This window comes from Croceicoccus bisphenolivorans (assembly GCF_001634625.1).
Classification (GTDB): domain Bacteria; phylum Pseudomonadota; class Alphaproteobacteria; order Sphingomonadales; family Sphingomonadaceae; genus Croceicoccus; species Croceicoccus bisphenolivorans.
Genome location: NZ_LRSE01000001.1, coordinates 171149 through 228154, shown reverse-complemented (window position 1 = coordinate 228154; position 57006 = coordinate 171149). Strand labels below are relative to the sequence as shown.

The 57006-nt window shown below is 62.7% G+C and carries 54 protein-coding genes and 1 tRNA gene (2 of these 55 only partly in view); 31 read left to right on the top strand and 24 right to left on the bottom strand.

What is annotated here, in order from left to right:
- From A7A77_RS01105 to A7A77_RS01085, 5 genes are all read left to right on the top strand, one after another.
- Positions 1-318: the final stretch of a LacI family DNA-binding transcriptional regulator gene (locus A7A77_RS01105; protein WP_172799808.1), read on the top strand. 696 nt of this gene lie to the left of the window's left edge; the window shows 318 of its 1014 coding nt (coding positions 697-1014); the start codon falls outside the window, past its left edge; its stop codon occupies positions 316-318.
- Positions 319-432: 114 nt separating this feature from the next.
- A complete protein-coding gene (locus A7A77_RS01100) occupies positions 433-1344 on the top strand; it encodes a dihydrodipicolinate synthase family protein (protein ID WP_066552324.1) in 912 nt (303 codons plus the stop codon).
- Positions 1345-1366: 22 nt separating this feature from the next.
- Complete coding sequence (locus A7A77_RS01095) at positions 1367-2866, top strand: aldehyde dehydrogenase (RefSeq protein WP_066552323.1); 1500 nt, start codon at positions 1367-1369, stop codon at positions 2864-2866.
- Positions 2867-2915: 49 nt separating this feature from the next.
- Positions 2916-3944, top strand: coding sequence for a proline racemase family protein (locus tag A7A77_RS01090; protein ID WP_066552322.1), 1029 nt, complete (start codon positions 2916-2918; stop codon positions 3942-3944).
- A 119-nt stretch (positions 3945-4063) separates the two neighbouring features.
- Positions 4064-7513, top strand: a complete 3450-nt coding sequence (locus tag A7A77_RS01085) for a pyruvate carboxylase (RefSeq protein WP_066552320.1) — start codon at positions 4064-4066, stop codon at positions 7511-7513.
- 28 nt (positions 7514-7541) lie between these two features.
- On the opposite strand, the gene A7A77_RS01080 is transcribed toward A7A77_RS01085, so the two are convergent.
- Both A7A77_RS01080 and A7A77_RS01075 read right to left on the bottom strand, forming a co-directional pair.
- Positions 7542-8504, bottom strand: coding sequence for a quinone oxidoreductase family protein (locus tag A7A77_RS01080; protein ID WP_066552316.1), 963 nt, complete (start codon positions 8502-8504; stop codon positions 7542-7544).
- The gene (locus A7A77_RS01075; RefSeq protein WP_066552313.1) at positions 8501-10126 is read right to left on the bottom strand and encodes an AMP-binding protein; all 1626 of its coding nucleotides are present in this window, start codon (positions 10124-10126) and stop codon (positions 8501-8503) included. The genes A7A77_RS01080 and A7A77_RS01075 overlap by 4 nt, the downstream gene beginning before the upstream one ends.
- A gap of 215 nt (positions 10127-10341) precedes the next feature.
- Here A7A77_RS01075 and A7A77_RS01070 point away from each other — a divergent pair, with 215 nt between their 5' ends.
- Complete coding sequence (locus A7A77_RS01070; protein WP_066552311.1) at positions 10342-11529, top strand: aromatic ring-hydroxylating oxygenase subunit alpha; 1188 nt, start codon at positions 10342-10344, stop codon at positions 11527-11529.
- A gap of 10 nt (positions 11530-11539) precedes the next feature.
- Complete coding sequence (locus A7A77_RS01065) at positions 11540-11902, top strand: EthD domain-containing protein (RefSeq protein ID WP_066552307.1); 363 nt, start codon at positions 11540-11542, stop codon at positions 11900-11902.
- A 65-nt stretch (positions 11903-11967) separates the two neighbouring features.
- On the opposite strand, the gene A7A77_RS01060 is transcribed toward A7A77_RS01065, so the two are convergent.
- The 4 genes from A7A77_RS01060 to A7A77_RS01045 all read right to left on the bottom strand — a co-directional run bounded on the left by A7A77_RS01060 (position 11968) and on the right by A7A77_RS01045 (position 15258).
- On the bottom strand, positions 11968-12408 hold the full coding sequence (locus tag A7A77_RS01060) for a nuclear transport factor 2 family protein (protein ID WP_066552548.1): 441 nt from the start codon (positions 12406-12408) through the stop codon (positions 11968-11970).
- A gap of 13 nt (positions 12409-12421) precedes the next feature.
- Positions 12422-13111 (bottom strand): SDR family NAD(P)-dependent oxidoreductase, encoded by a 690-nt coding sequence (locus A7A77_RS01055; protein WP_066552305.1) that lies wholly within the window; start codon positions 13109-13111, stop codon positions 12422-12424.
- Between the two features lies 1 nt (position 13112).
- Positions 13113-14459: an aromatic ring-hydroxylating oxygenase subunit alpha gene (locus tag A7A77_RS01050; protein ID WP_066552304.1), complete on the bottom strand. Its 1347-nt coding sequence runs from the start codon at positions 14457-14459 to the stop codon at positions 13113-13115.
- Between the two features lie 97 nt (positions 14460-14556).
- Positions 14557-15258, bottom strand: coding sequence for a TetR/AcrR family transcriptional regulator (locus tag A7A77_RS01045; RefSeq protein WP_066552301.1), 702 nt, complete (start codon positions 15256-15258; stop codon positions 14557-14559).
- A gap of 168 nt (positions 15259-15426) precedes the next feature.
- On the opposite strand from A7A77_RS01045, the gene A7A77_RS17385 reads away from it, so the two are divergent.
- The 10 genes from A7A77_RS17385 to A7A77_RS00990 all read left to right on the top strand — a co-directional run bounded on the left by A7A77_RS17385 (position 15427) and on the right by A7A77_RS00990 (position 25580).
- Positions 15427-17850: a TonB-dependent receptor gene (locus A7A77_RS17385; RefSeq protein ID WP_245638343.1), complete on the top strand. Its 2424-nt coding sequence runs from the start codon at positions 15427-15429 to the stop codon at positions 17848-17850.
- 81 nt (positions 17851-17931) lie between these two features.
- Positions 17932-18678 carry an SDR family oxidoreductase gene (locus tag A7A77_RS01030; protein WP_066552299.1) on the top strand — a complete coding sequence of 249 codons (747 nt, stop codon included), beginning with the start codon at positions 17932-17934 and terminating at the stop codon, positions 18676-18678.
- A gap of 5 nt (positions 18679-18683) precedes the next feature.
- The gene (locus A7A77_RS01025; RefSeq protein ID WP_066552543.1) at positions 18684-19907 is read left to right on the top strand and encodes a cytochrome P450; all 1224 of its coding nucleotides are present in this window, start codon (positions 18684-18686) and stop codon (positions 19905-19907) included.
- Positions 19907-20443 carry a nuclear transport factor 2 family protein gene (locus tag A7A77_RS01020; RefSeq protein WP_245638342.1) on the top strand — a complete coding sequence of 179 codons (537 nt, stop codon included), beginning with the start codon at positions 19907-19909 and terminating at the stop codon, positions 20441-20443. The genes A7A77_RS01025 and A7A77_RS01020 overlap by 1 nt, the downstream gene beginning before the upstream one ends.
- A 26-nt stretch (positions 20444-20469) precedes the next feature.
- Complete coding sequence (locus tag A7A77_RS01015) at positions 20470-21819, top strand: aromatic ring-hydroxylating oxygenase subunit alpha (RefSeq protein ID WP_066552294.1); 1350 nt, start codon at positions 20470-20472, stop codon at positions 21817-21819.
- 6 nt (positions 21820-21825) lie between these two features.
- Positions 21826-22248, top strand: a complete 423-nt coding sequence (locus A7A77_RS01010; protein ID WP_066552292.1) for a nuclear transport factor 2 family protein — start codon at positions 21826-21828, stop codon at positions 22246-22248.
- Between the two features lie 28 nt (positions 22249-22276).
- Positions 22277-22726, top strand: a complete 450-nt coding sequence (locus A7A77_RS01005) for a nuclear transport factor 2 family protein (RefSeq protein ID WP_066552290.1) — start codon at positions 22277-22279, stop codon at positions 22724-22726.
- Positions 22727-22757: 31 nt separating this feature from the next.
- Positions 22758-24104, top strand: a complete 1347-nt coding sequence (locus A7A77_RS01000; RefSeq protein ID WP_066552288.1) for an aromatic ring-hydroxylating oxygenase subunit alpha — start codon at positions 22758-22760, stop codon at positions 24102-24104.
- A gap of 23 nt (positions 24105-24127) precedes the next feature.
- Complete coding sequence (locus A7A77_RS00995; RefSeq protein WP_066552287.1) at positions 24128-24730, top strand: TetR/AcrR family transcriptional regulator; 603 nt, start codon at positions 24128-24130, stop codon at positions 24728-24730.
- A gap of 73 nt (positions 24731-24803) precedes the next feature.
- Entirely contained in the window at positions 24804-25580 is a 777-nt protein-coding gene (locus A7A77_RS00990) for an SDR family NAD(P)-dependent oxidoreductase (RefSeq protein ID WP_066552286.1), read from the top strand.
- Positions 25581-25595: 15 nt separating this feature from the next.
- Here A7A77_RS00990 and A7A77_RS00985 read toward each other — a convergent pair whose 3' ends face one another.
- The 3 genes from A7A77_RS00985 to A7A77_RS00975 are packed head-to-tail and all read right to left on the bottom strand — an operon-like array spanning position 25596 to position 27978.
- On the bottom strand, positions 25596-26375 hold the full coding sequence (locus tag A7A77_RS00985) for an SDR family NAD(P)-dependent oxidoreductase (protein ID WP_066552283.1): 780 nt from the start codon (positions 26373-26375) through the stop codon (positions 25596-25598).
- 17 nt (positions 26376-26392) lie between these two features.
- A complete protein-coding gene (locus A7A77_RS00980) occupies positions 26393-27199 on the bottom strand; it encodes an SDR family NAD(P)-dependent oxidoreductase (RefSeq protein ID WP_066552281.1) in 807 nt (268 codons plus the stop codon).
- Positions 27196-27978 carry an SDR family NAD(P)-dependent oxidoreductase gene (locus tag A7A77_RS00975; protein ID WP_066552279.1) on the bottom strand — a complete coding sequence of 261 codons (783 nt, stop codon included), beginning with the start codon at positions 27976-27978 and terminating at the stop codon, positions 27196-27198. Before A7A77_RS00975 ends, A7A77_RS00980 begins: the two co-directional genes overlap by 4 nt.
- A gap of 159 nt (positions 27979-28137) precedes the next feature.
- Between A7A77_RS00975 and A7A77_RS00970 the strand changes: the two genes are divergently transcribed.
- Entirely contained in the window at positions 28138-29556 is a 1419-nt protein-coding gene (locus A7A77_RS00970; RefSeq protein ID WP_066552277.1) for an aromatic ring-hydroxylating oxygenase subunit alpha, read from the top strand.
- The gene (locus A7A77_RS00965) at positions 29553-30359 is read left to right on the top strand and encodes a ThuA domain-containing protein (RefSeq protein WP_245638341.1); all 807 of its coding nucleotides are present in this window, start codon (positions 29553-29555) and stop codon (positions 30357-30359) included. Before A7A77_RS00970 ends, A7A77_RS00965 begins: the two co-directional genes overlap by 4 nt.
- A gap of 48 nt (positions 30360-30407) precedes the next feature.
- Here A7A77_RS00965 and A7A77_RS00960 read toward each other — a convergent pair whose 3' ends face one another.
- The 3 genes from A7A77_RS00960 to A7A77_RS00950 all read right to left on the bottom strand — a co-directional run bounded on the left by A7A77_RS00960 (position 30408) and on the right by A7A77_RS00950 (position 33211).
- A complete protein-coding gene (locus A7A77_RS00960) occupies positions 30408-30995 on the bottom strand; it encodes a Ros/MucR family transcriptional regulator (RefSeq protein WP_082835805.1) in 588 nt (195 codons plus the stop codon).
- A 462-nt stretch (positions 30996-31457) separates the two neighbouring features.
- Complete coding sequence (locus A7A77_RS00955; RefSeq protein WP_066552275.1) at positions 31458-31910, bottom strand: MarR family winged helix-turn-helix transcriptional regulator; 453 nt, start codon at positions 31908-31910, stop codon at positions 31458-31460.
- Positions 31907-33211 (bottom strand): MFS transporter, encoded by a 1305-nt coding sequence (locus A7A77_RS00950; protein WP_245638340.1) that lies wholly within the window; start codon positions 33209-33211, stop codon positions 31907-31909. Before A7A77_RS00950 ends, A7A77_RS00955 begins: the two co-directional genes overlap by 4 nt.
- A 181-nt stretch (positions 33212-33392) precedes the next feature.
- Between A7A77_RS00950 and A7A77_RS00945 the strand changes: the two genes are divergently transcribed.
- From A7A77_RS00945 to A7A77_RS00925, 5 genes are all read left to right on the top strand, one after another.
- Positions 33393-34811 carry an aldehyde dehydrogenase gene (locus tag A7A77_RS00945; protein WP_066552273.1) on the top strand — a complete coding sequence of 473 codons (1419 nt, stop codon included), beginning with the start codon at positions 33393-33395 and terminating at the stop codon, positions 34809-34811.
- Positions 34812-34881: 70 nt separating this feature from the next.
- Positions 34882-35733 carry a p-hydroxycinnamoyl CoA hydratase/lyase gene (locus A7A77_RS00940; RefSeq protein WP_066552271.1) on the top strand — a complete coding sequence of 284 codons (852 nt, stop codon included), beginning with the start codon at positions 34882-34884 and terminating at the stop codon, positions 35731-35733.
- Positions 35734-35743: 10 nt separating this feature from the next.
- Positions 35744-37867, top strand: a complete 2124-nt coding sequence (locus A7A77_RS00935) for an acetate--CoA ligase family protein (RefSeq protein WP_066552269.1) — start codon at positions 35744-35746, stop codon at positions 37865-37867.
- Positions 37868-37871: 4 nt separating this feature from the next.
- Positions 37872-38747, top strand: coding sequence for an amidohydrolase family protein (locus tag A7A77_RS00930; RefSeq protein WP_066552267.1), 876 nt, complete (start codon positions 37872-37874; stop codon positions 38745-38747).
- A gap of 118 nt (positions 38748-38865) precedes the next feature.
- Positions 38866-38939, top strand: a tRNA-Gly gene (locus A7A77_RS00925).
- 6 nt (positions 38940-38945) lie between these two features.
- On the opposite strand, the gene A7A77_RS00920 is transcribed toward A7A77_RS00925, so the two are convergent.
- Positions 38946-39338, bottom strand: a complete 393-nt coding sequence (locus A7A77_RS00920) for a hypothetical protein (RefSeq protein ID WP_066552537.1) — start codon at positions 39336-39338, stop codon at positions 38946-38948.
- A 182-nt stretch (positions 39339-39520) separates the two neighbouring features.
- Between A7A77_RS00920 and A7A77_RS00915 the strand changes: the two genes are divergently transcribed.
- Complete coding sequence (locus A7A77_RS00915) at positions 39521-40321, top strand: universal stress protein (protein WP_066552265.1); 801 nt, start codon at positions 39521-39523, stop codon at positions 40319-40321.
- Here A7A77_RS00915 and A7A77_RS00910 read toward each other — a convergent pair.
- The 3 genes from A7A77_RS00910 to A7A77_RS00900 form a co-directional block, all read right to left on the bottom strand.
- Complete coding sequence (locus A7A77_RS00910; protein ID WP_066552259.1) at positions 40315-40992, bottom strand: response regulator transcription factor; 678 nt, start codon at positions 40990-40992, stop codon at positions 40315-40317. The genes A7A77_RS00915 and A7A77_RS00910 overlap by 7 nt on opposite strands.
- A complete protein-coding gene (locus A7A77_RS00905; protein WP_082835803.1) occupies positions 40982-42898 on the bottom strand; it encodes a PAS domain S-box protein in 1917 nt (638 codons plus the stop codon). Before A7A77_RS00905 ends, A7A77_RS00910 begins: the two co-directional genes overlap by 11 nt.
- Before the next feature lie 84 nt (positions 42899-42982).
- Positions 42983-43702, bottom strand: a complete 720-nt coding sequence (locus A7A77_RS00900) for a PP2C family protein-serine/threonine phosphatase (protein WP_066552257.1) — start codon at positions 43700-43702, stop codon at positions 42983-42985.
- 186 nt (positions 43703-43888) lie between these two features.
- Between A7A77_RS00900 and A7A77_RS00895 the strand changes: the two genes are divergently transcribed.
- Positions 43889-44377 (top strand): potassium channel family protein, encoded by a 489-nt coding sequence (locus tag A7A77_RS00895; protein ID WP_245638339.1) that lies wholly within the window; start codon positions 43889-43891, stop codon positions 44375-44377.
- A 21-nt stretch (positions 44378-44398) separates the two neighbouring features.
- On the opposite strand, the gene A7A77_RS00890 is transcribed toward A7A77_RS00895, so the two are convergent.
- The 4 genes from A7A77_RS00890 to A7A77_RS00875 form a co-directional block, all read right to left on the bottom strand.
- A complete protein-coding gene (locus tag A7A77_RS00890) occupies positions 44399-46177 on the bottom strand; it encodes a DUF4231 domain-containing protein (protein WP_156500286.1) in 1779 nt (592 codons plus the stop codon).
- A gap of 14 nt (positions 46178-46191) precedes the next feature.
- Positions 46192-47085: a TIR domain-containing protein gene (locus A7A77_RS00885; protein WP_066552255.1), complete on the bottom strand. Its 894-nt coding sequence runs from the start codon at positions 47083-47085 to the stop codon at positions 46192-46194.
- Between the two features lie 313 nt (positions 47086-47398).
- The gene (locus tag A7A77_RS00880) at positions 47399-48073 is read right to left on the bottom strand and encodes a phosphoribosyltransferase (RefSeq protein ID WP_066552253.1); all 675 of its coding nucleotides are present in this window, start codon (positions 48071-48073) and stop codon (positions 47399-47401) included.
- A gap of 25 nt (positions 48074-48098) precedes the next feature.
- A complete protein-coding gene (locus A7A77_RS00875) occupies positions 48099-48518 on the bottom strand; it encodes a CBS domain-containing protein (protein WP_066552251.1) in 420 nt (139 codons plus the stop codon).
- Between the two features lie 85 nt (positions 48519-48603).
- On the opposite strand from A7A77_RS00875, the gene A7A77_RS18115 reads away from it, so the two are divergent.
- Positions 48604-49062 carry a PilZ domain-containing protein gene (locus tag A7A77_RS18115; protein ID WP_281179967.1) on the top strand — a complete coding sequence of 153 codons (459 nt, stop codon included), beginning with the start codon at positions 48604-48606 and terminating at the stop codon, positions 49060-49062.
- Between the two features lie 44 nt (positions 49063-49106).
- On the opposite strand, the gene A7A77_RS00865 is transcribed toward A7A77_RS18115, so the two are convergent.
- Entirely contained in the window at positions 49107-49763 is a 657-nt protein-coding gene (locus A7A77_RS00865) for an alpha/beta hydrolase (RefSeq protein WP_066552247.1), read from the bottom strand.
- Positions 49764-49925: 162 nt separating this feature from the next.
- Here A7A77_RS00865 and A7A77_RS00860 point away from each other — a divergent pair, with 162 nt between their 5' ends.
- From A7A77_RS00860 to A7A77_RS00845, 4 genes are all read left to right on the top strand, one after another.
- Positions 49926-50972, top strand: coding sequence for a cysteine desulfurase family protein (locus A7A77_RS00860; protein ID WP_066552245.1), 1047 nt, complete (start codon positions 49926-49928; stop codon positions 50970-50972).
- 4 nt (positions 50973-50976) lie between these two features.
- Positions 50977-52062, top strand: a complete 1086-nt coding sequence (locus A7A77_RS00855; RefSeq protein ID WP_066552243.1) for a cysteine desulfurase family protein — start codon at positions 50977-50979, stop codon at positions 52060-52062.
- A gap of 8 nt (positions 52063-52070) precedes the next feature.
- Positions 52071-52403: a 2Fe-2S iron-sulfur cluster-binding protein gene (locus tag A7A77_RS00850; RefSeq protein WP_066552240.1), complete on the top strand. Its 333-nt coding sequence runs from the start codon at positions 52071-52073 to the stop codon at positions 52401-52403.
- Positions 52404-52664: 261 nt separating this feature from the next.
- Positions 52665-53627, top strand: coding sequence for a transglutaminase-like cysteine peptidase (locus A7A77_RS00845; protein WP_066552238.1), 963 nt, complete (start codon positions 52665-52667; stop codon positions 53625-53627).
- 9 nt (positions 53628-53636) lie between these two features.
- Here the strand turns inward: A7A77_RS00845 and A7A77_RS00840 are convergent, their stop codons facing one another.
- The 3 genes in view from A7A77_RS00840 to A7A77_RS00830 are tightly spaced (each overlapping or abutting the next) and all read right to left on the bottom strand, a layout consistent with a single transcriptional unit that may run on beyond the window.
- Positions 53637-54908 carry an HlyD family type I secretion periplasmic adaptor subunit gene (locus A7A77_RS00840; RefSeq protein ID WP_066552236.1) on the bottom strand — a complete coding sequence of 424 codons (1272 nt, stop codon included), beginning with the start codon at positions 54906-54908 and terminating at the stop codon, positions 53637-53639.
- Positions 54905-56002, bottom strand: coding sequence for a cell wall hydrolase (locus A7A77_RS00835; protein ID WP_245638338.1), 1098 nt, complete (start codon positions 56000-56002; stop codon positions 54905-54907). Before A7A77_RS00835 ends, A7A77_RS00840 begins: the two co-directional genes overlap by 4 nt.
- Positions 55986-57006, bottom strand: partial view of a type I secretion system permease/ATPase gene (locus A7A77_RS00830; protein WP_082835800.1) — the 3' portion only. 1151 nt of this gene lie beyond the right edge of the window; the window shows 1021 of its 2172 coding nt (coding positions 1152-2172); the start codon falls outside the window, past its right edge; its stop codon occupies positions 55986-55988. The genes A7A77_RS00835 and A7A77_RS00830 overlap by 17 nt, the downstream gene beginning before the upstream one ends.

The window sequence follows — 57006 nt, the reverse complement described above, 5'->3', positions numbered from 1 at the left end:
TCTCATCCGGACCTTACCGCGGTGGTGTGCAGTTCCGATACTTTCGCCATCGGTGCATTGCAGGAAGCCAAGCGCATGGGACTGCGAGTGCCGGAGGATGTGTCGATCATCGGGCACGATGACTTCGAACTTGCGCAGCTGCTGGATCCTGCACTCAGCACCGTAAAGGTTCCCGCTGCTGAAATGGGCAAGCGCTGTGCAGAAGCGCTGCTGAACGCCAAGGTTGGCAATAATCCGATCGTTTCGCGCAAGCTCAATGCCAGCCTGATCCTGCGCGATTCGGCTGCCCCTCCCAAGACGAAGACCAAAGCCGCCTGACGCGAAACCGGTGGACGGTTTCGCAAGGGCGCAATTGCCCCCTTGCACTCCATTACGTAATCGATTACGAAACAGGCCATCAACAAGAGTTCGCCTGTTCAAGGAGCAAAACAGATGTCGCTGCCCACGTATTCCGGGATCATCACCGTTCTCACCACGCCTTTCGACGCTAATAACGTAATCGATTATGATGTCCTTGGCCGTCACATCGACTGGCTGATCGAAAACGGCGTCACCTCCATTCTGCAGGGCGGTTCGACCGGCGAATACTACGCCATGACCATGGAAGAACGCCGCGAAGCGCTTGCGTTCGTGGCTAAGCACGTTGCCGGCCGCGCACAGCTGATCGCCGGAACCAACGCCATGCGTCCCGACGACACCCTTGAGCTCAACGACTACGTCAAGGACCTCGGTTACGAAGCCGTCATGCTTGCAGCGCCGCCGTACGCAGCGCCGAGCGCGGAAGAGCTAGCCGCCCACTTCCGCCGCATCGCAGCCGCGACCGATCTCGGCATCATCCTCTACAACATGCCTTCGCGTACCGCCGTGGACATGGGCCCTGACTTCCTCGATGGCGTGCGCGGCATCGACAACATCCACGCGATCAAGGAATCGAGCGGTTCCATGTCGCGTCACTACGAGCATGTCGTGAACTATCCGCACCTGCAGCGTGTTTGCGGCATGGACGATCAGGCTCTCGACATCTTCCTGTGGGGTGCGAAGAGCTGGATTGCCGGTGCCTCCAACTTCCTGCCCGCAGAGCATGTCGCCCTGTGGAAGGCCGCTGTCGAGAAGCGTGACATCCTGCTCGGCCTGAAGATCATGCAGGGCATGATGCCACTGATCTATCTCCTCGAAAACGGTGGCAAGTACATCCAGTACGTCAAGTACGGCACCGAACTCGCCGGTTTCGACGTCGGCCCGATGCGCGCTCCGATGGGTGGCCTGACCGACGCCGAGAAGACGCACTTCGAGAAGCTCTACGACGATGTGAAGGCTCTCGATCTCGCGGCCCTGGTCGCCTGATCGCGCCACGCGGAGACAGACAATGAACGACCTGACAAAGGTGGACTTCGACAAGGCGGCGCGCGCTCTTTCCTATGAAACGCGCGCATTCATCGACGGCAAGTTCGTCAATGCGCTTTCGGGCAAGACCTTCGCCACCATCAACCCGGCGACGGGCAAGGAACTGGGCCAGATCGCGGAATGCGACGCGGCCGATGTGGAACTGGCCGTTGCGGCCGCGCGCCGGGCTTTCGAGTCCGGTTCGTGGTCGCGCGCCGAACCGCGCCATCGCAAGCAGGTTCTGCTGAAGCTGGCGGACCTGATGGAGCAGCACGGCGAGGAACTGGCCCTGCTGGAATCGCTCGATAACGGCAAGGCGATCAGCGACGCCCGTTCGGTCGACGTGCCGGATTCGATCGCAACCCTGCGCTGGCACGCCGAAATGGCGGACAAGATCTTCGATCAGGTCCAGCCCACCGGTTTCGACCAGGTCGGCATGATCGTGCGCGAAGCCATCGGTGTCGTCGGCGCGGTGCTGCCGTGGAACTTCCCGATCTTCGTCGCCATCTGGAAGCTGGCGCCTGCGCTGGCCGGTGGCAACTCGGTCGTGGTGAAGCCCGCCGAACTGACTTCGCTGACCCTGCTGCGCATTGCCCAGCTGGCTGCCGAAGCCGGCATTCCCGACGGCGTACTCAACGTCCTGCCGGGCATGGGTGAAACAGCCGGTCAGGCTATCGGTCGCCACATGGACGTCGATTGCGTCAGCTTCACCGGTTCGGGCGAAGTCGGCCGCTACTTCCTGAAGTATTCGGCTGAATCGAATCTCAAGCGCGTTGTTCTCGAACTGGGCGGCAAGAGCCCGGCGATCGTGCTTGACGACGTTACCGATCTGCAGGGCATTGCCGATCAGGTCGCTGCCGGTTTCCTCTTCAACAAGGGTGAAAACTGCTCGGCCGGTTCGCGCCTCATCATCGACCGGAAGGTCAAGGACCAGTTCCTCGATGTTCTGCTGCCGACGGTCGAATCGTGGAAGGTCGGCGATCCGCTCGATCCGGAAACGCAGATCGGTGCGATGGTCGAAGAAGCGCACATGAACAAGGTACTCGGCTATATCGACGGTGCGGCGGGTGACGGTTTCAAGCCGCTGCTGGCCGGTGGCCGTACGCTGGAGGAAACCGGCGGCTTCTTCGTGAAGCCCGCTGTGTTCGACGGCGTTCCCAACGATGCCACGCTGGCGCGTGAGGAAGTGTTCGGCCCGGTTCTGGCCGTCATCCCCGTCGACGGGGTGGACGAAGCGGTCAAGGTTGCCAACGACACGCCCTATGGCCTTGCTTCGGCGCTTTACACCGATGACCTGCACCGCGCACACCGCGTGGCAAAGTCGATCCGTGCGGGTACCGTTTCGGTCAACTGCTTCTCCGAAGGCGACTTCGCATCGCCCTTCGGCGGGTTCAAGCAGTCGGGCTTCGGCGGACGCGACAAGGGCGTTGCCGCGCACGATCAGTACCTGGAAACCAAGACGATCTGGATCCAGACCCGCTAAGGGACCAGACAGGTTTTCCATCGAGTCAGGACGAGGGAAAGGAATACAGATGCAACTGCGCCGGATGGTCAATGTCGTGGGCGTTCATACCTGTGGCGAACGCAACGACGTGATCACCGGCGGAGTGGCTGACGTTCCCGGCGCAAGCGTTTTCGAGAAGATGCAGTTCCTCGAAACGCAGAGTGACGATCTGCGCAAGTTCCTGCTGCAGGAACCGCGCGGATCGGTCACGCAGTGCGTCAACCTCGTCCTGCCTGCCTGCCATCCCGAGGCCGACATCGGCTTCGTGATTATGGAATCCGATTTCTACGTGCCGATGTCGGGCAGCAACACCATCTGCACCGTCACGGCCATTCTTGAAACCGGTATCCTGCCGATGCAGGAACCGGTCACAGAATTCACGCTGGAAGCACCGGGCGGCCTTGTCCGCATCAAGGCCGAATGCCGCGACGGCAAGTGCGTGAACGTGCGTTTTGAAAACGTCGCCTCGTTCGTTTTCGGGCTGGACGTCCCGGTCGATGTGCCGGGGCTGGGCCAGATCAAGGTCGATGTCGCCTATGGCGGCATGATCTACGCCGTTGTCGATGCCGCCGAACTGGGCTTCAAACTCGTGCCCGAAGAAGCGGCGCAACTGGTGGAGGTGGGGGAACGGATCAAGCGCGCCGCCGCTGTGCAGGCGCCTGCCGTGCACCCCGAAAACCCCGGCATCCACACGATCAACCAGACACTGTTCGCCAATCCGCTGACACAGACCGAAGAGGGCTGGGAAGGCAGCAACGCCGTTATCGTGTCGCCGGGGCGGCTAGACCGTTCGCCCTGCGGTACGGGTACGAGCGCGCGGCTTGCGGTGCTGGCGGAACGGGGCCTGATCGAACCGGGGCAGAAACTGCGCCATCGTGGCATTCTTGGCACCGAATACATCGGCGAACATGTCGGCTGGGTCGATATCGGGGGTAAGCGCGGCATTCGCCCTGCGATTACAGGTTCGGCATGGATTACCGGCTTTCACCAGTATGTCCTCGACGGGACGGATCCTTTGCCCACCGGTTACCGGCTCAACGACCTGTGGCGCGATTAGGCTTGCGCTGATCAAGCGGTCTTGGCACTTTGCTGCACTAGCGAAGATCAAGATTTCGACAAGCATGGTTCAAATCCTCTGCGTTGTGATGACGAACGCGGACCAGATCGGGATTTCGCATGACACATCAGCCGAAAATCAAGAGCTTGCTCGTTGCCAATCGGAGCGAAATCGCGATCCGCGTATTCCGCGCCGCCAACGAACTGGGTATCCGGACCGTCGCCATCTATGCGGATGAGGACAAGCTTTCGCTCCACCGCTTCAAGGCGGACGAGGCCTATCTGCTGGCCCATGGGCTGGGGCCGATCGCGGCTTATCTCGATTGGCGGCGCATTATCGAGATCGCAAAGGAACGCCACGTCGATGCGATCCATCCGGGATACGGTTTCCTGTCGGAGAACCCGGATTTCGCGGAAGCCTGTGCGGAGGCCGGTATCGTCTTCATCGGCCCTTCGCCCGAAACCATGCGCAGCCTGGGCGACAAGGTCTCGGCCCGCCACATCGCCGTTGCAGCCGATGTTCCGGTGGTTCCGGCAACAGAGCCGCTGCCCGATAACGATGACGAAATCCGCAAGCTTGCGGCGGAGATCGGCTATCCGCTGATGCTGAAAGCCAGCTGGGGCGGCGGCGGGCGCGGCATGCGTCCGATCGAGGACGAGGCCGGATTGCTGGAAGCCGTAGGCTCCGGCAGGCGCGAGGCGAAGGCCGCCTTCGGGCGCGACGAGGTCTATCTTGAAAAGCTGATCCGCCGCGCACGCCATGTCGAGGTGCAACTGCTGGGCGATACGCACGGCAACCTGTTCCACCTGTTCGAACGCGATTGTTCGATCCAGCGGCGCAACCAGAAGGTGATTGAACGCGCCCCCGCACCCTATATCGACGAAACTACGCGTGAGGCGCTTTGTGCCGCGGCGCTGCGGATCGGGCAGGCAACCGGCTATGTCGGAGCGGGCACGGTCGAGTTCCTGATGGATGAGGAAACCGGCGCCTTTTACTTCATCGAGGTCAACCCCCGCATCCAGGTCGAGCATACGGTCACGGAAATGGTCACCGACATCGACATCGTGAAGGCGCAGATCCGGATCGCGATGGGCGGCCGGCTTGGCGTGGTGGAGGAAACCGGCGTTCCGGCGCAGGACAGGATCGAACTGTCCGGCCATGCGATGCAGTGCCGCATCACGACGGAAGACCCGGAAAACAACTTCATTCCCGACTATGGCCGGATCACGGCCTATCGCGGGGCCTTCGGCTATGGCGTGCGCGTCGATGGCGGCACGGCCTATGCCGGCGCGGTCGTCACGCGGTTCTACGATCCGCTGCTGGAAAAGATCACGTGCTGGGCGCCCAATGCCAACGAAGTGGTCGCGCGCATGCTCCGCTCGCTCAGCGAATACCGCATTCGCGGCGTGGCAACGAACCTTGCGTTTCTGGAAAACGTGCTGCGCCATCCGGACTTCGCGGCGAACCGCTATACCACCAAGTTCATCGACGATACGCCGGGGCTGCTGAAATTCGGCAAGCGGCGGGATCGCGCGACGCGCCTGTTGACCTACATCGCCGATGTCACGGTCAACGGTCATCCCGATGTGAAGGGCAGGGCGAAGCCGGCTGCCCACGCCTTGGCGCCCAAGGTGCCGCCGGTTTCCGGCCCCGTGCCGGACGGTACCCGCCAGATCCTCGAACGCGAAGGTGCGGCGGGCCTTGCCGCATGGATTCGCGATCAGAAGCAGCCGCTTCTGACCGACACGACGATGCGCGATGCGCACCAGTCGCTTCTGGCAACGCGCATGCGCAGCGCCGACATGATCGCCGTTGCCGGAAGCTATGCCCGCATGGTGCCGCAACTGCTCAGCCTCGAATGCTGGGGCGGGGCAACGTTCGACGTTTCGATGCGCTTCCTGCAGGAAGACCCGTGGGAACGTCTGGCGGCGATCCGCGAGAGGGCACCCAACCTATTGACCCAGATGTTGCTACGCGGGGCCAATGGCGTCGGCTACACGAACTACCCCGACAATGTCGTGCGCCACTTCATCGGCCGGGCAGCAAAGGGCATCGATATCTTCCGCATCTTCGACTGCCTGAACTGGGTGGAGAACATGCGCGTTTCGATCGACGCCGTGGCCGAAACCGGCAAAATCGCACAGGGCGCGCTCTGCTATACCGGCGACATTCTCGACCCCGATCGCGCCAAGTACAGCCTTGCCTACTACGTCGACCTTGCGCGTCAGCTTGAGGCGGCGGGGTGCCACATGCTGGCGGTCAAGGATATGGCGGGCCTGTTGAAGCCGGCTGCGGCAAGGGTTCTGTTCAAGGCGCTGCGAGAGGCGACCGATCTGCCGATCGCGCTGCACAGCCACGATACCTCCGGCGCTGCGGCGGCAACGCTGCTTGCGGCTATCGAAACCGGCGCGGACAGTGTCGATGCGGCGATGGACGCGATGTCGGGCACGACGTCTCAGCCGTGCCTTGGCGCGGTGGTAGAGGCGCTGCGCAACACCGACAAGGATACCGGCATCGACCCGCGCGCCATTCGCGAACTGAGCTTCTATTGGGAAGCGGTGCGTGCGCAGTATGCCGCGTTCGAAAGCGACCTGCGTTCGGGCGCGTCGGAAGTCTACTTGCACGAAATGCCCGGCGGGCAGTTCACCAATCTCAAGGAACAGGCCCGCAGCCTTGGCCTCGACACGCGCTGGCACGAAGTGGCGCGGGCTTATCATCAGGCCAACAATCTTTTCGGCGACATCGTGAAAGTCACGCCGTCATCGAAAGTCGTGGGCGACATGGCGCTGATGATGGTGGCTCAGGATCTCAGCCCCGAAGACGTGCTGGATAGCGGACGCGACATCGCGTTCCCCGCATCTGTGGTTGAAATGCTGCGCGGCGATCTCGGCCAGCCGCCGGGGGGATGGCCCGCCGATATCCAGAAGCGCGTTCTGGGTGACGAAACGCCGATCACGGTGCGCCCGGCCAGCCTGCTGGGAGAGCAGGATCTTGAAGCCACGCGCAAGACTGCCGAAAAGCAATGCGGCCGTTCGCTGAGCGAGGACGAATTCGCCAGCTACCTGATGTACCCCAAGGTCTTCACTGCCTATGCCGACGCGCATCGCAAGTATGGGCCGGTCTCTGCGCTTTCCACGCCGGTCTATTTCTACGGCATGCAGCCGGGAGATGAGGTGAACGTAGAGATCGAGCAAGGCAAGACGCTGGTCATCGGACTGACCGCGATCGGCGATACCGAAGATGACGGGACGGTCCGCGTTTTCTTCGAACTGAATGGGCAGCCCCGCATCGTTACTATCGCGGATCGCAAGGCGAGTGCGGGGCGGGCAAGCCGCCGCGTGGCCGATCCGGCGAACGAACAGCATGTCGCCGCCCCGATGCCGGGTTCTGTCGCGGCCGTTTCGGTCCAGCAGGGGCAGCCGGTAAAGGCTGGCGATCTCCTGCTCACGCTGGAGGCGATGAAGATGGAAACCGCGATCACTGCGCCACGCGACGGCCAGATTTCTGAACTGAACGTAAAGGCGGGGCAGGAAGTCGAGGCAAAGGAACTGCTGGTGGTGCTGGGCTGACAGGCCGGGCCCGATTACGGGGCCAGCCTCATGGCTTGAGCAGAACGCGCCCGAACGGGTGGTTGTTCGCAACAAAGGCATGTGCGGCAGCGGCATCGGCCAACGGGAAGATCCGTTCGACCGGCATCTGCAACATGCCCCTTGCCATCCGGCGGGACAGGCTGGCGATCAGATCGTGGACACGCGGAAGGTGCATTTCACCGCCGAACGACACCGCGTGAACAGTTGCCGCCCGGCGGATCAGTTCGAAGAAGCCGAACGAAGGCAATGTGCCGGTCGATGCGCCGATGACCACATAGCGGCCGCGAAATCGCATGGCCTGCAATAGCGTGCCGACGGAATGGCCGCCGGCCATGTCCAGCACAATGTCGACGCCCTTGCCGCCGGTCAGTTCAAGGCAGACTTGTGCGATATCCTCGCTGCGATAGTCGATGCCGTGGTCCATGCCGAACGGTTCGATCCGGGCCAGCCTCTGCCGCCCCGACGCCGTGCCGATAACGCGCGCACCGGCCTGTGCGGCAAGCTGCACGGCGGCAAGTCCAACCCCGCCGGCCGCGCCTTGCACCAGTACCGTTTCACCGGGTTGCAGCCTGCCATATTCGAACAGCGCGTCGCTGGCGGTGCCGAATGCGACCGGTATGATGGCGGCTTGCTGCGTTGGAAGTCCGTCAGCGATCGGATAAACGTACTTTTCTGGCGTGGCGAAAAATTCTGCATGGCTGCCGTGCCAGTTGAACGCGACGACCCTGTCTCCGGGTGCGAACTTCGTGACCTGTGCACCGACCGCTTCGACCGTTCCGGCGGCCTGATAGCCGGGTATGAAGGGCACCTTGCGGGGCGGCGTAACGCTGCGGTTGAGCAAGTCACCCCCTTCGATGCTGACGTATTCGACGCGCACGACCACTGTGTCCGGCCCGGCGTCCGGATCGGGCAATTCGCCGTATTGCAGAACTTCGGGACCGCCGTTTTCCTCATACCAGATCGCTTTCATGCCTTGGCGGCCTCCATCCGCCCGGCGATGTCCTTTCTCAGCAGGTCCTTGCGGATCTTGCCCGACGCTGTGCGCGGAAAGTCATCGACGAACTCGAAGTGTTCCGGCGTTTTCTGTTTGGCAAGGCCGCTGGCCTGCACATGCGCGCAAAGCGCTTCGGTAGACGCGGGTTCCCCAACGCTGATGATGTAGGCGCAGACCCCTTCGCCCAGCCGTTCGTGCGGCATGGCCACGACGCTGGCATCGCGCACTTGCGGATGGGTGCGCAGGACATCCTCTATCTCCACCGCGCTGATATTTTCGCCGCCGCGGATGATGAGGTCCTTCTTGCGACCGGTGATGGTGACCGCGCCGTTCGGAGATAGTGTGCCCAGATCGCCGGTCTTGAAATAGCCCTCTGCATCGAAAGCCGCCGCGCTCTGTGCTTCGTCGGCATAGCCCAGCATCATCGACGGCCCGCGCGCGAGTATCTCCCCCTCGGTGTCGCGGGGCAGGGCCTTGCCGTCGTCGTCGACGATCTTGACCTCGTAATCGACGACTTCGCCATCGGTCGTCGCTGCCAGCGTTTCGTCCTGCGGCCAGCCGAACGTGACTAGCGGCACCTCGCTCGCGCCGAACACGCGGAAGGCCCGCAGGTTGCCGAACGCCGAATTGGCCGCCGGGATCAGGTCCGGCGGGACCGCCGCGCCGCCGCAGGCGAAGACCTTCATCGACGGCAGCCGTGTTCCGGCGGCGCGTGCCGCGTCGGCCAGTTCGACAAGGAACGGTGTTGCCGCGACCGTGCCGCTGACGCCATATTCCTCGATCAGGGAGAGCGCGTCCTGCGCGTTCCACGCCTCCATCAGCACGACCCGCGTGCCGACGATCAACGGACATTCAAGGCCATTGGCATAGCCGGAGATATGCGTGACGGGAGAGGGCATGATCATCGTCTCGCCCGCGCCGATGCCCCAGTGCGCGTAACTCTTGCGCACGATGTTTTCCAGCGTTTCGTGGCTGTGCAGAACGCCCTTGGGGCGGCCCGTCGTGCCGGATGTGAAAAGCACCATCTTGACCGAGCCGGGATCGACTTTGGGAGCAATATCGGCAAGCGCGCGGCCTTCCTCGACCAGTGCGGCGAGATCGTTCGCGCCGTCACCGCGCACTGTGAAGACGTGTTCGAGATCGGGGAGCTTCGGGCTTAGCCGTTCCGCCATTCCGGCGAAGTCGAAACGGCGAAAAGTGGTGCAGGTGAAGATGGCGCGGGCGCGGCAATCGCGCAGCATCAGCTCGACTTCGGCGTCGCGGTAGATCGGGACGATCGGGTTTACGACCAGCCCGGCCATCGCGCAGGCAAGGTTGAGAACGCCGGCCTCGTGCCAGTTCGGCGTCTGGAATGCGACGACATCGCCGGGCTCCAGTCCCTTGGCGGCCAGAGCATTGGCCAGCGCCTGTGCATCGGCAAGCCATTCGGCAAACGTCAGCGAGCGGACGCCATCGACAAGCGCCACGAAATCGGGGGCCGAAGCGGCACGCTCGCGCGCCAGATCCGCGATCGTCTTCCCGCCCCACTGGTCCGCAAACCGCGCAAGGTGCGGTGGCGGAAGGTCCAGCCAGTTCCACGGCATTTCGAGTTTGGCCATCTTCAAGCTCCTGTTCCCCGAACGTCTTGTCGCGGGATCGCGCCGCCGCTGCCATTGGCGAAAGTGGTAGGGCGCACGCCTGCGGCACAGGAAATTCGGGATAACACCTGTCACCTTGGGCAGGTTGTAGCGGCCCGCGCAACCATGCAGCGTGCAAGGATTGCACATCAGCTCGCGCAGACGCGCGACGACACGATTCTTGGGAGAGAACCACGATGGATCGCGCAGCGCGCATCGGGCAGCTTGGCGACGTCGCCGAAGTCATGCTCGGCTATGTCGAGAACAAGACGACGTTCCAGGGCGAGGGCACACTGAAAGTGCCGTCCGCATCCTACTGCGACGAGGATGTCTACAAAAAGGAGATCGACCTCGTTTTCAAGAAGCTGCCGCTGATGCTGGCCTTCACTGCCGAAATGCCGAACCCCGGCGATTACAAGGCGATGGAAGCGGTGGGCATGCCGGTTCTGATCACCCGCGACAAAGATGGCACGGTCCGCGCGTTCCTCAACGTATGTTCGCACCGAGGCGCGCCGGTGGCAGAGGAAGGCTATGGCAACTGCCCGCGCTTTACCTGCAAGTACCATGCGTGGACTTTCGGGCGTGACGGCAAATTGATCGGCATTTCCGAACGCCAGACCTTCGGCGACGTCGACAAGTCCGAACGCGGTCTGCGCCAGCTTGCCTGCGAAGAGCGGGCGGGCATGATCTTCGTCTGTCTCGACCCCGAGGGTTCGTTCGACCTCGACGCCTATTTCCGCGGCTACCTCGGCGATTTCGAGGATCTGGGCTTCAAGGACTGGCACTACGTCGGCAACCGCACCATCCACGGCGCCAACTGGAAGATCGCGTTCGACGGTTACCTCGAAGGCTATCACTTCCAGTCGCTGCACCCCGAAACGATCTTTCCGCGCACGCCGTCGAACACGATGCACTACGAAGGCTTCGGCCCGTCGATGCGCATCGGTTTTCCGCAGCACGAGATAAAGGACCTGCTGAAGGACGTGTCGCGCGAGAAATGGGGCACGCGCGAAAACTACGGATACGACTTCGTGCGCATCCTGTTTCCGAACGTGTCGATCTTCGTCGCGCCGGAAATCACGCAGGTCGCGCAGCTCTTCCCCGGGCCGACGCCCGACAAGAACCGCACTGTCCTGAATTACCTTTGCCGCGAAGCGCCCAAGACGCCCGAGGAAGAGGAAAAGCTGCAAGGCATGGCGACCTTCTTCCGCGACGTGACTTACGAAGAGGATTACGTCATCGGCATGGAGATCCAGAAGGGCCTGGAATCCGGCGCGCACGAGGAGTTGATCTTCGGCAAGAACGAGCGTGGCAACCAGTACTTCCACGAATGGCTGAACTGGTACCTTGCAGAAGACCCCTCCGCCCCCGAACCGCAAATGTAAGGGGGCGGGCATGTCCGTCACGCTGCTGTCGATCTTCCGCCGCCGCGAAGGCATGAGCCACGGCGAGTTTGTGGACTATTACGAGGCTTTCCACGCAAAGATCGGCGAGAAGGTGCTGGCCGGATACGCCACGCGCTATGTGCGCCGCTTCACCACGCCGTTCGCGCAAGAAGCGGGGCTTAGCGATCCCGACGTGGTGATGGAAATCGAGTTTCCGGACGAGGCGACGATGCAGGCGTTCTTCGCCTCTATCGCCGACGATCCGGAAACCGCAGAGATGATCCGGATCGACGAGGACAAGCTCTTCGATCGCGGCTCGATGAAGGTCTATCGCCTCGACGAGCGGATTAGCGAGATGCCTCCTGTCGGGTGAGGGCTGACGGTCACGGCGGGCGGATGTGCATTGCGCCATCCGCCCGCTGAGGCATTGGCGCCCGATCAGTCCCGACGTTCGTGGAAGATGCGGTATTCGCGGCGGGTGAAGACCCACTTGCCGTCGATCTTTGCCAGCCGGTCTTCATAGTGACCGTTGGTGTGGACGGTCTCCCCCGTTTCGGGGTGCTGGTAGATCTCCATCGTGAAGGTCGTGGCGAGCGCCTTGTCCCCGTCGATCTCGATCCGGCCCGGATTGGCGAGATAGACCATCGGGCGGGTCATGTCGTCTAGGCCGTAGACCTCCATCGATCCAACCCACGCTTCCACGATCGCCTTCTTGCCTTCGAACCCGCCAAGGTCGGGGTATTCGGGCAGCGCCCAATAGGCGTCGTCGGCCCATGTCGCGGCCCAGACTTCGGCGTCCTTGGTCATGACGCCGTAGGCGTACGTCTCCATCACCTCGCGGATCGCGATGCGATCCTCGAGCGGTCCGGTAAATGCCATTGTCAGGTCCTCCTCAGAGCGGGTGCGGCTCGCCATTCCATTTGAAGAAGCCGCCGCTGTCCTCGACAGTCAGGCGGTCGGTAAGCGCGGTGATGCCCGCGACGCTTTCTTCCGTCGTGATGTCGGCATCGGGGCCGCCCATGTCGGTCTTCACCCAACCGGGGTGGAGTGAGATAAGCGAGATGCCGCGATCCTTCAGGTCGATCGCCATCGAACGGGTCAGGGCAACGAGCCCCGCCTTGGTCGCGACGTAGACGTAGAAACCGCCATAGGGCCAGGTTGACGCAGCAAGCTGGCTCGAGAAGTTGATGACTTTCGAGCCTTCGCCCATCTTCGGCAGGAACGCCTTGGTGATGGCGAAGGGCGCCTTCAGCATCACGTCGATGGCAAGGTCCCATGCATCCCAGTCGGTATCGCCTTCCAGCTCGCCGCTGATGGGGCCGGTGACGCCCGCCACGTTGTAGAGCACGTCGACGCTGTCACACGGAACCGCAGCAGCAGCTGCCGGAATGCCGGCAAGGTCGGCTGCATCCAGCTTGTGAACGCTGACCGCGCCGTTCGACCCGTCGGCAAGCGCCGTGAGGTCTTCGGACTTTGCCGTATCGCGGACGAGGGCAAAGACACGGTCGCCACGTTCGGCGTGCGTGCGTGCCAGTTCGAGGCCGATGCCGCGACCAGCACCGGTGATGATTACATTAGCCATTTCAGGGCCTTCTCCCTTCGATCCAATCGTTCAGTACTTCGTGGAAGAAGCGAATGCGTGTCTCCTGATCAGAGAGATAGGCATCCTTGTAACCACGTGAATGCATGCCGGCCTGCATGTTTTCGGCCAGTTCCATGTCCTGGTATACGATCTGTCCGGCAAGTTCGGGAATGCCGCGACCGCCGTCGAACACGCGGTGTTCGCATTCGGCAACTTCCTTCAGCGGCTTGCATCCGGCCATGATCGATTCGACTTCGGTCTGCCCGTCGACAGGGAAGGCCATGCACCACAGGTCGAAGTAGCACTTCTCGGGGTCCGTGGCGTGCGGTTCGGACCTGAAGAAGACGAGGTTGTCGGGCAGGAAGCTGATCGTCACGTTCGGGAACATGACGGTGTGCGGGCTGTCGGTGATCTCCTCGTCGTCCATTTTCTCGTAATGGACATAGCCCTTTTCGCGCCAAAGCTTCTGCTTGGCCGCCTTCAGGTCCTTCCAGCCCTGCATGGCGAAGTCTTCGTAGGTCGCGTAGCTCTTGGGATCGATGTCCCACTTGGCAAGCTCGGCCTCGAACATCGCGTTGCCGCCGCCTTCGGGACGATCGGAGAGCGAGGGGCGCATCGGCTGGACCGTACGGCCATGGCCTTTGGGCCACATCTCGTGACGCGCGGAATCAACGTCCTGGTCGATCCATGGCGGAACCTGCGGGTGGGCGGTGCGGGTGTGGTAGCTTTCCGAGAAGTTGTCGGTGACGAACTTCCAGTTGGCGTTGATCTCGATCCGGTACCACGCGACGCGAACGGCGGTGTCCATCGGGTAATTGCGATAGAGCGCGGGCATGGGTTCGAGGAAGTCGGCGAGCGAGACACCGTCGGCGTCCATGGAGTACCAGACGAAGCCGCCCCACGTGTCGCAGCGGACTTCGTTCAGGCCGATCTTGCCGCAGGGGTTGCCCCGGCTGAAATCGACATCGGCGTCTTGTGCATGGATCAGCTTGCCATCAAGGCCATAGCGCCAGCCGTGGTAGGGGCAGTTGAACGCCGCGACCGAGCTGGAATCGTCGACCATGCGCATGCCGCGGTGGGCGCAGGAATTGTAGAAGGCGCGGACCGATCCGTCTTCCTGGCGGACGGCGATCACCGATTCCTTCATGAAATTGTGAACGAGGAAGTCGCCCGCTTCGGGAATGTCCGCGGTCCGTCCGGCGATGTGCCAGATCTTGGTCCACATGTGGTCCCATTCCTTCTGCGCGAATTCCGCGCTGAAGTAGCGGTCACCGGTAATCTTGTCCCCGCGAAGGTTCGACGGGTCGCGGCCGTCCATCGGCGTCGGAACGGCAGTCTGCTTGTTCATCGGGCCTCTCCCAATAGCCATTTGCCGGCGATGGTGCTCTTTGGGTTGGCGGCTCTCAACTATCACATGCGCTAGAAAACAGGCAGATCGACCTGTTTTATGGGTTGGCCGCTTCGGCCAGCCGCATCACGACCCCGACCAGTTCGTCCTGAATCAGCCGGACCCGTTCTTCACCAAGTGTCGAACCGTTGATCAATAGCCCCAGTTGCAGGGCCTGCGTAAAGTCGCTGGCCAGCCGCATCAGTTCGGGTGCGTTGCGCCATTGCGGGAAGGCGTGATCCATCTCTTCCAGCCACACTTCATCATAGCGACGGGCGGCGGGATCGAACGCCTCTGCCAGTTCGGCATCGTTGCGGGCGGCAACGGCAAGGCGCAAGTAGGCCTCGAATTCCCGGCTCTGGACTGAATGCCAGTGCAATTCCACTGCAAGAACATGGGGTTGGACCGTCTTGTCTCCGGTATCCAGCACTTTCAGGCGGGCGACGAAATCGTCAAGAAAATGCCGCATCCGGCGATAGAACACATGTTCGATCATCGAGCGGACAAGCGACATCCTGTTCGGGAAATGATGGTGCATCGCGCCGCGCGAAACGCCGGCGCGGCGGGCCACGTCGTTGGTGGAAAGGCCGGCATATCCGCTCTCGACCAGGCTGGCGACCGCCGCATCGAGGATAGCCTCGCGCGTCAGCGAACTCTTGCGCTGCTGCCAGCGTTCGAAATCCTCCGGCCCGCCGCTGGGGCGGATCTTGCGCAGGGCGCGATCCCTGCGCGGCTCAAGCTCTTTTCGTGCAACAGACATCGGTTCAGGTAACTCCGTGCGCGGCCCGTGCGCACCCTATCCTTTCATGCAGTAGCCCTTTTCGACCGGCTGCGACACAAAAACCGACAAGGTTGCCGGTAAATGGCGCCACGGGTCGAACGCACCCGTCCGCAAGAACATCAGGCGGACATGAGGGAGAGAGGGAAAATGGCACTGCTTCACAGGTATCTTGCAAGTGGCGCGATTGCCGCGCTGGCCATTTCGGCCATGCCTGCCTTTGCGCAGGATGAGGCGCCCGCGGCGGAAACGGGCCTGGCCGAAATCGTCGTCACCGCGCAGAAGACTTCCCAGTCCATTCAGGACGTGCCCATCTCCATCACCGCGGTTGGCGGCGAACGTCTTTCCGACATGCAGGTGACGACGCTGCAGGCGCTGCAGGGCTCCATCCCGAACGTCCAGATCGACAACTTTGCCAATACTCCGAACAACGCGGTCTTCACGATCCGCGGCATCGGCGTCATCGAGCCCGATCCTTATGCCGGTAACACCGTGTCGATCGTGGTCGACGGCGTGCCGCAGTTCTTCTCCATGGGCGCGCTGCTCGATACCTATGACGTGCAGCGCGTGGAAATCCTGCGCGGCCCGCAAGGCACGCTGTTCGGCGCGAACACGACCGGCGGCGTCGTCAACGTCGTGACCAACCAGCCGACGGGCGAGTTCGGCGGCTACATCAAGGGCACCTACGGCAACTGGGACAGGTTCGACCTGTCCGGCGCGCTGGAAGTGCCACTGGCGGAAGATCTGGCTTCGTTCAAGATCGCCGGTATCCATACGCAGCGCAGCGGCTGGGTCACCAACGTCTATGACGGTTCGGACATGGGTTCGAAGAATGTCGATGCCGTCCGCGGGCAGCTTTACCTGACCCCTTCGGCGGACCTGTCGATCACGTTGCAGGGCGAATATGTCGGCGCGCGTAACGGCGCACCGGTGGTCGTAAACGGCGGCTTGCCGGGCGAGGGCAACTATGTGGAGGCGGGCACGTTCTGGAACGGTTCCGTCCTGCCGCAATACGAAAGTCCCTGCGCGGTCGAAGGCCAGCCCTGCGTGGCGCCGGACAAGTATTATTCGGGCAACAACGAAGTGCCCGATATCTCGAACATCGACACCTATTTCGGGATCGCAACGATCGAGCTGGCCAATACCGCGATCGGCAACATTACCGCGATCACCGGCTACAAGAAATTCACGCAGTTCGAATATACCGACCAGGACGGTACGGCGAAGACCAACAACGCGACCCGCCGCAAGACGCGCGGCTGGCAGTTCAGCCAGGAACTGCGCACCGCATTCGAAGCGAGCGACGCGATTTCCGGCGTGGCGGGCGTTTTCTACATGAAGACCCATTACGACCATTACCAGATGTACCACCTGGACTTCGCGTTTCCGGGCCTGAACCAGTTCAACACGCAGGATCAGGATACCGAGAGCATGTCCGCCTTCGCGCAGACATATGTTCAGGTCACCGACCGGCTGAAGGTGTCTGCCGGTATCCGCTATACGCATGACAAGATCGATGCGACCTCGTTCCTCGACTATTCCTACGGCTTCGTCCCGCTCACCGATCCCGACTTCCGCGGGCCTGACAACGACCGTGACGTCACCATCCTGCTCGACAGCAATTTCGATTTTGCCGGGCTGGGCGACTATGATCCGGCACTTTACCAGTATGACCTGACCCAGCCGCTTGGGGACGGACAGGCCTATTATGGCTCGATCCTCGTCTTCCCCGATTCCGCGATCACGGTCGGCGGCAAGACGAGCTGGGACAACGTCGGCTGGAAGCTCGGCCTCGACTACGAACTGGGCGACGATGCCATGGCCTATGCCAGCTGGTCGCGCGGCTTCAAGTCCGGCGGCTATACGGGCCGCATCGGCACTGCGGCCGACGGCGACACGCCCTATGATCCGGAGGAAGTCGACACGTTCGAAGTGGGCGTGAAGGCTGATTTCCTGAACCGCACGATCCGCACCAATCTTGCCGCATTCTACACCAATTATCGCGACATGCAGATCGCGCAGATCTACTTCGATCCCGACACCAACGTGCAGGGCAACCGCATCCTCAACGCCGCGAAGTCCGAGATCAAGGGTTTCGAGCTGGAGGCGCAGGCCGTGCCGGTCTGGGGCCTTACCCTGCGCGGTTCGCTGGCCTACCTCGACGCGACGTACAAGAACTTCATCTATGGCGATCCCGTCAGCGGCGAATTCTACAACCTGAAGGGATACCGCCTGCAGAACGCGCCGGAATGGCAGGCGATGCTGGGCGTGAACTACGACTACGAAATGGGTAGCGGCGACCGGATCGTGGCGGACGTTTCGTGGATGTACACCGCGGCCAAGTACTACACCGCGATCCTCGATACGCCGCGTTCGCTGGTTCAGCCGACCTACCTCGTCGATGGCCTGCTCACCTATCACGCGCCGGACGACCGTTGGTCGGTGGGCCTGTGGGGCAAGAACCTGTTCGACAAGCGCTACATTTCAACCGTCTACGACTCCCCGGGATATACTGGGATCGTCGGCTATGCCCCGCCGCGCCAGTACGGCGCATCGGTACAGTTCAACTTCTGACCGGACAGGGGGCTGCGCGAACCTCTCTTTCGCGCAGCCCCCGTTCAGCATTCGAACCGGCAGCATTCAAGGAAGACAAACATGGGCAAGATGGATGGCAAGGTCGCACTGATCACGGGCGGAGCATCGGGCCTTGGCGCAGAGGATGCCCGCGTACTGGCGCGAGAGGGCGCAAGTGTCGTGATTACCGACATCCAGAGCGAGGTGGGCCGCGCGCTGGCCGATGAAATCGGAAATGCGCTCTACCTCGACCATGACGTGCGTGATGCCGGACGATGGGCCGAAGTCGTGGCCGAGACCGTGCAGCGGTTCGGCAGGCTGGATACACTGGTCAACAATGCCGGGCTGGTGAAGTTCGGCACTGTAGAGGAGCAGGGTCCGGAGGATTTCCGCCTGCTGGTCGACGTGATGCTGACCGGAACGTACCTCGGCTGCCAAGCGGCGATCCCGCACATGTCGAAGGACGGTTCGGGATCGATTATCAACATTGCCTCCGTTGCGGGGTTGAAGGGGATCAGTTCGATCCCCGCCTATTCCGCGGCGAAGGCGGGCATCATCGGCCTGACACGGTCGGTCGCGGTGCACTGCCGCGAACTGAACTATCGCATCCGCGTCAACGCCCTTGCCCCCGGCGGCATCGTCACGCCCATGACGGCGCAGGCATTGGCCGAGTTGCCCGAAGGAAGCGCCGGACTGGAGCAGACCGTGAACCACGGCATGGGGCAACCCAGCGACATCGCGAACATGGTACTGTATCTTGCCAGCGACGACGGGCGCCACATCACCGGCACCACGATCACCATCGACAACGGCGAAACGATGGAGTGAGCGACATGTCCGAAAGCCTGCTTGCCGATACACCCGCACATGTCGATCCGGCGCTTTTCGCCGACATCGACATCTATGCCCCCGACGGGCAGGCAAAGGACTATCATCGGGCTTGGGCAAGGTTGCAGGAACGCCATCCCGAAATCGTCTGGACGCCGCGCAACGAAGGGCACTGGATCGCTCTTGGCGGAGAGGCGCTGGCCGAAGTGCAGTCGGACCCTGTGCGTTTCAGCAACCGGGTCATCGTCCTGCCCAAGTCGGTGGGCGAGCAGCACGGATTGATCCCGACCACGATCGACCCGCCCGAACATCGCCCCTATCGCAAGTTGCTGAACGACAGTTTGCGACCGGCTGCAGTGCGCGGGCTGAAGGAATCTATCCGCGAAGTCGCGGTCGACCTTATCGAGACATTCCGCGCCAAGGGGCGGTGCAACTTTACCGAGGAATATGCCCGGATCTTCCCGATCCGCATCTTCCTTGCCCTTGTCGGCGTGCCGCAATCGGATGCGGAAAAGATCCGGCACTGGGCATTGTGCATGACCCGCCCCGATGGCGACATGACGTTCGAAGAGGCGAAGGCTGCCTTCTACGATTACGGCGATCCGCTGGTCAGGGAACGCACGGCCAATCCCGGCGACGACATGATCAGCAACATGCTGAAGGCGGGGCTGGATGACGGGAAAGGCGGCCAGCGCCCGCTGACCTATGCCGAAGCGCTGGCCATCGTGACCCAGTTGCTGATCGCGGGCGTTGATACCGTGGTCAATTTCCTTGGCTATGCCATGCTGGCACTGGCCGGATCGCCGCAGTTGCGCCGCCACATGCTGGCCCATCCCGGCGGCACGATCGCGGCGGTCAACGAACTGTTCCGGCGCTTCGGCCTTGTCGCTATCGCGCGCGAGGTGCGCGACGACATCGTGTTTCGCGGCGTGACGATGAAGGCGGGCGACATGGTCGCGATCCCCACGGTCGTCCACGGCATCGATCCGAAGGTCAATCCAGACCCGATGACCATCGATCCGCAGCGCCGCCGGCCCGTGCATTCGACGTTCGGCAGCGGTCCGCACATGTGCCCGGGGCAGGAACTGGCCCGCGCCGAAGTGGCCATCACGATCGAGGAATGGCTGAAGCGCATTCCCGACTTCCGCGTCGCTGCCGACAGCGACCTTACCAACGTCGGCGGGATCGTCGCCTGCGTAAACCGGCTCTGCCTTGAATGGGACACCTGATGGCCACTGCGACATTCGATCTCGAAGCGGAAATCCGCGATCTGGCCGCCCGGCGCGACATCGCCGATGCCACGCACCGCTACATGCGCGGGCTGGACCGGATCGACCGCGACCTCCTGCTCAGCGCCTTTCATGCCGACGCGCTTGTCGACTGCGGCTTGATGCAGGGCGATCCCGACGCTTTTGCCGACTTCGCGCTCGGTTTCCTTGGCGACATGAACGGCACGCATCACATGCTGGGGCAGGTCCGCATAGAGATGACCGGCGCTGACTGCGCGCAGGGCGAGTGTTATTTTCAGGCATTCCACGATGTCGGCGACGAAGCGGGGCAGGCGCGCGACCTGTTCATCGCAGGCCGCTATATCGACGAGTATACCTGCAGGAATGGCGAGTGGCGCATCGCGAAGCGCGCACTCATAACCGACTGGGTTACCGACCATCCCGGCAGCCGCGCCTTCTTTTCCGACAACCCGCAGGCGGGACGAGGACAGAGGCATGGCGCCGATTTCAGCCAGACGCGAAACCGGTCGGCCTAGAGAAACGCGAAGAGAGGCATTTTCCCATGAACGTACAGTCCGGCTCAGCCCGTTATTCGGCCGAATTCGACCAGCCTGTCCGCGGCGACGTGATCACCGCCGACCGCTACACCTCGCGCGAGTGGATGGAGGGCGAGTACGAGAAACTCTGGCCCAGCGTGTGGCACCTTGGCGGCATGCTTGCCGACCTTGAGGAAGAGGGCGATGTCATCCGCCACAACTTCGGCCGCGAATCCATCATCATGATCCGCCAGGCCGACGGGTCGGTGAAGGCGTTCTACAACGTCTGCCCGCACCGCGGGAACCGGCTCGTGCTAGGCGACGTCGCATCCACCCCGCGCATCACTTGCGGCTATCACGGCTGGCAGTTCGATGCCTCAGGCACGCTTGTCGATGTGCAGGACGCCGACGATTTCCCCGGCGGAAACCCGTGCGGCAAGGTCCACCTGACCGAGATCCAGTGTGCGACGTGGGGACCGTTCGTGTTCTGGGCAATGAACGACGACGTCGCTCCGCTGGAGGAATGGCTTGCCCCGTTCCCCGAGCGGCTGAAGGGCTACAATCTGGAGAACTGGGTCCGCGTGCTCAACCTGTCGGCGGACTGCGAGTTCAACTGGAAGATCATCCGAGACAACTTCAACGAGAGCTACCACCTCCCCACCATTCACCCCGAACTGGCGACCTTCATCAACGACGGCCTGCCGACCACGCTGTTCGAGATGTACGAGAACGGCCACAACTCGATGTGGATGATCGGTCATCAGGCGACCAGCCGCAAGGACTACGTCAGCGGCGACGTGCCCCCGGGCCTTTACGAAGCGGCAGAGGCATGGGGCATCGATCCCAAGGAATATCGCGGCCGCACACAGGAAGTGCGTCAGGCCGTCATCGACGCCAAGCGTGCCCACGGGGCAGAGCGCGGCTATGACTATTCGGGGATGAGCGACCAGCAGCTTGCCGATTACTTCCACTGCACCCTGTTCCCCAACCTCACCATCACGATGAGCCCTGAACAGTGCCAGATCCTGCGCACCGAGCCGCACCCGACGGACCCTGCAAAGTGCGTGTTCCAGCACTGGTGCCTCTATCCGCCGGTGAAGGGCATGAAGGAAGTCGTGACGCCGGTGGGCAATGCTCCGCTGAGGCATGACGCGATCCAGCGCCACACAGTCTACGGTGACGGTGTTTCATTGGGCTTCGTGGCCGATCAGGACCTGTCGATCGGCACGACGCAGCAGCAGGGCCTCAACTCGCGGGGCTTCAAGGGTTGCATCCTGACCTATCAGGAAAAGCGCATCCAGCGTTTCCACGAACTTTTGAACGATGTCGTTCTGGGTCATCCGACCGAACAGGCGCCGAACGCGGGCGAGGGGTAGCCGGTCATGGCAACGAACATGCCCGAGGACGTCTTCAAGGCGCTGTGCGACCTGATGACCGAATACACCTACGGGGTCGACGCGATCGCCGACCCCGAGAACGTGGTCGACCTATTTACCGACGATGTCGTGATCGACTTTTCGGACGTCGCGTTCCCGAAGATGGAGGGCAAGGAAACGGTCCGCGCCTTCTATACCGGCCTGACCGAGAACATGACGCACGAGTTCCACATGCCCGGCAATTTCCGCGCCGAAAGCTGGGACGGCACGGTTGGCGCGATCACTGCCTACGTGATGGGCATGGGCCGCGCGAAGAACGGAACGGCGACTAACGTGCAGGTCCGGTACCGGATGGAGTGCGTCGAAGTGGATGGCGCGTGGAAGTGCCGCCACTTCTCGCTGAAGAACATGATGCCGCTGCCGGTCTGAAACCGGCTGACGAGGAAGAGGACTTTCGATGACCCAGATGCCCGAAGACGTCCGCACCGCGCTTGAGCGGCTGCTGATCGAGTATTGCTACAACGTCGATGCGCTAGAGAACATGGACCGTTTCCTGTCCGTCTTTACCGAGGATTGCGTGGCGGACCTTTCGGCCATCGGCCTGCCGCTGATGCACGGCCATGACGGTCTGCGCAGCTTCTTCGAACCGGTCTTTGCCGACATGACCCACCACTTCCACTTCATCAGCAATTTCCGGCCCGAAAGCTGGGATGGCGAAGTGGGCGCGATGACGGCCTATGTCATCGGAATGGGTGCTGCAAAGGACGGCAACACCGTGGAAGTGCAGGTCAAGTACCGCATGGAATGTGTTCAGGGCGACAGCGGCGCGTGGAAGTGCCGCCATTACACGATCACTCCGATGATGCCGATGCCCGGCTCTCTGGAAGAAATCCACGGGGACCGCTGAACCGGCGGGAAAGTTCGAAGGAGACACGATCATGGCTTCTGTTCTCGACAAGCCCTCCGGCAAGCCCGGTTATCCCACGCACCCCGATGCCGAAGTGCCGGCAGCGCGCGGCGACAGGATTACCGGCGACCGTTACTGGTCCAGGGAGTTCGCTGACCGAGAGTGGGAGCACATGTGGAAGAAGATCTGGCACGTCGGCGGGCGCACGGCCCAGCTGGAAGAGACCGGCGACTTCATCGTTCACGACTTTTGCCACGAATCGGTCCTGATGGTCCGTCAGGAGGACGGGTCGATCAAGGCTTTCCTCAACGTGTGCCAGCACCGCGGCAACCTGCTGGTGAACACCAGCGAGGGCGGCGTGACGAGCCACTTCGTGTGCCCCTACCACAACTGGAAGTGGCGTCTCGACGGGGTGCTGGACCACGTGCAGGACCCGGAGGATTTTCCGCAGGGCGATCCGTGCGGCAAGTTGAAGCTGCATGAGCTGAAGTGCGACACCTGGGGCGGTTTCATCTTCTTCAGCTTCAACCCCGATCCGGTGCCGTTGCTCGACTATCTGGACCCGGCGCCGACGCTTCTGGGCAATCGCGATCTGGACGACTGGACCCGCGTCGTGTGGCGCCGCCTGCGCGTCAACACGAACTGGAAGTTCGCGTCCGACAACTTCAACGAGGCCTATCACATTCCTGCGGTTCACCCGCAGTTCGAGCCGATGATCGACGATCACTATTCGACCTCGGTATTCGAGATGTACCCCACCGGCCACAACCGAATGATCGAGAAGCTGCAGCCGTCCTCTCGCTATGAAGATGCGCAGCAGATGAAGCCGCTCTGGGCCGAAGTCCTGAAGGAATGGGACATCAACCCCGACGACTATGACGGTCGCGCGCAGGAAGGCCGCATCGCACTGCAGGAAGCGCGCCGCCGCCTTGGGCCGGAACGGGGCTATCACTACTTCGACAAGTTCACCGACGATGAACTGACCGACCAGATGCACCACACGCTGTTCCCGAACCTGACGCTGACGGGAACGCCCGAAGGGCTGCACGTCTTTCGCACAGAGCCGGACAAGGACGATCCGAACTGGTCGACCTTCGACTACTGGTATCTGGTGCCCAAGATCGATGGCGCGAGGGAAGTCGGAACGCTTTACGGAATGCGCCCCTACAGGGAAGCCCCGTTCGAAAGCGACAACTACGCCGATTACGAGGCGGATATTCCGCAGGGCGACTTCCTGACGCAGGACCTGTCGCTGGCGGTCACGCAGCAGCGCGGTCTTCGCTCGATGGGTTTCACCGATGCCTATCTTGCCGGGCAGGAGACTCGCGTCCGCCGCTTCCACGAGGTAATCAACGACTATCTGGAAGGACGGCGCTGAGGCGCATCAGGGGGACGGTCTGAATGCCGGCAATCGTCGATCACGACAAACGGCGCGAACAGGTTGCATCCGTCGCGTACGATCTCGTGGCGGAGATGGGCATAGAGGCCGTGACCTTCCGGCAGGTCGCGGGGGCGGCGGGGTCGTCCACCGCGATCGTGTCGAACTATTTCGAGAACAAGGGCCACCTGCTGCACGAGGTCTATCGCATCGCCAACCGGCGGGTGATGGACCGGCTGCAGGTCGCTTTCGAACAGGACGAGGATCTCGTCGACTGTCTCTCGGTCGTTCTGCCGGTGACGGAGGAGAACCGCCGGACATGGCACGTCTGGCTTGCGTTCTGGGGCAGGGCGCATTGCGACGGGACCTATCGCGAGGAAACGGCCCGCAATGCGGGGGAAAGCGTCGGACTCTACTACCGGATGCTGGCCCGCAGGTACGGAGTGGACGAGGCAAAGCGCGATCCGCAGGTCGAGACGCTGGCCCGCCGCCTTGTCGCAACCGTTGGCGGTGTCGCGCTGCAATGCGTGCTTGCGCCGGACGATTGGCCACTGTCGCGCCTGCGGGAAATCATCGCGGACGAGATTGCGACGCTGGATGCGGCATTCGCGCAAAGGTCGGCCTGACCTGTTTCTAATGACAGTCGTCACTTAACAGCCGCTGCTCCATCGTCCCGCCAAACCACGCGGGAGAAGAACAATGGATGCAAACCGCATCAAGCTGGCCGACAAGGTCGCCATCGTCACCGGAGCCGGCATGGGCATGGGGCAGGCCACGGCCCGGCTGCTTGCGGCGCGCGGCGCGAAAGTCGTCGTTTCCGACATCGACGGCGCTGCGGCCAATGCGACGGTTTCAACGATAAGGGAGAGCGGCGGCACGGCGGAAGCTGTCATCGCCAACGTGGCGGACGAAGCCGAGGTCGAAGCACTGGTCGCAAAAACGGTCGACCTTTTCGGAAGGCTGGACTGTGCGGTGAACAATGCGGCGATCGCGCCCGACCTGCTGCCGATTGCCGAGGCGGACATGGCAGTGTGGGACCGGGTGATATCCGTCGACCTGCGCGGCGTCATGCTGTGCATGAAGCACGAAATCGCGCAGATGATGGCGCAAGGGCAGGGCGGCTCCGTCGTCAATATCGGATCGGTCAGTTCCGTGCGTCCGCAGGCGGGCAATTCCGCCTATGTCGCCGCCAAACATGGCGTGATCGGCCTGACGAAAACCGGCAGCGTCGAATATGCGCCGCACAATATCCGCGTGAATGCCGTGCTGCCCGGTGCGATCGACACCCCGATGCTGCGCGCCGCGATGGACGACGTGAACGTAACCGAGGCGGAGTTCGCACCGGTACTCAGCCTGTTCGGCCGTTTCGGCAGGCCGGAGGAAGTGGCCGAGGCGAGCGCATGGCTATGTTCCGATGCGGCCAGCTATGTCACCGGCCATGCCCTGGCGGTCGATGCGGGCTATACCACCCGATAAGGCACCGGCGCGGGTTCAGACCTGACTGAACCCGCCATCCATCACAAGTTCGTCGCAAGTCATGAAGCTGGACGCTTCGGATGCAAGGAAGACCACACCGCCTGCCATTTCGTCCGGACGGCCCATGCGTCCGATCGGGTGCCGCGCGACCGTTCCGGCAACGGCGGTCGCGACATCCGGAACCGCGCCCAGTGCGACATAGCGTTCCATGATGCTGGACAGCATGGGCGTTTCGATCCCGCCGGGATGCACGGAATTCACGCGAATATTGTAACCCAGCGCCGCGAATTCCGCTCCCATGCATTTGGAAAGCATCTTTACCGCCGCCTTGCTGGTGCAATAGGCGGCATTGAACGCCGCGCCGCGCAGCCCGCCCACGCTGGAAAAGTTGATGACAGAGGCCCCGCCCTTGCGCGCCTTGCCCCCGTCCTGCAGCAGCGGCAGCAGGCATTGCACGCCGATCACCACGGAATCGACGTTCACCGCGTTCACCCGGTGCCATTCGGATAGCGGCGTCTCCTCGATCTTGGTGACTATCGAGATGCCCGCATTGTTCACCAGCACGTCCAGCCGCTCGTAGGTTTCCGAAATGAACGCGGCGATATCGTCCCAGTCATTCTCGCTCGTCACGTCGTGGCGGAAATAGTGATCGGCCCCGCCATGATCGCCGTAGTCGCCAAGATCGGTCGCGATGACAGTCGCGCCGGCGGCTTTCATCGCCTTCACGATTTCGCGGCCGATCCCTCCTGTCGCGCCGGTGACCAGCGCGATGCAATTATCCAGTGCAATCGTCATCGTCCCCTCCCGTCCATTCAGCGCGCCAGATAGCCGCCGTCGACGACAACTTCCGAACCGGTCATGTAACTGGCGTCTTCCGTTGCAAGGAAGGCGATGGCCGTGGCGATCTCGTCAGGGTCGGCCAGCCGGTTGACCGGCGTGGACGATGCAACCTGATCCTTCAGGTCCTGCGCCTTTTCGGCAACGCCGCGCGATACCATGCGCTGGAACCCTTCATCCAGCAGCGGGGTCTGGACGAAGCCGGGATGCACCGAATTGGCCCTGATCGGCACGCCATAGGCGGCAAATTCGACCGCGCAGGCCTTGGTGAAATTGCGGATCGCGCCTTTCGACGCGCAATAGGCCGCGCTTTCCGGGAAAGCGACGAACCCCATGATCGAACTGACGTTGACGATGGAGGAACCGCCCTTGCGGTCCTTCCCGCTCTTTTCCATCAGCGCGAAGCCGTGTTTCACGCCAAGGAAGGCACCGTCACTGTTCACGGCCTGAACCTTGCGCCACAGGTCCAGCGTCATGTCCTGAATGCGGCCGGTGCCGTCGATCCCCGCATTGTTGACCAGAACGTCCAGCCGGCCATCCGCCTCGTCGATCTTCGCGATTGCGTCGATCCACGACTGCTCGTCGGTCACGTCAAGACGGACGTAGGCGACATCGCCGGAAAGTCCGGACAGGGTGGACGATACCACGCCATCGTCGGCGGCGGTCAGGTCGCCGATCCAGACTTTTGCGCCCTTCTCCAGCAGCTTCTGCACTGCTGCCAGACCGATGCCGCGCAGGCCGCCGGTTACGAGAGCGACATTGCCTTCCAGTTGCTTGCTCATACTCCCGACATCCCTGCTGTAGTTGCACCATCAATGGTATATTCGCCGCCGGAAATGAACGCGGCGTCGTCGGAACCAAGGAACGCGACGAGCGCCGCCACTTCTTCCACGGTCGCCAGTCGCTTCAGCGGGCTCATCCCTTCGTACATCGCGCGCGCGGCGGCGGGATCGGGCATGGAATTGATGATGTTGACGATCATCTCCGTCTCCACCACGCCGGGCAGGATCGCGTTCACGCGGATCTTGTATCCGGCAAGCCCGCAGTAGTTGGCGGCGGACTTGGCAAGCGCGACGACAGCGGCCTTGGTGACCGAGTAGGCCATGTAATTGCCCATCGCACGGTGCGCGTTCATCGAACTGTTGATGATCACCGAACCGGTCGCGCCGTCGGGATTGTCCTTCATGATGCGGATCGCGTGCTGGGTCGTCAGCATTGCGCCCGTCTGGTTCACGCCGACGATGAAGTTCCAGTCATCCAGCGTGATGTTCTCGACACTGGAATCGCCCTTTTCCGTTCCGGCATTGGCGAATGCGATGTCCAGCCTGCCGAAGTCCTTGCGGATCATGGCCGACAGGTCTTCCCAGCCACCCTCGTCCTGCACGCGGTGGGAAAAGAACGTCGCGCCGGTTTCCGCGCAAAGCGGCTCTGCCACTTCGGCGCGCGATCCGGTGAAGATCACTTTCGCCCCGTCCGCCGCAAGCCGGCGGACCGCGCCGGCCCCGATCCCGGCAGTGCCCCCGGTGACGAGTGCCACTTTGCCTGCAAGCCTTTCAGACATATCCTGCTCCAAATTTATCCGGCTGCAGATTTGGCCGAGTGCGCGCCGATGGCAACCTATGACTTCGGCAAGGTGACTCCATTCCTTGCAGAGGCCAGATTGCGCCAAATGGCCGGAAAATCATCGTCCGGCTCACAAAGCATGCAGAGGGTGCACGACATGTCCGATATCGACGTCAGCGAAAAGTTTGGCGAAGACCGCAGTGAAGGGATCAGCTGGAACGAGCTGATGGAGCGGGATTCACGGCCCGCGCCCGATATCCTTGTCGAGGAAGCCTACACCTATCGCGGATCGGACCCGATCCCGGCTGAACGCTACACCAGCGAGGGATTCGCGCAGAAAGAGCGTGAGCGCATGTGGCCTTACGTGTGGCAGTTCTGCGCACGAGAGGAAGAGCTGAACGATCCGGGCGATTTCGTCGTCTACGAAAACGCAGGCCGCAGCTATCTCGTTGTGCGGCAGGACGACGGTTCGATCCGTGCCATGCACAACGTCTGCCTCCACCGCGGGCGCAAGCTGCGCACAGAGGACGGCTCCGCCGAAAAGTTCACCTGCCCGTTCCACGCCTTTACATGGAACAAGGACGGCTCTTTCAACCACGCGCCGTGCCAGTGGGACTTCCCGCATCTCGAAAAGAAGAACATGGACCTGCCCGACGCCGAAGTCGCGACGTGGCAGGGCTATGTCTTCCTGCGCGAGGAGAAGGGCGGGCCGAGCCTTGAGGAATACCTCGCGCCGCTGCCCGACCACTTCAAGCGCTGGCGCCATGACGAATGCGCGACCGTGATGCACGTTGCCAAGGAAGTTCCGGCCAACTGGAAGGTCGTGATGGAGGCATTCATGGAAGCCTGGCACACGATCGTCACGCATCCGCAGCTACTGCCGTTCACCGGCGATTCCAATGCCGCGTACCGGACGTGGGGCGATAACATTAACGTGAACCTCGTGCCCTTCGGCATCATGAGTCCCCACATTCAGGAAGGGCAGGGCGAGCAGTGGATCGTCGACGAGTTCATCAAGTACAACGGTCGTAGCTCGGACAACTACGATCCCACCGGCAACCCGATGGCCATCGCTGTGCCCGAGGGGAAGACCGCGCGCGAGGCGCTGGGCGATCAGATGCGCGAGGTTTATACCCAGACCACGGGCTACGACCATTCGGACGCGACCGATGCCGAGGTGCTGGACGCGCTGGTCTACAACGTATTCCCGAACTTCGCGCCGTGGGGCGGCTTCATGCCGAACATCGTCTACAGCTGGTTCCCGGGCAAAACGCCCGATACTTGCGTCATGGACGTGCGCATCCTTGCCCGCGTGAAGAAGGGCGATCCCAAGCCCGCCGCCGCGCCGCGCAAGTTCCTGACGCTTGACCAGAAATGGACCGAGGCGCCTGAACTTGGCATTCTGGGCGACGTGTTCGAACAGGACATGGACAACCTGCCCTATGTGCAGGAAGGGCTGCACTGTTCGAAGAACGGCGAAGTCCAGCTGGGCAACTATCAGGAAATCCGCATCCGCCAGTTCCAGGATACGATGATGAAATACATCAACGGCGAGCTTGGCGGACCGCAGGCGTGAGCGAACGGATCGACCACGGGCCCGATCCGCTGGCCGCGGCAACCGAGCAGGATCATCCCGCGCGGATCGACTGCGTGCTGATAGCGGGCGGCGTCTGGCACGACATCGATTTCGCGCGGCTGGAACTGCTCAAGCTGCTGGCCGAGGATCCGCGCGTTCGCACCCGGGTGTTCGAGGATTTCGAGAGCCTCGACGCAATCCGTGATGCCGATATCCTCATCAGCTATACCTGCAACGTGAAGCCATCGGATGCGGCGCAGGAAACCCTGCGCGACTGGATCGAGGCTGGCGGGCGCTGGTATGCGCTGCACGGCACGAACTCGATCCTGAAGCTGATGGACGATGGCCTGTTCCACGCCCCGCGAGAGGCTCCGCTGTTCATGGAAGTGCTGGGCAGCCAGTTCCTTACCCACCCGCCGATCGCGCCCTACACGGTGACGGTGGCGGACCCGGATCACGAACTGGTCAGCGGAGTCGAACCGTTCGAGACGACGGACGAACTCTATCACCTTGAAACGCACGGGGACCTGCATGTGCTGTTGGAAACGGAGTGCACAGAGGAGGGCACCGGTTTTGCCGAGGCCGCCGATGCGCCGGGCGTGCATCCGGTGATGTACATCAAGGAGCGGGGCAGGGGCGCAGTGCTTTACAACACGCTGGGTCATTGCCGCGGGCACTACGATCTGCAGCCGATGGCCGAATGGTGGCCCACGGTGGACCGCTGTGCGTGGGAATTGCCGGTATATTACCTGCTGCTGCGGCGCGGTCTGAACTGGATCAAGGCGCGGCCCGCCGCTGGATGATCCGAAAGCCGCAGGGCGATCGACGCCCCTGCGGCTTTCGATATCGACTTACGCCTTTTCGGGCTGCTTCTTGCGGGCAGGTGCGCGCTTCGCAGGAGCAGCCTTTTTCGCGGCAGGCTTCTTCGCTGCGGTCTTCGGCGCGGCCTTCTGCGCAGCCGCTTTCGGTGCGGCAGCCTTGCGCGCGGGCGCCTTGGCCGGAGCGGCTACCTTGGCAGCGGGGGCCTTCGCCGCGTCGGCAGGCTTGCGGCCAAGGCCGATGGATTTTGCCAGCGTGCGTCGCTTTTCGGCGTAGTTGGGAGCAACCATCGGATAGTCGGCCGGCAGGTTCCAGCGCTTGCGATAGTCTTCCGGCGTCATGGAATACTGGGTCCGAAGATGCCGTTTGAGCATTTTCAACTTCTTCCCGTCTTCAAGACAGACGATGTAATCGGGTTTGACAGAAGCCCTGATCGAGACGGCAGGTTCCGGTTTCGCGATTTCTTCGCTAACTGTTTCGCCCAGACCGGCAAGCGCATGATATACATTGCCGATCAGCGCAGGGACATCGGCAACGGCGACCGAATTATTGCTAACGTGAGCGGCAACGATATCCGAAGTCAGCGTGATCAGCGTTTCCGCCATGGGATCCTGTTCCATTATCGATCCTTTTTTTCGTCGGGGGTTTTGCGTAGTTCGGTTATTACGGGCACGATTAGAAAAAATGGACAATTTTTTCAATAGCGATGTAATCGGCTGTCGATATGACTATCGCATTGCTCACAAATTATCACTCATAACGACGACTACTGAATTGCAATATCCTGCTGTGCGTAATGCGCGGTGATCGTCCGGCCAGAGCGCTGTTTCTTTGTATATCCACGTGACTACGATCACCAATCGTTATTCTGGATTTCGGCTTAACGGGCTTGGCTGCCCCGGTTTAGTGGTCCCGACTGCATCGCTTGCGACATTATGACGTTACGAGGATCGCTGTGCTGTAATGCGCTGTCATTAATCGTTGGCCGCATGACCGGTTCACTCGGATGCGGCTTCCAATCGATGTGCCGCGGGGCGATCCGGCCATCCACTTCAACCGAAACATCACGCCGAAAGTCTTGCTTAGTCCTCAGCGTTGCCGTTGGCAGCGACCCTGTCGAGCATGGTGGTAAGCTGTTGCCGCTCTTGCGCAGTAAACCCCGTTAGCAGCTTGGCTTCGTGCGTATCGATCCGGTCGAGTGAGGCGTCGAGCAGGTCTTGTCCCGCTTGCGTCAGAGACAGGGCGATCGCTCTGCGGTCCGTCGGGTCCTCTCCTCGATTGACCAGCCCGGCCTCCGCCAGTTCGCCGATCAGGCTGACCATGTTGGCGCGCTGGATGTCGAGGATTGTGCCTACCGCGCCTTGCTTGATGCCGGGGTTGGCCGAAATCACCGAAAGAACACCCAGCGAGACCTGCCGTACGCCCAGACCTTCGACCGCACGATCGAAGTCGCGCCGAAAAACGCCATAGGCGCGGCGCATGTGAAAGCCGGTCAGTGCGTCCAGCGGGCCTAGCTGATGCTTCTTTCTGGTCATGCCGGGCTGATCTCACGCTTTGCAAGCAGTAGGGCAAGTGCGGCCATCAACGAACCGAGTGCCATCAGCAATGCCACTGTGTCGAGCGCATATCCGATGGCAAACAGCATTCCGGCCAGCGCGGGGGCAAGGGCGGAGCCGCCACGGCCCACGCCGATGACGATGCCCGTGGCTGATGCCCGAACGGAGGTCGGGAAGGCAGATGCGACGATGGCATAGATGCCGACAACGCCTGCATTCGTGAAGAAGCCTGCCACTGCGGCTACGGTCGACAATGCTGCAAGATCGCTTTGAGACTGGCCGAACCATGCCACTGCAACGGCCGACAGCGTTATCGCGATCAGGGTGAGCCAGAACACCTTTGTGCGTATGGTGAGCAGGCCGAGCAGCGCGCTGCCGAGCAATCCGCCGATACTGGCCGACACGAGCACGCCTGCTGCCGCCGAAGGTTCGAAGCCCATATCGACCACGATCTTCGGTATCCATTTCAGGATGAAATAGAACGTCATGATATGCGCGAAATAGACGAAGGTCATGACCAGCGTCGGCACTGCGAACTGCCCTTTCAGCAGGCTCTTGATACCCGGCTTGTGACTCTCCGGCTCTTGCGGCGGCAGGCTGTCCAGTTCGGGCTGGCGCATGCGGCGCAGCACGGAATTGATGCCGGTCAGCGCGCCTGGTCCGCGCTTGTGCATGTGGAACGAGATCGATTCCGGGGCGAGGAGCCAGACGAGGGGAATGAAGCACAGCGAAACCACGCTTCCGAAGATGAACACGGCGCGCCAGTCATACTGCGCAAGCAAAACGGCCGAAATGCTGCCACCGACGATGTTGCCCAGCGGGTAGCCCGCGGCCATCAACACCACGCAAAGCGAGCGATACCTGGCATTGGCAACTTCAGCCGTTGCCGCATTCACGGCCGCCAACATGCCGCCGAGGCCAAGGCCGGTCGCGATACGCCAGCCGCACAGCGAATAGATGCCGGTGGAAGTCGACGCCCCGAACATGCCGGTGGCCATGACCAGCAGGCAGGCAAGGATCGTTGCCCGGCGTCCGATCACGTCCGCGATCCGTCCGAACAGGATCGATCCGACTGACATCCCGATAAGTTCCATGGAAAGCACAATGCCCAGTGCGCCGCGATCGATGCCCCAGTCGGCGGCAATTCCGGGCGAGGCAAAGCTGATCGACAGCACGTCGAACCCGTCGAGCGCGAGCAATCCCACCATCACGGCCACGACCGACCATTGAAAGCGGGACATGGGCTGCGCGTCGATGATCTGGCGTGGATCTGTCGCCACTGAGTTCTCTCCCGCCCGCAGCCATCGCGACATCGCGTACGCTTTCTGGTCGGTCATATCGTTATATTACAGAACAAGAAGCGCAAGGTTTATGGTCGCGCCCCGATGCGGCGATAGAGCTTGTGCCGATCCTGCAATATGGTTATATTATATAACAAAGTTGGAGAGGAGCCAGACTGTCATGTCCGAATCGCAATCCCTTCGTTTCGAACGCCTCAACCCCGTCACCGGCGAGGTCGCTTCGAGTGCGCCTGCCATGACGGCCGAGGACGCTGCCGCCGTTGCCAGAAGGGCTGCTGAGGGTTTCGCTGTCTGGTCGGTCATGGGGCCGAATGCCCGCCGTGCAGTTCTGATGAATGCCGCCGTCGCTCTGGAAGCGAAGAAGGATGCTTTTGTCGATGCGATGATGGCCGAAATCGGCGCGACTGCCGGATGGGCCATGTTCAACCACGCGCTGGCCGTCGGCATGATTCGCGAAGCCGCCGCGATTACCACGCAGATCTCGGGCGAGGTTATTCCTTCCGACAAGCCCGGCTGCGTTGCCATGGCTTTGCGTGAACCGGTTGGCGTCATCCTCGGTATTGCGCCGTGGAATGCTCCGATCATCCTTGGCGTGCGCGCCATTGCCACCCCGCTGGCATGCGGCAACGCCGTCATCCTGAAGGCTAGCGAGCAGTGCCCGCGCACTCACGCACTCATCATCGAAGCCTTTGCGGAAGCCGGCTTTCCCGAAGGTGTCGTCAATGTCGTCACCAACGCGCCTGCCGATGCCGCCGATGTGGTCGGCGCGCTGATCGATGCGCCGGAAGTGAAGCGCATCAACTTCACCGGTTCCACCGCCGTCGGCAAGATCATCGCCAAGCGTGCGGCAGAGCATCTGAAGCCCTGCCTGCTCGAACTGGGCGGCAAGGCGCCGATGATCGTGCTCGACGATGCGGACCTTGATGAAGCGGTGAAGGCTGCGGCCTTCGGGGCCTTCATGAACCAGGGGCAGATCTGCATGTCGACGGAACGGATCATCGTTCTCGATGCTGTTGCCGACGAATTCGCGGCCATGTTCAAGGCCAAGGTCGCCTCGATGCCCGCAGGCGATCCGCGTGAAGGCAAGACTCCGCTGGGTGCGGTGGTCGATGCCAAGACCGTGGCGCATTGCCTCAGCCTCGTCGAAGACGCCGTCGCCAAGGGTGCGGAACTGCTCGTCGGCGGCGAGACGACGCAGAATGTCGTCATGCCCGCGCATCTTGTCGACAAGGTGACACCCGACATGAAGCTGTTCCGCGACGAAAGCTTCGGCCCCGTCGTCGGCATGATCCGTGCGCGCGACGAAGCCCACGCGGTCGAACTGGCGAACGACACCGAATACGGCCTGTCCGCCGCTGTTTTCACCAAGGACACTGCTCGCGGCCTGCGCGTTGCCCGGCAGATCCATTCGGGTATCTGTCACGTCAACGGCCCGACCGTGCATGACGAGGCGCAGATGCCCTTCGGCGGCGTCGGTGCATCGGGCTATGGCCGCTTTGGCGGCAAGGCCGGGATCGACAGCTTCACCGAACTGCGCTGGATCACCATGGAAACCCTGCCCGGTCACTTCCCGATCTGAGCCTGAAAAACCGTGTCCGTCCGGGAATGTCCGTGGGACCGTCACGGACTTATCCAATGGAGCATTTGCCATGAGCTTTGAGAACGTCCCCGCCGACGAAGTCGAGACCGTTGCCTATACCGTCGAGGACGGTATCGCATGGGTTGCCTACAACCGACCCGACAAGCGCAACTGCATGTCGCCGCGCCTCAACCGCCAGATGATGCGGGTTCTCGACGAGCTTGAGTTTCGCGACGACGTGAAGGTCCTCGTCCTCACTGGCAACGGCGCTGCCTTCTCGGCCGGCATGGATCTGAAGGAATATTTCCGCGAGAACGAGGCCAAGGGCATCGGCGCCATCCGCCAGAGCCAGCGCGAAGCCTATGGCTGGTGGGATCGCCTGCGCTGGTATGAAAAGCCGACCATCGGCATGATCAACGGCTGGGCCTTCGGCGGTGCTTACGGTCCGCTTCACGCGCTCGATATCGTGATCGCTTCGGATGATGCCACGTTCGGCCTGTCGGAAATCAACTGGGGCATCCTGCCCGGCGGCGGCGCGAGCAAGGTTGCGCAGGAACTGATGCCGTTCCGCAAGGCCATGTACCACGCCATGATGGGCGAAAACCTGACCGGCAAGGAAGCCGAAGCACAGGGCCTCATCACCGAGAGCGTTCCCGACGCACAGTTGAAGGCGCGCGTCACCGAAGTTGCCGAAGTCCTGAAGAAGAAGGACCCCAATGCGCTGCGTTCCACGAAGTGGGCGATGCGCCGCATGTCGGAAATGACCTTCGACAACGCCATGGATTACCTGATCCGTGCGCAGGAAGCGCTGAACGGCATGGGCGGCGCCGCCGCGCGTAAGGAGGCGACCAAGCAGTTCCTTGACGACAAGACCTTCAAGCCCGGCCTCGGCGCGTTCGACGCGACCAAGGTAAACGGCTGAGAGTAGACATATGACCGGTCAGGATTCCGCGACGATCGAGCGCCCCGCCAACAACATCGGGCGCTTGCTCCACCCCCGCTCGGTTGCCATCGTCGGTGCGTCCCCCACGCCCGGCGCGCTTGGCAACTCGGTCATGCGCAATCTCGAACGCCTCGGGTTCAAGGGTGATCTTCACCTTGTGAACCCGAAGCGTTCGGCAATCGACGGAAGGCCCTGCGTCTCTTCCATCGATGCGCTGCCCGTGGGTGTGGATGTCGCGGTTCTGGCCATTCCCGGCGGCGCGGTTCTGGAAAGCGTGCGCGCGCTTTCCCGCCGCAAGGCCGGGGCGGCGATCATCTTTTCCGCCGGCTTTGCCGAGGGTGGGGAAGAAGGCATCGCCGCGCAGGCCGAGATTGGCCGGATCGCACGCGAAACCGGCATGGTGATCGAAGGCCCGAACTGCCTTGGCATGGCGAACTTCCTCGAAGGAATCCCCCTCACATTCGTGGAAATCCCGCCTGTGCCGCGGCGCGAAGGGCGCAACATCGCGCTCGTTTCGCAATCGGGTGCAATGGCGATCGTCGAGACGACGACGCTTATCTCCAAGGGTCTCGGCCTTTCCTATTTCATCTCGACCGGTAACGAGGCCGCATCGGGCGTCGAAGACTATGTCGAGCAGATGCTCGATGACGACGATACCCAGATCATCGGCATGATCGTGGAACAGTTCCGCAATCCGGCACGCTTCCTCGAACTCGCCAATCGGGCGCGCGAAATCGGCAAGCCGATCGTGCTGCTGCACCCCGGCCAGTCGAGCGCGGCGCGCGAATCCGCTGCCACCCACACCGGCGCGATGGCCGGCGACTGGAAACTGATGCAGGCCAAGGTTCAGGACGCCGGCGTCGTGCTGGTCGACAGTCTGGAAGAGCTGGGTGACGTGCTGGATCTTGCCGCGCGCTGCCCGAAACCGCCGGTTGGCGGATGCGCGGTGCTGACGGAGAGCGGCGCGTTCAAGGCGCTGACGCTCGACCTGTGCGAGAAGATCGACCTCGACCTGCCTGCGCCGAACGAGCAGACCGCGCAGGCCTTGCGCGCTGGCATGCCGGACTTCATCCCGGTTTCGAACCCGATGGACCTCACCGCGCAGGCGCTGGTCGATCCCGATCTCTATCGCCGCGCGCTGGAAGCGCTGTTGACGGACCCCGGTTTCGGCAGCGTCGTCTTTGCCATCATCCAGACGGACGAGACGACTTGCGACCGCAAGTTCCCCGCAGTGATCGACGCCGTCGGGAAGCTGAAGCCCGAAACGCCGGTGATCTTCGCCGGCATGGACGACGGCGCGGAAGTGCCGCAGAAGTACATCGACGAGCTTCGCGCGCTGGGCGTTTCCTACTTCCCTTCGCCGGATCGCGCGTTCCGTGCCATCCGCCGTTATGCCACGGCAGAGGCCGGTCAGGCGCGCAGTGCGCTGGCACCGGTCGCGATCGATGCCGGGCTTGCCGGTACAGTCCCCGAATATCGAGCGAAACAGCTGCTGCAGCCTGCGGGCATCACGTTCCCTGAAGGCGGTTTTGCCGCCACGGTGGGCGAGGCTGCATCGGTCGCCGCCCGCATCGGCTATCCGGTCGTGCTCAAGGCGCAATCGGCCGACCTCAGCCACAAGAGCGATGCCGGCGGCGTCCTGCTCAACATCGCTGACGAGACGGAACTGGCTGCGGCGTGGGACAAGGTCTATGCCAATGTCCGCGCCTATTCGCCGGGGCTCGAACTCGACGGTTTGCTCGTGGAGAAAATGGGCAAGCGCGGTGCCGAACTGATCGTCGGCGCCAAGAACGATCCCGAATGGGGACCGGTCATTCTCGTCGGTTTCGGCGGTGTGCAGGCGGAGATTCACAAGGACGTGCGCCTGCTGTCGCCGGACTTGTCGGTCGACGCGATCGAGGGCGAGATCCTCAAGCTGAAGAGCGCGGCATTGCTGACCGGCTTTCGCGGTTCGCCCAAGCTGGACGTCCGCGCCGTGGCGGAACTTATCGAGAAGCTTGGCGCAGTCGTGCGCGGCACGCCGGATATCCGCGAGATCGATCTCAACCCCGTCGTCGTTTTCCCCGAAGGCGCAGGATGCGTTGCGCTTGATGCGTTGATGACGGTAGTTTGATGCCATGAGGAGCCGGGCCGAAGCGGAAAAGCTGGTAGCGATCGACGTGCACGTGCACGCCGAAATCAGTTGTCGCCAACCGCTCGACCCGATCCAGGTGACCTTCAACCAGGCCGCTTCCGACTACTTCAAGGTTCCGCTCGACCGTCCGTCAATCCCCGATACCATCGCCTATTACCGCGAACGCAATATCGGTTTCGTGATGTTCACGGTCGACATGGAATCCGGCACCGGCATCACCCGCATCCCGAACGAAGAGATCGCAGAGGCCGCGGCAGAGAACGCCGACATCATGATGGCTTTTGCCTCCATCGACCCGCACAAGGGCAAGGCCGGAGCGCTGGAAGCGCGCAGGCTGATCGAGGATTATGGCGTTCGCGGGTTCAAGTTCCACCCGCCGCTTCAGGATTTCGATCCCGCCGATCCGATGGCGTGGCCGCTGTATGAAGTCATCGACCACTTCAAGCTGCCTGCCATTTTCCACACCGGCCATTCCGGCATGGGAACGGGCATGCCGGGCGGGGGCGGCATCCGGTTGAAGTGGGGCCAACCGATCCTTGTCGACGATGTCGCGGTGCGGTTCCCCAACATGAAGATCATTCTGGCCCACCCGAGCTGGCCGTGGACCGACGAGGCGCTGTCGATGGCGCTGCACAAGCCGAACGTGTTCATCGACCTGTCCGGCTGGTCGCCAAAGTATTTTCCGCCGCAGATCGTGCAGTATGCCAATGGTCAGCTGGGTAAGAAATTCCTGTTCGGTTCCGACTTCCCGCTGATCCCGCCGGACAAGTGGATCGGCGCTTTCGACAAGGCGGGTTTCAAACCTGAACTGCGCGAGCCGATCCTGAAGGGCAACGCGCTCGACGTGCTGTTTGGCTGAACCCGTGCGATTTGCCTGCCACGGGGCCGCAGCATCCGAATCGCGTTGACGACCCGCCACACTGGCCGTAGTTGGCGCGAACCAATGTGCCCGGCCGCCAACGCGATCCCGGCACTTCGCGGGCGTAGCTCAATGGCAGAGCAGAAGCTTCCCAAGCTTACGACGAGGGTTCGATTCCCTTCGCCCGCTCCAACTCCATCACCGGCGGTATGGCACGAAATCGCCCAGCATGATGACGCCAGAGGTCGATTGCGTGTTCCGATCGATCGTGCGCACGATGTCGTATTTGCACAACTGGCTGCCGGTTCGCTCGATCACGACGATGTCGTGCGCGTCGAGTGATGCCGGATCATGCGGTCGCGCAACCCATATGGTGTCCCCAGCATCGTAGACGACCGCCGTACGATCGAGGATCTTCAGGCGGCTTGAGCTGAAGGCCGCAATGCAACTGGCCGGTTCGCCCGCAACGCGGTCCTTCAGCATTTTTGCCAGCCTGGCTTCTTCCCGATCCTGATAGGGTGTGCCGCCGTGAACGCATCCGGCGGCGATCAGCATTGCCAGCCCCGATGCCAGCCATTTTCCGGTTCTCATCCCGTCGCTCCTTGCGAGGTGCACCTCGCGCTGTTTTTCCGCCATTGTCGTACAAACCATCAAAGCCTGCCCGCCACCGAATGTGCATCCGTAAATGTCCGCCCCATAGCCCCGTAGAATCACCGATACCCCGATCCTGCGTGCTCCTTAAGGTTCCTTGCGGGTCTTGAAGGAGTTTCGCCGTGAAGAACATCATGCTGCTCGTACATGACGATGCCGGACAGGAAGCTCGGCTGCAGGTGGCGCTGGACATTACCCGCGCGCTTGGCGGCCATCTGGAATGTCTGGACGTTTTCGATCTGCCGATCATGGCGGCCGATTATTACACCGGCGGAAGCGGGGCTGCCTTGGCCGAAATGGTGAAGGCGGACGAGCGCAAGGCGATCGCCAAGCTCCAGGCCCGGCTTGCGCGCGAAGATGTGCCATGGACGATCGGCGAAACGCTGGGGACTTATCCGGAAGCGCTTGCCCGCGCATCGGACTATGCCGATCTAATCGTCGTATCGTCGCGCCTTGGCAACGGGGGTGAGAGCGGGGAAAGAGTCCGGCCCGAAGCGCTGCCGTTGAAAGCGCACCGACCGGTGATGGCCGTTCCGCCGGAAAGTCGCGGGCTTGATGTCGCGGGAAGGGCGCTTGTCGCCTGGGACGGATCGCACGCCTGTAACGAGGCGTTGCGCTGCGCCGTCCCCCTGCTGCGACACGCAGAGCGCGTGACCTTGCTGGAGGTGAACAATCCGCAAGGGGCCTTCGCGATGACCGATGCAGCCACGTACGTTGCACGCCACGGGATCGCCGTGGACCTTGTCGAACGGAATACCGAAGGTGCGGTTGCGGACATGGTGTTGGCCCATGCGGGGCATTTCGGTGCCGATTACATCGTCATGGGTGCATACGGCAAACCGCGTCTGGCCGAAGCGGTGTTCGGCGGTGTGACCCGCACGATGCTGATCGAGAGCACGGTTCCCTTGCTGGTCGCTCACTGATCAGTGGCGGGGGCGTGCCGGCATTGTTCCGCATGTTCCTCGCTCCACCGGTGTTGTGAGCCAAGGCCCGCTGCAAAGGCGATGCGCAGCGCATCGGCGAAATTGGTGACTTCCAGCTTCGTCATGACGTTCGCCCGATAGACTTCCACCGTGCGCGCGCTGATGCCCAGATCGTAGGCGATGGTCTTGTTCGGGTAACCGCAGGCAAGCCCGTCCAGCACTTCGCGTTCCCGATCTGTCAGGTGGCCAAGCTGCGTCGTTGCCCAATCTTCGCGGCTGCGCCTTTCCGCGCCGGCCGCGAGCTTCCGGAATGCCTTTTCCGCGGCGTCGAGGATATGCTGGCGCTCGGCGGGCTTCTCGATGAAGTCGACGGCACCGGCCTGCATTGCGGTTACCGCCATGGTGATGTCGCCGTTTCCGGTCAGTACGATTACGGGGAAGTTAAAGCCCTGCCGCTTCATTTCGCGCTGCAGTTCAAGGCCGTCCATCCCCGGCATCCTTATGTCGATCATCGCACAGGCCGGTTCGTACTTGTCCGCGCCGTTCAGAAATGCCTCTGCATTTTCCCAGCGGATCACGCGGTATCCGGCCGTCGACAACAGGAAATCGAGCGATCTGCGGATCGCGTCTTCATCGTCGACGATATGGACGAGCTTGCTCTCAACCTCCATCCGGTTCCTCCATCCCGACTGCCGCCGCGCTGGCGGGCAGGGTGAACGCGAAAACGGCGCCGCCACCGGCTGCATCCTCGTACCACAGCTTGCCGCCGTGGGCTTCGACGATGGTGCGGCAAATGGCGAGGCCAAGGCCCATGCCTGCGGGTTTGCTGGTGGTGAAGGGCTGGAACAGGCTGGGTACCCGTTCGGGCGGGACGCCGTGGCCGCTGTCTTCCACCTTGAAGATCACCATAGGCCCTGTTTGCGCGATCGAGATCAGGATCGAGCCATGCCTGCCGATGGCCTCTATCGCGTTGCGCACGAGATTGACGATCACCTGCTGGATCTGGATCCTGTCGACGGTGACTGGCGGAGTTCCTTCGGCCACCTTTATCCTGCATTCGATCTCGCGGAACCGCGCGCCGGTGGTGGCAAGGCTCGCTGCCTCGCGCGCAAGGTTGCCGGGGTCCTCCAGCGTTTTTTCCAGCTGGCCGTGGGACATGAAGTTGCGCAGCCGCTTGATGATCTCGCCCGCGCGCATCGCCTGCTTCCCCGCTTCCCCCAGCGCCGATGCGGCAAGGGATCTGTCGAGAGCATCGCCGTTCGCGATCAGGTCGGCCGAAGTCTGCACAACGTTGCCGATCGCCATGAGCGGCTGGTTGAGTTCGTGGGCAAGCACGCTGGCCAGCGCGCCCATTTCGTTCACGCGGGCGATGTGGGCCAGTTCGCGTTGCAGCTCCTGCAGCCGCGCTTCCGTCTCCTCCTTTTCGCTGAGGTCGTGGAGGAAGCCGGCAAACAGCCTGCGTCCGCCGCCGAACGCTTCGCCGACGCAGAGTTCGTGGGGGAAGGTGGTGCCGTCCTTGCGCCGCCCGAACACGCGGCGGCTGGAGCCGATGATCCGGCGTTCCCCCGTTTCGAGATAGCGGCGGATATAGCCGTCGTGGCGCTCGCTTTCGGGCGACGCCATCAGGATGGAAACGTTGCTGCCGACGACCTCGTCGCGTGTATAGCCGAACAGTTCTTCGGCTGCCTTGCTGAAACTGACGATCAGGCCGCTTTCATCGATCACGATCATCGCATCGGGCACTGTTTCAAGAATCGACTGGAGGAGAACCGTGCTCGCCTCCAGCGTACGCGACTGGACGTCTTCGTCGGTCACGTCGCGGATCATCTGGCCATATCCGCCCGGAAGCTGGCCATCGCCTTCCAGCCGGCTGATCGTGATTTCCGCGAGGAACCGGCTCCCGTCCGCTCTCATGCGCCAGCACCGGTCGCGAAAGGTGCCGCTTTCCCTTGCGATCCGCAGCTGGCGCTGCGGCAGGCGGGCGTCGCGTTCATCTGGCGGGAACAGGACATCGAAGGGCCGGCCAAGAACCTCGCTTCCTGTCCAGCCCAGCTTGCGCCGCGCATTGTCGGTCCAGATCGTGATCAGGCCGCTGTCGTCCATCAGGCAGAGCGCGAGGCGATCCGCAATATCGATGAACAACGACAGTTCCTCGCTCAACAGGCGGGCCTGCAACTGTTGTTCCAGCCGCCCCGTCAGGATTTCGGAACGCGCGAGACAGCCGACGACATTGCCCTTGTCGTCACGCCACGGGGTCAGGCTCCAGCGGATCCATTCGGCAGTGCCGTCCCTGCGTTCGACCCGGTCGAGATCGCGTGACACCTTCTCGCCCGCAAACGCGCGCTCGAACAGGGGTTCGAACTTGTCCTGATATTCCGGGAAGATGTCGAAGTGGGCCAGCCCGACGTAGTCTTCGGCATCGGGAAGGTAGTCCGCGATCCAGCGGCTGTTGCAGGCCACATAGCGTGCATCGCGATCGAAAATTGCGATGGCGGCGGGCGACTGGTCGAGCAGGATGGCGACAAGGCTCTTGTCGTCGCAGTTCCAGCCAGTTTGCGGTCCCGTAGTGCCAAGCATGTCCAAGTCCCGCGACCCGGTAACCGTTCTAGCAAATCGGTCGCCGGATCGGTAGCCCGGACAACAGGCGGGCAACGCGCGCGATCACACCACGCGGATGATGATCGACGTGAAATTGTCGGGCGCGCCGCGGGAAAGCACATCCTCACCGATGATCGTCGTCGCCTGCCGCGGGTTTCTTGTCGTGAGGTGGTGGCAGATTTCCGCGTCATCCAGCACGCGGGTGACGCCATCTGTCGCCAACAGGAAGATGTCGCCCGCATGCACGGGGCCGGACACGGCGTCGATCACCAGTTCCTTGCGGCTGCCGACTGCGCGGGTGATGACGTTGGCGTCGGGATGCCCCTCGGCATTCTCCGGCGCGATCAACTTTGCATCGACAAGATCCTGCACCAGGCTGTGATCGCGGGTCAGGCGTGTGATCGCACCTTGCCGCACCAGATAACCGCGGCTGTCGCCGACCCAGAAACAATAGTACCGCCCGGATGCGATGACGAGTCCGACGACTGTGCTGCCGATCGTGCTTGGCGTGCTGCTTTCGCTGGCAAGACTGACCAGACGTTTCTGCACGATCTGGATCGCGTCCATCGCGCGCTTCGTGGTCTCCCTCGGGTCCACGTCGGTTCGCACCGACTCCATCGCTTCCACGATCATGGCGCTGGCCACTTCGCCCGCCTCGTGCCCGCCCATGCCGTCTGCCACGATCCATATGCCGTCGGCGGGCCGGTCCAAGTAGTTGTCTTCGTTGATTTCCCGAACAAGTCCGACCTCGGACTGACACGCGGTGAGGAATTGTGGGTTCATATCCCTCCAAACCTGCTTCTTAAGGGTTGAAAGCCGTGTCTTTACTGTTCAGTTTCATGTCAGTTGATACCTTGCCGGGGGCATCGGGGCAATGATCAAGCCGAAACGCATGGAAAGATGGCCCGCAACCCGTGTTGAACGGTTGCAAACGGGCGCGATGCAGGGGTGGGAGCAGGGCAAAGCATGATGACCGACATGATCATCGGCCTGATGGCGGCCTTCACCGGTGTCGGCATCAGTATCTACGTGCATTTCTTTGGCCTGCGCACGCTGGCCTGGTGGGTTCAGCACCGTCAGCCGCCGGTGCGCAAGCCGCTGCTGCTGGTCATGTTCGTCGCCTTCTCGCTCCACGTTGTGGAAGTCCTGATATTCTCCTTCATCTTCGCGCTGTGCGAACTGGGCGGTTTCGGAGAGTTGCAAGGCGCCGTCTATGGCGGGACCGGCTGGTTCATCGATCATTTCTACTTCTCGATCGCGTCGTACACCACGCTGGGGCTGGGCGATATCGTGCCGCACGGTGCGATCCGCATGATCGCGGGGGTGGAGGCTCTCGTCGGCCTCGTCCTCGTGGCGTGGAGCGCTTCGTTCACTTACCTGATGATGGAACGGCTCTGGGCCGACCGCATGCCGGTGATGACAGAGACGGAAGTGGAGCGGGAACGGGACGGGGAATAGGCGTCAGGTCTACGCCTCGCCTTATCCGGGCACCTGCAGCGATCGCTCGCGATAAGTCAGCGACCATTCGTTCAGATCGGCCAGCATGATCGTCGCGGTCTTGCGCAGTTCCACCGTCAACTCGTCGAGTTCGGTAATCTCCGCAAGCCGCGCGCCGTTTGCCTCCAGAGAGACGACGGTGCTGTCGGAACGGCTGGCCGCCAGTAAATGCTCCCCGTGCCCGCGCAGGCCGAACGCGGCGGCGCTGAGGGCGGGGAAGCCCGCCGTCACGAATATGAAGGGCGCGGTGAGAGGCTTTACCCAGCCATGCAGGAAGAAATAGATCACGATGTAGAGCGAACAGGCCGCGATCACTGCTCCGACAAGGAAGTTGCCAAGTTCGTGCAGCCGGTGGTCCAGTTCGTGCATGCGGTGGGCGTTCGTGCGGTGATAGGCGGCTTGCGGCCTGACCTGTTCTTCCATCACGTCCCGCGCCAGATCGCGTATCGTATCGTCCGTGCAGGTGCCGACGGGGGCGGCCATTTCGCGCCAGATCGCGGTGGCGTACCAGCGGGTCCAGTCCGCGGATTCAAGGCTGCGCGCCGACCGCTCGAAGAAATCGGCGCGAAACGGCGGGCCGGCAAGGCCGGTGCGCTTCAGGTAGGCAAGCGGGCGCAACGATTCTGCCAGATGCCGGTATTGCAGCCACTTGCGGTGCCATTCGCCGCGTCCGCCGATGTGCGTGTTGAAATACAGCATGGCGATCACGCCCAGTTCGACCATGACCAGCCAGATCTTGATCGCGGGCACGATAAGCCCGGTCAGCGCGACGATTACGGCAAAGGCAGCCAGTGCGTAGTTCGTCACATGCCCGCTGCGGAACAGCTGCGCATAGCGGATCGCGAGGAAGTTGGCCCAGTCGTAGGCTTCGTCCAGCGTCCGGGTGTCGAGATCGCCGGATTTGCCGCTGCCCGCCTCATGCCCGTCGACCACGCGGCCCTGGTGCCATGGCCGTGCCGGCAGTCGCTTGATGCCCAGCAGGGCCAGCATGACCGGATATTCGATGCGCCAGTTCGTGCGCCGCTCCACTTCCGCGAAATACTGCGCAGCCTGCTCCCTCTCCAGCTCCGTGTGGGGAGCAAGGGTCGATCTGACCAGCCGGCAATAGTCCTGCGGACCGTCCAGCGGATCCACTACGGGATCGAGAAGTTCGCCGCCGACCAGCAGGCGAACGTCGGCGATCCTGTTCGCGGCCCGGTCCACGCGCACGTGGATGACGGGAACGCCGCCCAGCAGCGCCAGTTCGACGACATGCGCCGTGCCGCCCCTGCCGCGCCCTTCCTCGCCATCCCAAACCGCGACAAGGATATCGGCCGCGGCGATGATCGCCTTGCCGACAAGGACATAGGCATCGTCCTCCCGCTCGCGCTTGCCGGGCAGGCAGAAGACCTCGTCAGCCGCCGCGACCTGTCGCTTGAACTCCAGGTGTTCTTCGCCAAGCGCGAAATCCTGCGTGTATTCGGCTTCGGAGAAGGGAAGTATCGCGCGAACTTCGTAATCCAGCCGCCGTGCGGATCGGGCCGCGATCTGGTCCGCCCCCGTCGCCAGCGCGGTGTGGAAGCGGAAATGGGGCCTTTCCTTCGAAAACGGTTCCGGCTGCGTTTCCTGCAGGTTGTGGACTGCGCCGATCAGCGCGCCGAGCACGCCGTCAAGCCGTTCGCCCAGTTCGCCGACGATCGCATCGCCGATCGCGTTGGCGCGATGACCCGTAATGCCGACATTGAGCGTGAGGCGAGGGCGCGGTGGATGGATCAACGCCAAGGCGGGGCCGGTCCTTAGCGGGCCGCGATTGGCGAACGAAGGTCGTGCACCAGCCGGACGCCGCCGACCTGCAACACGGATCCGACCGCTATCGGTGCAGTGCCGGAAATCCTCTCGTCGTCGATGTATGTGCCGTTGGTGGAATCGAGATCGGTCACCATCAGTTCGCCGTTCAGCAGCGCTATTTCGCAATGGTTGCGCGAAACGCCGGGGTGGTCGAGCACGACATCGGCGGGTGCCGCGCGGCCGATCCGCAGGCCCAGCGGGCCGACTTCGAACGATGCGACTTCCTCGCCATCGGTCACGATGTCGAGCATGTGGCGTTCTGTCGGACCAATGTCGTCATAACGCAGCAGCTGGGTTGCTTCGTATTCCTGTGCCACGACAGGCTGCTTGAGGCCGGGAAAAGCTGTCGGAGCGCCGCCGAACTGCGATTCGTGCCGGCGTTCGGGCTGCACGGCGGGGGCGGCAGGTTGCGGTTTCGTCGCTTGCCGCGATTGCGCAACCGCGCTTTCGCCGACAAGCTGGTGCAGGTCGGTCACGAACTGGCGCCATGCGAAGTCGTCGCGGTCCCCGCTCCAGTGGGTGAGCTCCGCCGTATGCGTCAGTTCGAAGATGATCGGGCGGTCGCACGGCTCGATGATAGCCGGGGCGAACACCCCGCGCCGGTCCGCCAGCGTCGCTTCGGCACGTACCCAGCGCGATGCGACGGAACGGGGCGACCACAGCACCACAACCGCCTTTGCCGCGCGCAAGTTGCGTTCGATCACTTCGTCGAAAGTCTCGCCGGAATGCAGGGCGGCGTCCCACCAGACGGCGAAACCTTCTTCGCCAAGCTTGTCAGCAAACAGATGTGCAGTCGGCCGGTCTTCCCGACTATAGGATATGAAGATGTCCGGACTAGACATTCAAAACCCCCAATAAAATCCTGCAAGACGACATGCCCTGGTTGGCACGAACTGCCTTCAAACCAACAGGATTCCCCAATCCCAGGTATATCGCGGTCATGCTGACGAGGATCACCGAACTCGGGCAGACGCATGAATATTACCGTAAAGAAACCCTTTCGCAAGTGCGGAAGGTGTGATCGCGCAAAGGTGCCCATCAATAGTACACAGATGATGTAACGATCCCGCGCGTTCAGATAACAATGCGCGTTATTACAATGATTTGGCGATATCCGGCAAGTATGCGTTACGGCTCGGTCTTGGCCTAGACGGCCTAGCTACGGGCCGAATCCAGCAATTCGATCACTTCGCGATCGTCGACTTGCCTGAAATCGCGATAGAATCTGCCGACGGCGATGAACGGTTCGGGGGTCGCAAGCACGACGATCTCGTCACACAGCGGGCGCAGCGCATCCACCGTATCCGGCGGAGCCACGGGAGCCGCCAGAACAAGGCGGGCCGGATGGCTCTGCCGCGCGCCGCGCAAGGCTGCCGACACGGTGGAGCCGGTGGCGATCCCGTCGTCGACGATGATGATGGTGCGCCCCTCAAGTGCGGGTTTGCCCCTTGTGCCGAGATACGCGGTGCGGCGGCGCTCCATTTCCGTCAACTGGCGGGCCAGTTCAGCCTCCACGTAGTCGCGGCTTGGTCCGATTGCGCTCATCGCCTGTTCGTTGAACACGACTTGCGGCTCTTCGCCATCAACAACTGCGCCGATGGCGAATTCGCTGTGACCGGGCGCTCCCAGCTTGCGCACCATCAGCAGGTTCAGTTCCGCGCCAAGCGCGTGTGCGACCTCGTAACCGATGGGAACCCCGCCGCGCGGCAAGGCAAGGATTATCGGGTGCAACGCAGCAAGATGGGCCAGCCGTGCGGCCAACAACCGGCCTGCCTCGGCGCGATCATGGAATGGCAGCGTCGGCTCGGGCACGATTTGCGGTCTGGTCATGACTACCATCGCAGTTGCGCCGCAATCAGGTGTGATGGGCCGAAACGGCTCGCAATGTTTCAGCGGCTAGCGATGCCGAGGCGCAGGCGGCGACATCGCCCAGCGACAGGATGCCCACCATCCGCTTGTGTTCGTCGATGACGGGCAAACGGCGAACCTGCCTGCTTTCCATCAGGCGGACGGCATCGTCCAGTTCCTCGTTCTCCGTGCAGTATATGATCGGCGAACTCATCACGTCGCGCGCTCTCAGTTGCAGGGGATCATCCTTGCCGCCCAACCCGCGCAAGGCGATGTCGCGATCGGTGACCATTCCGACCAGCCGGTCATTCTCGCCCACCGGCAGCGCGCCGATATCGTCCCGGCCCATCCGCGCCGCGATTTCGGGCAGGCGGACATCGGGGTCGATCCAGTTGGTGCCCGGATGCATGGCGTCTTTCACTTTCATGGCAGACCTCCTTCGATCACACGCATGATGGCCGATTTCGGATGCTGGCGCGCTCCGTAGATGCCCCAATGCCGGGGCTTGGGGTGTGCGGCAGTCGCTTGATTCTCAGGGTATTTCCCTAGCCGCGCGAATACGATCGGTTTGCGGTCCCCGCTCTAACGCCGGCCTTTGCAGGAGGAGGGGGCGCAACTTGGGCAGGCGCAGGTACCAGCGATGGGAAATCCGGGTGGCGGGCTGCTACCGCTCACCCGCAGGGGCCGAGGTATTTATCTCGGCGCACGATATCTCTGCATGGGGTTGCCGCCTTGCCAATCCGTCGCGCAACCTTTTCGTCGGCGACCGCGTCACGGTGTTCATCGACGGGCTGGACCCGATCGAGGCGGAATTGCGCTGGCACGATCGCGGGGTCGAAGCCGGTTTCGAATTTGCCAGCGCCGTGGACGCGGTGCAGCTCGAACTGCTTGTCGCGCATTGTGCGGGGCGCGTGAAAGTCGTTCCCCGCCAATGGCAGACCCTGTCCGAAGACCGCGAACGGGTGGGCTGATCGTGCCCGTTGTGGTCCGGCTTGTACCCTGACCCGATCCGCTGTCAGCGGATGGGGCAGTCGGGATTCAGGCGGAAATTCAGGTAATTGTCGACCGAGCGCATGAGTTCGTCGTACTCGTGTTCGAAGAAGTGGTTGGCGCGCGGAATCTCGTCATGATGGATCGTGATGTGCTTTTGCGTGCGCAGCTTGTCGACCAGCTTCTGCACCGCATTCGGCGTTACCACCGTATCCGCCGCACCCTGGATGATGATGCCCGATGCGGGGCAGGGGGCAAGGAACGAGAAGTCGTACATGTTCGCTGGCGGGGCGATGGAGATGAAGCCGCGAATTTCCGGCCGGCGCATCATCAGCTGCATGCCGATCAGCGCGCCGAACGATACGCCCGCGATCCACGTCACTTGCGCTTCGGGATGGATGGTCTGCACCCAGTCCAGCGCGGCAGCCGCGTCGGACAATTCGCCGATGCCGTTGTCGAAGCTGCCCTGGCTGCGGCCTACGCCGCGAAAGTTGAAGCGCAGCACTGCAAAGCCGCGTGCCGCGAAATCCTTGTAGAGCGCCTGCGTGATCCGTTCGTTCATCGTACCGCCGCCCTGCGGGTGCGGATGGAGGATCATCGCCAGCGGCGCACGCGGGCGCGGAGCGGGGTGGTAGCGGCCTTCGAGCCGGCCTTCGGGTCCGGGAAAAATTACGGAGGGCAAGAGATCCTCGTCAGGTTTTCAGCCATCGCCCGGGCGGAAAAACCGTCGGGGATGTGAATTGCGTTGGATGCCTATATAGAAAGCACGCGCGCGAAGGCAATTATAACGGTGCCATGACGCGAAAACTTCCAGTTCCTGTACGGTTTTAGAGCGAAATTTTTTGTGAAGCCCACCTATCTCGATCATGCCGCAAGCGTTCCGGTACTGCCTGCGGCGCGTGAGGCGCTGCTGGAAGGGCTCGCTCTAGGCGCCAATCCGTCCAGCCCGCACGGGCCGGGCCGCGCCGCCCGCCGCGCGCTGGAAGGTGCCCGCGAACGGGTGGCACGCGCACTTGGCTGGAACGGAGAGATCATCTTCACCAGCGGCGCCAGCGAGGCGCTGGCCATCGCGCTGACTCGCAGCCATGCGCACCGGCACGTCGTTTCGGCCGTGGAGCACGAGGCGGTGATGCGCCATGTGCCGGGTGCGCGCATCCTGCCCGTCGGCGCTGACGGGATGATCGAGGCGGCGGCTATCGGCGATGTCGAGGGGGCGCTTGTCGCCGTGCAGCAGGTCAATAACGAGACCGGCGTGATGCAGCCGCTTGGCGGTATCGAGGATCACGTGCGATCGGGCGGCGGCGTGCTGCTTGCCGATTGTGCGCAGGGCGCGGGCAAGATCGCCTTGCCCGATTGCGACATGGCGGCGATCAGCGCCCACAAGTTCGGCGGACCGCCGGGCATCGGCGCGCTGCTGGTGCGCGATTTCTCGCTGATCGCGCCCACCGGAGGGCAGGAGCGCGGATATCGCGGCGGCACGGAAAACGTGCCGGGCGCGATGGCGATGGCAACCGCGCTGGAGGCCGGACACCACTGGCTGGAGGAGGCACTGCGCCTTCGCGCGATGGTGGAGGATGCGATAATCGACGCCGGTGGTGAAGTCGTCGCGCCAGCCAGCCCGCGCATTGCGACGATCGCTTCCTATCGATTGCCCGGTCTGGCGGCTGCGGTGCAACTGATCCAGCTCGATGCCGCCGGCATTGCCGTTTCGGCGGGCAGCGCCTGTTCGTCGGGGTCGCTGCGCGCAAGCCATGTGCTGACCGCGATGGGCATGGACGAAAAGGCGGCGGGTGAAGTGATCCGTGTGTCGATCGGGCGGGAAACGAAAGAGGCGGATCTCGACCGGTTCCTCGATGTCTGGACCGCGATGGCGAAGCGGGCGCGGGGATGATGGTGTGATCTACCTCGATTATCAGGCGACGACCCCGCTCGCACCCGAAGCGCGCGATGCCATGCTGCACTGGCTGGACGGACCGGCGGGCACAGGCTTCGGCAATCCGCACAGCCCGCACCGCTACGGGCGGGAGGCAGCCGCAGCGGTGGAACTGGCGCGGGACCGTGTGGCCGCACTGTTCCCGCCGGGGGGCAGGGTGATCTTCACCGCCAGCGCGACGGAGGCGTTGAATATCGCGATCAGGGGCTGCGCGCCGGTCATCGCGGGGCAGGGGATCGCCGTTTCCGCCATCGAGCACGCCGCCGTGTGGGATACGGCTCAGGCGCTGGCGAACCCGTTCCACGAGATAGCCGTTGATGCCCAGGGGCTTGTCGATGGCTCCGGCCCGCTTCCGGCTGGCACCGGGCTGGTCGCGGTGATGCAGGTGAACAACGAGATCGGCACGGTCCAGCCCGTCGCGGAAATCGCACGCGCGGCAAAGGCAGCGGGGGCTTTGTTCGTGTGCGACGCGGTGCAGGCGGCGGGCAAGATGGCACTGCCCCTGGCAGACTGCATCGCGATCTCTGCCCACAAGCTGCACGGGCCGAAGGGCATCGGCGCGCTCTGGATCAGGGACGGGCTGGAGCTTGCGCCGCTGGTAACCGGCGGGGGGCAGGAAGGGGGGCTGCGTTCGGGTACACTCAGCCCCGCGCTTTGCGCCGGGTTCGGCGCCGCGGCCAAGCTGGCGACCGAGCGGATGGAGGCCGATCGCGAACATGTCGAGGCGCTCTGGAACCGTGCGATCGAACTGTTTGACGGCTGGATATTGAACGGCAGCGCGACTGCCCGCTGGCACGGCAATCTCAACTTGCGCCGCGACTGGCTCGATGTTGCAAGACTAATGTCCGATGTACGCGATGTCGCGTTTTCGGCAGGTTCCGCCTGTGCTTCCGGTTCGGGCAAACCCAGCCGGGTCTTGCGGGCGATCGGTTTGAGTGACAAAGATAGCAAAACTTCGATCCGGCTTGGGTTCGGGCGATATACCGGGATGGATGACCTTGAAAGGGCTGCTGCGGCGATAATCGCCGCTGCCGGAACGCAAGGGTGACGAGAATCATGGTGCACGTCAGGTTCGTAACTCCCGACGGTCGGAAGATCGAAGCTGAAGGGGCCGAAGGCGACTCCCTGCTTTCGGCAGGGCAGGCGGCCGGCATGCCGCTCGAAGGAACGTGTGAGGGGCAGATGGCCTGCTCCACGTGCCATGTCGTCGTGGCGCCCGACTGGTTCGGCAAGCTGGACATCGCGTCTGAGGACGAGGAGGACATGCTCGACCTTGCCGCCGGAGTGGAAGGGACAAGCCGCCTTTCCTGCCAGATCACCCTGACCAGCGCGCTGGACGGGCTTGAGGTTCGCATTCCCCAGCATGTGCACGACGTTCAGCGCCGGTGAGGTGACCCGTCGATCACGCCAAGTGATTACCGGATGATTTTCGCATTCAGGCCGGCGCGTTAACGATTGTCAGCCTGCTTTTGCTCCGGTGGATTAACCACGACTGGCACTCGGTGCAGGCAGCGACAACGCCGCAAATCAGCCACTTTTGGGTCACTGCGTGAAGGCATCGGGCTTGGTTTGGGGGTCGGCGACGTTAACCAGACTCCGCAAGCATGAGCTTCAAGCATTCCTTGACCGCCCACGGGCGAAAAGGGATGCATGGTCAAAGCGCCACTTGCACCCCGGGCCCGATCCCTCGCAACGGTCATCTTCGGATCGGCCGTGCTGGCGGGCGTGCTTCCGGCGCAGGCGAGCGCCGCTACCTCCGGACCGGCCCTGATAGCCTCTGCAGTCGCGAATATCGCGGTGGCGACCGACTGTCGCCGTTCGCCCGCTTTGCAGTTCACGCGCAGTCAGGTCGTCGGGCAGGCAGCTCTTATTTCACGCCCCAGCCGCAAGCCGATGTCGGCGCTGGAACGCATGCGCCTTCAGCAGGAGAACCCTGCCGCAGCCACCATGGGTGCCTCCTTCGCCGAAATGGCCAAGCCGGCGGATTTTGCGCCAGCGGTAGTTGCCGACAATTCGCCCCTCGTACCCGCTGCGTTCGGCGGGATCGGATGTGCCGAACTGTTCGACAGCGTGCAGCCCGGTATCGCTCGCCCGCAGTACGATTTCCTTGAAAGCCGCATCCTGCCTGTCTCTACCACGACATTCGATGCGGACTGGACCCGCGTTTCGGGCAAGGCAGGATCCGCCGCTGTTCGCAAGGCAGTCCTGAAAATCGGTGGCGGGGAGGGCGCGATGGCGGACCGGATCGCCACCGTGAACGCGTGGGTCAACCGGCGGGTCGCCTACACACCGGATGCCAAACTCTACGGCAAGGCGGACTATTGGGCTTCGGCAAGCGAGACGCTGGCGCGCGGCAAGGGCGATTGCGAGGATTACGCGATCGCCAAGATGGATATCCTTGCGGCCATGGGCGTCGCCCGTGAAGACATGTACCTCACCATCGCCCGCGATCTGGTGCGGCGCGACGATCACGCGATCCTGATCGTGAAGCTGGAAGGCCGCTCGATCCTTCTGGACAACGCCAGCGACGAGCTGATCGATGGCGATGTCGCCAACGACTATCGCCCGATCCTGTCCTTCAATGCGGATAAGCGTTTCCTTCACGGCTACTGAGCCGGAGGATTACTTCTCGGTCAGGGCCGTGTTCAGGCCGCGAGTGATCGGCTTCAGCAAATAGGCAAGCACGCTCTTGCGCCCGGTGATGATCTCCACCTCGCAGATCATGCCCGGCATGATCGCCAGCCTCTGCCCGCCGTGCCGGATATAGGCGCGGTCGGTCTCGATCTGGGCAAGGTAATAGCTTTCCCGCTCGTTCTCGTCATAGACGCTGTCGGGGCTGATCTGGCGAACCTTGCCGGACAACCCGCCGTAGATCGAGAAATCGAAAGCCGTGACCTTCACGTTCGCCGGATCGCCAACCTTGATGAAGGCGATGTCCGACGGGCGGATCTTGGCTTCCACCAACAGGCGATCGCCGGTGGGCACGACCTGCATGATCTGCTCGCCCGGTGACACGAAGCCGCCGACGGTCGTAACTTGCAGGTCATTGACGATGCCGTCGACTGGTGCGCGCAGTTCGTTGCGCGAAACGCGGGCGCTGGCGCCCTTGATCGACTGTTCGTTTACTGCGATCCGCGTTGCCAGTTCGCTGCGTTCGTTGAGCGCCTGCTGCTGGAAATCGAGCCTTGCGCTGGAAAGCTGGGCCTGCGCCTCGCTGACGGCCGCCTGTGCGCGCTGCACGCCCTGTCGCGCGGCGGCGAGCCTGCCTTGCAGATCCACTACATCGCGCTGGGCGGTAATTAGTTCGGTCTGCGGAACGATGCCCTGTTTGGCCAGCGGAGTGAGCATGTTCACCTGATCCTGCGCCAGCTTGAGGTTGCTTTGAAGCGATGTCGCGGTCGCCTCACCCTCGCGCAAGTCGCGGCGGCGCTGTTCGACCGCGGCGGCAAGCGCCTGCTCGCGGCTGCGCGCTGCGGCCTGACGCACTTGTTGTAGGCGCTGCTCCTCGGCGCAGCCGCTTCCCGGTGCGCAACCTGTCCCTTCGCCCGAAGCCTCGCGCTGCAGCCGGTTGGCGCGCGCTTCCAGCATCTCGGTTTCCGTTTCCAGCTGGCCAAGCTGGCTGGCACTTTCGCTGTCGTTCAGGCGGACGAGCAGCTGGCCGCGTTTCACCTGTTCCCCGTTCTGGACAAGGATTTCGTCGATGGTCGCCGGATCGGCGGCCTGCACGACCTGAACCTTGCTGTTCGGGATCACCTTGCCCTGACCGCGCGTGATATCGTCAAGCGGTGCAAAGGCAGACCAGACGAGCAGCGCGAACATGCCGACCGCCGCCACGACAATGAGCCTGCGGCTCGAATCGAGCCGTGCCCAGTGGACCTTCATCCGTTGGATCATGCGCCGGGTTCCAGCCCTTCTGAAGCGATGCCGGTTGCGAAGCCGGGCTTGGCTTCGGGTTGTGTAACCGGCTTGGGAGCTGCCGCCTGCGGTTCCGCACCGACAACCGGTGCTTCGCCGTGAGTTGCCGTCAGTTGGCGATAACGCCCGGCCTTCGGCAATTCGAGCTTCCAGCCCTTTGTCGTGTCCATTCGCCCGCCGATGTCGTTCTGGGCATGGCGATCCTTTACATCAGGCGCGACGGTCAGGCCGTTTTCGAACAGTCCGGTCTGCGGATCGGGTCCGTCTGTCGCAGGCAGGTCGGCCATGCGGATCGACGGGATCAATTCGGAGCCGTTGTAACGCGCGCTGAAAGCCCGCGAGCTGCCGAGACTGCCGTTGAAGCGATAGAAGATGTGGCTGCCAAGCTGGCGAACCTTGCCCAGCGAATATGCCCAGCGCGGCACGACATAGTCGGCATGGTAGTGCGTGGCCGTGCCCACACTGGGCTCGACATGACCGGCCAGCGCTTCACGCGCGATGCGGGCCGCCGAAGCCCACGCCGCAGCGGCCGGGCGCCGTGCGAGCGATCCGTCGCATGTGAAGCTGAACTGGCAAACCCGCTGGTCCGAACCCTGATAGACAACGCCGCACACCGAATTGGGATAGGCCGGATGGCTGACGCGGTTGAGCACGACCTGGGCCACGGCACGCTTGCCGTTTTCCGGTTCGAACCCCGCCTCGTAATAGATCGCCTGCGTCAGACATTGCTGCGCATTTGCCGAGACATGGGCATTGGCAAAGCCGCGAACCCGTTCGAGCGGCAGGCTGGAGAATGTGATTTCGGCATTACGCTCTTTCGCGCTTTCGCCCGATGCGAGGATCTTGCTCTTCTCGCCTTCGACCAGCGATGCGATTTCACGCCGCTGTGCCGCAACGGCATCGACGGGGAGGGCAACGGCCTTTGCTTCGCCTGTCAGTCCGCCGGGCATCATTGTCGTACTTCCCAGAACGACAAGCGGAGCGGCGGCAAAGATGCCGAGCAGCACTACGCGAGCGCCCTTCAGGCGCTTCACGAGCCCACCGGTCTGGCCGGGGTCAGCTGCGGGTTTCAAAACCGACACTCTTGATAACCTCGTCCTTTTGCCCATCGGCGGCGATCTGGCCGTCGTTGATGACGATGACCCTGTCGCACAATGCAAATAACGCCGGACGGTGAGTCGCCACAACCAGTGTCTGCGAAGGTGTCAGGCTTTGTGACAGTGCGTCGATAAACATCTTCTCCGTCTGCGCATCCATCGCGCCGGTCGGTTCGTCCAGGAACAGCATCTGGCTTGGCGCAACGAATGCACGTGCAAGCGCAAGGAAGTTACGCTGACCGCCCGAAAGCGCCCGCCCGCCTTCACCGACAGCACGGTCGAAGCCGCCCGCATCGCGCGAAAGGAACCTGTCGGCGCCGACCTTGCGCAAGGCGTCGATCAACTGCTGTTCACCCGCGCGCGCGCCGCCAAGGGCAAGGTTGTCCTTGATGGTGCCGGAGAACAGGTTCGAATCCTGCGCGACGAAGCGGAAATTGCGGCGCACGTCGTGCGGGCGATATTGCTTCGCGTCGATCCCGTCGATCAGCACTGCACCTTCGTCCGGCTCGTAAAGGCCGCAAAGCACGCGCCCCAGCGTGGATTTGCCCGATGCGACCCTGCCGATGATCGCGATGCGTTCACCAGGGCGGATCGTCAGGTTCACGTTCTTCAGCGAGGGAACGCTGGAGCCGGGATAGGCGAAATCGACACCTTGCAGCGATATGTTGGCGCTGCGGACCTGCGGGGGCAGAGAACTACTGCCCATCTTGCGCTCGTCCGGCCCGTCCCACAGGCGTTCGATGGAATCGAGCGTCTCGCTAGCCTGTTTCCAGCGGGTGAGAAGGTAAGCCAGCTGCCCCGCCGGCGAAAGGGCGCGCGAGGCGAGCATCACGATCGCGATGATCGCGCCCATCGAGATGATGCCCGCGTCGAACATGTAGTAGCCGCCGATCACCAGCGATATCGTCGAAACCTGCTGGAAGGTGGAGGCGGCGCCGATCGCGGTGGAGTTCACTTCGCGAAGACGCTTCTGCGACCGG

What these genes read in the sequence shown, in the direction of transcription:
- A7A77_RS01100 (WP_066552324.1), top strand. Translation starts at nt 433, where the DNA reads ATGTCGCTGCCCACGTATTCCGGGATCATCACCGTTCTCACCACGCCT.
- A7A77_RS01095 (WP_066552323.1), top strand. Translation starts at nt 1,367, where the DNA reads ATGAACGACCTGACAAAGGTGGACTTCGACAAGGCGGCGCGCGCTCTT.
- A7A77_RS01090 (WP_066552322.1), top strand. Translation starts at nt 2,916, where the DNA reads ATGCAACTGCGCCGGATGGTCAATGTCGTGGGCGTTCATACCTGTGGC.
- A7A77_RS01085 (WP_066552320.1), top strand. Translation starts at nt 4,064, where the DNA reads ATGACACATCAGCCGAAAATCAAGAGCTTGCTCGTTGCCAATCGGAGC.
- A7A77_RS01080 (WP_066552316.1), bottom strand. Translation starts at nt 8,504, where the DNA reads ATGAAAGCGATCTGGTATGAGGAAAACGGCGGTCCCGAAGTTCTGCAA.
- A7A77_RS01075 (WP_066552313.1), bottom strand. Translation starts at nt 10,126, where the DNA reads ATGGCCAAACTCGAAATGCCGTGGAACTGGCTGGACCTTCCGCCACCG.
- A7A77_RS01070 (WP_066552311.1), top strand. Translation starts at nt 10,342, where the DNA reads ATGGATCGCGCAGCGCGCATCGGGCAGCTTGGCGACGTCGCCGAAGTC.
- A7A77_RS01065 (WP_066552307.1), top strand. Translation starts at nt 11,540, where the DNA reads ATGTCCGTCACGCTGCTGTCGATCTTCCGCCGCCGCGAAGGCATGAGC.
- A7A77_RS01060 (WP_066552548.1), bottom strand. Translation starts at nt 12,408, where the DNA reads ATGGCATTTACCGGACCGCTCGAGGATCGCATCGCGATCCGCGAGGTG.
- A7A77_RS01055 (WP_066552305.1), bottom strand. Translation starts at nt 13,111, where the DNA reads ATGGCTAATGTAATCATCACCGGTGCTGGTCGCGGCATCGGCCTCGAA.
- A7A77_RS01050 (WP_066552304.1), bottom strand. Translation starts at nt 14,459, where the DNA reads ATGAACAAGCAGACTGCCGTTCCGACGCCGATGGACGGCCGCGACCCG.
- A7A77_RS01045 (WP_066552301.1), bottom strand. Translation starts at nt 15,258, where the DNA reads ATGTCTGTTGCACGAAAAGAGCTTGAGCCGCGCAGGGATCGCGCCCTG.
- A7A77_RS17385 (WP_245638343.1), top strand. Translation starts at nt 15,427, where the DNA reads ATGGCACTGCTTCACAGGTATCTTGCAAGTGGCGCGATTGCCGCGCTG.
- A7A77_RS01030 (WP_066552299.1), top strand. Translation starts at nt 17,932, where the DNA reads ATGGGCAAGATGGATGGCAAGGTCGCACTGATCACGGGCGGAGCATCG.
- A7A77_RS01025 (WP_066552543.1), top strand. Translation starts at nt 18,684, where the DNA reads ATGTCCGAAAGCCTGCTTGCCGATACACCCGCACATGTCGATCCGGCG.
- A7A77_RS01020 (WP_245638342.1), top strand. Translation starts at nt 19,907, where the DNA reads ATGGCCACTGCGACATTCGATCTCGAAGCGGAAATCCGCGATCTGGCC.
- A7A77_RS01015 (WP_066552294.1), top strand. Translation starts at nt 20,470, where the DNA reads ATGAACGTACAGTCCGGCTCAGCCCGTTATTCGGCCGAATTCGACCAG.
- A7A77_RS01010 (WP_066552292.1), top strand. Translation starts at nt 21,826, where the DNA reads ATGGCAACGAACATGCCCGAGGACGTCTTCAAGGCGCTGTGCGACCTG.
- A7A77_RS01005 (WP_066552290.1), top strand. Translation starts at nt 22,277, where the DNA reads ATGACCCAGATGCCCGAAGACGTCCGCACCGCGCTTGAGCGGCTGCTG.
- A7A77_RS01000 (WP_066552288.1), top strand. Translation starts at nt 22,758, where the DNA reads ATGGCTTCTGTTCTCGACAAGCCCTCCGGCAAGCCCGGTTATCCCACG.
- A7A77_RS00995 (WP_066552287.1), top strand. Translation starts at nt 24,128, where the DNA reads ATGCCGGCAATCGTCGATCACGACAAACGGCGCGAACAGGTTGCATCC.
- A7A77_RS00990 (WP_066552286.1), top strand. Translation starts at nt 24,804, where the DNA reads ATGGATGCAAACCGCATCAAGCTGGCCGACAAGGTCGCCATCGTCACC.
- A7A77_RS00985 (WP_066552283.1), bottom strand. Translation starts at nt 26,375, where the DNA reads ATGACGATTGCACTGGATAATTGCATCGCGCTGGTCACCGGCGCGACA.
- A7A77_RS00980 (WP_066552281.1), bottom strand. Translation starts at nt 27,199, where the DNA reads ATGAGCAAGCAACTGGAAGGCAATGTCGCTCTCGTAACCGGCGGCCTG.
- A7A77_RS00975 (WP_066552279.1), bottom strand. Translation starts at nt 27,978, where the DNA reads ATGTCTGAAAGGCTTGCAGGCAAAGTGGCACTCGTCACCGGGGGCACT.
- A7A77_RS00970 (WP_066552277.1), top strand. Translation starts at nt 28,138, where the DNA reads ATGTCCGATATCGACGTCAGCGAAAAGTTTGGCGAAGACCGCAGTGAA.
- A7A77_RS00960 (WP_082835805.1), bottom strand. Translation starts at nt 30,995, where the DNA reads ATGGAACAGGATCCCATGGCGGAAACGCTGATCACGCTGACTTCGGAT.
- A7A77_RS00955 (WP_066552275.1), bottom strand. Translation starts at nt 31,910, where the DNA reads ATGACCAGAAAGAAGCATCAGCTAGGCCCGCTGGACGCACTGACCGGC.
- A7A77_RS00945 (WP_066552273.1), top strand. Translation starts at nt 33,393, where the DNA reads ATGTCCGAATCGCAATCCCTTCGTTTCGAACGCCTCAACCCCGTCACC.
- A7A77_RS00940 (WP_066552271.1), top strand. Translation starts at nt 34,882, where the DNA reads ATGAGCTTTGAGAACGTCCCCGCCGACGAAGTCGAGACCGTTGCCTAT.
- A7A77_RS00935 (WP_066552269.1), top strand. Translation starts at nt 35,744, where the DNA reads ATGACCGGTCAGGATTCCGCGACGATCGAGCGCCCCGCCAACAACATC.
- A7A77_RS00930 (WP_066552267.1), top strand. Translation starts at nt 37,872, where the DNA reads ATGAGGAGCCGGGCCGAAGCGGAAAAGCTGGTAGCGATCGACGTGCAC.
- A7A77_RS00920 (WP_066552537.1), bottom strand. Translation starts at nt 39,338, where the DNA reads ATGAGAACCGGAAAATGGCTGGCATCGGGGCTGGCAATGCTGATCGCC.
- A7A77_RS00910 (WP_066552259.1), bottom strand. Translation starts at nt 40,992, where the DNA reads ATGGAGGTTGAGAGCAAGCTCGTCCATATCGTCGACGATGAAGACGCG.
- A7A77_RS00905 (WP_082835803.1), bottom strand. Translation starts at nt 42,898, where the DNA reads ATGCTTGGCACTACGGGACCGCAAACTGGCTGGAACTGCGACGACAAG.
- A7A77_RS00900 (WP_066552257.1), bottom strand. Translation starts at nt 43,702, where the DNA reads ATGAACCCACAATTCCTCACCGCGTGTCAGTCCGAGGTCGGACTTGTT.
- A7A77_RS00895 (WP_245638339.1), top strand. Translation starts at nt 43,889, where the DNA reads ATGACCGACATGATCATCGGCCTGATGGCGGCCTTCACCGGTGTCGGC.
- A7A77_RS00885 (WP_066552255.1), bottom strand. Translation starts at nt 47,085, where the DNA reads ATGTCTAGTCCGGACATCTTCATATCCTATAGTCGGGAAGACCGGCCG.
- A7A77_RS00880 (WP_066552253.1), bottom strand. Translation starts at nt 48,073, where the DNA reads ATGACCAGACCGCAAATCGTGCCCGAGCCGACGCTGCCATTCCATGAT.
- A7A77_RS00875 (WP_066552251.1), bottom strand. Translation starts at nt 48,518, where the DNA reads ATGAAAGTGAAAGACGCCATGCATCCGGGCACCAACTGGATCGACCCC.
- A7A77_RS00850 (WP_066552240.1), top strand. Translation starts at nt 52,071, where the DNA reads ATGGTGCACGTCAGGTTCGTAACTCCCGACGGTCGGAAGATCGAAGCT.
- A7A77_RS00845 (WP_066552238.1), top strand. Translation starts at nt 52,665, where the DNA reads ATGGTCAAAGCGCCACTTGCACCCCGGGCCCGATCCCTCGCAACGGTC.
- A7A77_RS00840 (WP_066552236.1), bottom strand. Translation starts at nt 54,908, where the DNA reads ATGATCCAACGGATGAAGGTCCACTGGGCACGGCTCGATTCGAGCCGC.